Origin of the sequence: Phaeobacter piscinae (assembly GCF_002407245.1) — a bacterium.
Classification (GTDB): Bacteria; Pseudomonadota; Alphaproteobacteria; order Rhodobacterales; family Rhodobacteraceae; genus Phaeobacter; species Phaeobacter piscinae.
This window is the reverse complement of sequence record NZ_CP010681.1, coordinates 3067552-3122086: the sequence shown is the minus strand read 5'-3', so window position 1 is coordinate 3122086 and position 54535 is coordinate 3067552. Positions and strand designations below refer to the sequence as shown.

Annotated in this window: 65 protein-coding genes (2 of these 65 running past the window's edge); 41 read left to right on the top strand and 24 right to left on the bottom strand. The window is 59.3% G+C overall.

Annotated features, from left to right (window positions below):
- On the top strand, positions 1 to 173 hold the 3' end of the coding sequence (locus tag phaeop14_RS14820; RefSeq protein ID WP_096789966.1) for a LysR family transcriptional regulator. The gene continues 706 nt to the left of window position 1, outside the view; 173 of the gene's 879 nt are visible here — the last part of the coding sequence; its start codon lies beyond the left edge, outside the window; the stop codon is at positions 171 to 173.
- Complete coding sequence (locus tag phaeop14_RS14815; RefSeq protein WP_096789965.1) at positions 170 to 1078, top strand: DMT family transporter; 909 nt, start codon at positions 170 to 172, stop codon at positions 1076 to 1078. The genes phaeop14_RS14820 and phaeop14_RS14815 overlap by 4 nt, the downstream gene beginning before the upstream one ends.
- A 6-nt stretch (positions 1079 to 1084) precedes the next feature.
- On the opposite strand, the gene phaeop14_RS14810 is transcribed toward phaeop14_RS14815, so the two are convergent.
- A complete protein-coding gene (locus tag phaeop14_RS14810; RefSeq protein WP_096789964.1) occupies positions 1085 to 1432 on the bottom strand; it encodes an ArsR/SmtB family transcription factor in 348 nt (115 codons plus the stop codon).
- Between the two features lie 95 nt (positions 1433 to 1527).
- Here phaeop14_RS14810 and phaeop14_RS14805 point away from each other — a divergent pair, with 95 nt between their 5' ends.
- From phaeop14_RS14805 to phaeop14_RS14775, 7 genes are all read left to right on the top strand, one after another.
- Positions 1528 to 2421: a DMT family transporter gene (locus phaeop14_RS14805; RefSeq protein WP_040176172.1), complete on the top strand. Its 894-nt coding sequence runs from the start codon at positions 1528 to 1530 to the stop codon at positions 2419 to 2421.
- A 196-nt stretch (positions 2422 to 2617) separates the two neighbouring features.
- Positions 2618 to 2962, top strand: a complete 345-nt coding sequence (locus phaeop14_RS14800; protein ID WP_014876092.1) for an AtpZ/AtpI family protein — start codon at positions 2618 to 2620, stop codon at positions 2960 to 2962.
- 27 nt (positions 2963 to 2989) lie between these two features.
- Positions 2990 to 3793: a F0F1 ATP synthase subunit A gene (locus phaeop14_RS14795; RefSeq protein ID WP_040176175.1), complete on the top strand. Its 804-nt coding sequence runs from the start codon at positions 2990 to 2992 to the stop codon at positions 3791 to 3793.
- A 57-nt stretch (positions 3794 to 3850) separates the two neighbouring features.
- A complete protein-coding gene (locus phaeop14_RS14790) occupies positions 3851 to 4075 on the top strand; it encodes a F0F1 ATP synthase subunit C (protein WP_008562443.1) in 225 nt (74 codons plus the stop codon).
- An 86-nt stretch (positions 4076 to 4161) separates the two neighbouring features.
- On the top strand, positions 4162 to 4707 hold the full coding sequence (locus phaeop14_RS14785) for a F0F1 ATP synthase subunit B' (protein WP_096789963.1): 546 nt from the start codon (positions 4162 to 4164) through the stop codon (positions 4705 to 4707).
- Positions 4708 to 4711: 4 nt separating this feature from the next.
- A complete protein-coding gene (locus phaeop14_RS14780) occupies positions 4712 to 5272 on the top strand; it encodes a F0F1 ATP synthase subunit B (protein WP_024095749.1) in 561 nt (186 codons plus the stop codon).
- A gap of 193 nt (positions 5273 to 5465) precedes the next feature.
- A complete protein-coding gene (locus phaeop14_RS14775; protein WP_096789962.1) occupies positions 5466 to 6215 on the top strand; it encodes an acyltransferase in 750 nt (249 codons plus the stop codon).
- A gap of 38 nt (positions 6216 to 6253) precedes the next feature.
- Here the strand turns inward: phaeop14_RS14775 and phaeop14_RS14770 are convergent, their stop codons facing one another.
- A complete protein-coding gene (locus phaeop14_RS14770; protein ID WP_096789961.1) occupies positions 6254 to 7024 on the bottom strand; it encodes a FadR/GntR family transcriptional regulator in 771 nt (256 codons plus the stop codon).
- Between the two features lie 203 nt (positions 7025 to 7227).
- On the opposite strand from phaeop14_RS14770, the gene phaeop14_RS14765 reads away from it, so the two are divergent.
- The 4 genes from phaeop14_RS14765 (at position 7228) to phaeop14_RS14750 (ending at position 12080) form a co-directional block, all read left to right on the top strand.
- Entirely contained in the window at positions 7228 to 7518 is a 291-nt protein-coding gene (locus tag phaeop14_RS14765) for a hypothetical protein (protein WP_040181751.1), read from the top strand.
- Positions 7519 to 7644: 126 nt separating this feature from the next.
- The gene (locus phaeop14_RS14760; protein WP_096789960.1) at positions 7645 to 11100 is read left to right on the top strand and encodes a chromosome segregation SMC family protein; all 3456 of its coding nucleotides are present in this window, start codon (positions 7645 to 7647) and stop codon (positions 11098 to 11100) included.
- Between the two features lie 58 nt (positions 11101 to 11158).
- Complete coding sequence (locus phaeop14_RS14755; protein ID WP_040175997.1) at positions 11159 to 11626, top strand: YbjN domain-containing protein; 468 nt, start codon at positions 11159 to 11161, stop codon at positions 11624 to 11626.
- A 115-nt stretch (positions 11627 to 11741) separates the two neighbouring features.
- Positions 11742 to 12080 carry a hypothetical protein gene (locus phaeop14_RS14750; RefSeq protein WP_244905776.1) on the top strand — a complete coding sequence of 113 codons (339 nt, stop codon included), beginning with the start codon at positions 11742 to 11744 and terminating at the stop codon, positions 12078 to 12080.
- A gap of 48 nt (positions 12081 to 12128) precedes the next feature.
- On the opposite strand, the gene phaeop14_RS14745 is transcribed toward phaeop14_RS14750, so the two are convergent.
- The 4 genes from phaeop14_RS14745 to phaeop14_RS14730 form a co-directional block, all read right to left on the bottom strand.
- Positions 12129 to 13301, bottom strand: a complete 1173-nt coding sequence (locus phaeop14_RS14745) for a lytic murein transglycosylase (RefSeq protein WP_096789958.1) — start codon at positions 13299 to 13301, stop codon at positions 12129 to 12131.
- A 39-nt stretch (positions 13302 to 13340) separates the two neighbouring features.
- Positions 13341 to 14252, bottom strand: coding sequence for an adenosylcobinamide-phosphate synthase CbiB (gene cbiB / locus phaeop14_RS14740; protein ID WP_096789957.1), 912 nt, complete (start codon positions 14250 to 14252; stop codon positions 13341 to 13343).
- Complete coding sequence (locus phaeop14_RS14735) at positions 14249 to 15202, bottom strand: threonine-phosphate decarboxylase (RefSeq protein WP_096789956.1); 954 nt, start codon at positions 15200 to 15202, stop codon at positions 14249 to 14251. Before phaeop14_RS14735 ends, cbiB begins: the two co-directional genes overlap by 4 nt.
- A 431-nt stretch (positions 15203 to 15633) precedes the next feature.
- Positions 15634 to 16608: a glutathione S-transferase family protein gene (locus phaeop14_RS14730; RefSeq protein ID WP_096789955.1), complete on the bottom strand. Its 975-nt coding sequence runs from the start codon at positions 16606 to 16608 to the stop codon at positions 15634 to 15636.
- Positions 16609 to 16934: 326 nt separating this feature from the next.
- Here phaeop14_RS14730 and phaeop14_RS14725 point away from each other — a divergent pair, with 326 nt between their 5' ends.
- Complete coding sequence (locus phaeop14_RS14725) at positions 16935 to 17297, top strand: hypothetical protein (RefSeq protein WP_040176006.1); 363 nt, start codon at positions 16935 to 16937, stop codon at positions 17295 to 17297.
- A 154-nt stretch (positions 17298 to 17451) separates the two neighbouring features.
- Here the strand turns inward: phaeop14_RS14725 and phaeop14_RS14720 are convergent, their stop codons facing one another.
- Positions 17452 to 18624 carry a MalY/PatB family protein gene (locus phaeop14_RS14720; RefSeq protein ID WP_096789954.1) on the bottom strand — a complete coding sequence of 391 codons (1173 nt, stop codon included), beginning with the start codon at positions 18622 to 18624 and terminating at the stop codon, positions 17452 to 17454.
- Positions 18625 to 18721: 97 nt separating this feature from the next.
- Between phaeop14_RS14720 and def (phaeop14_RS14715) the strand changes: the two genes are divergently transcribed.
- The 5 genes from def (phaeop14_RS14715) (at position 18722) to phaeop14_RS14695 (ending at position 21547) form a co-directional block, all read left to right on the top strand.
- Positions 18722 to 19240: a peptide deformylase gene (gene def, locus phaeop14_RS14715; protein ID WP_040176010.1), complete on the top strand. Its 519-nt coding sequence runs from the start codon at positions 18722 to 18724 to the stop codon at positions 19238 to 19240.
- Between the two features lie 72 nt (positions 19241 to 19312).
- Complete coding sequence (def, locus tag phaeop14_RS14710; RefSeq protein ID WP_096789953.1) at positions 19313 to 19822, top strand: peptide deformylase; 510 nt, start codon at positions 19313 to 19315, stop codon at positions 19820 to 19822.
- Positions 19819 to 20316, top strand: a complete 498-nt coding sequence (gene def, locus phaeop14_RS14705; RefSeq protein ID WP_040176014.1) for a peptide deformylase — start codon at positions 19819 to 19821, stop codon at positions 20314 to 20316. Before def (phaeop14_RS14710) ends, def (phaeop14_RS14705) begins: the two co-directional genes overlap by 4 nt.
- 75 nt (positions 20317 to 20391) lie before the next feature.
- Positions 20392 to 21297, top strand: coding sequence for a methionyl-tRNA formyltransferase (gene fmt / locus phaeop14_RS14700; protein WP_096789952.1), 906 nt, complete (start codon positions 20392 to 20394; stop codon positions 21295 to 21297).
- Between the two features lie 13 nt (positions 21298 to 21310).
- Positions 21311 to 21547: a hypothetical protein gene (locus phaeop14_RS14695; RefSeq protein WP_014878878.1), complete on the top strand. Its 237-nt coding sequence runs from the start codon at positions 21311 to 21313 to the stop codon at positions 21545 to 21547.
- A 17-nt stretch (positions 21548 to 21564) separates the two neighbouring features.
- Here phaeop14_RS14695 and phaeop14_RS14690 read toward each other — a convergent pair whose 3' ends face one another.
- The 7 genes from phaeop14_RS14690 to phaeop14_RS14660 form a co-directional block, all read right to left on the bottom strand.
- The gene (locus phaeop14_RS14690) at positions 21565 to 22188 is read right to left on the bottom strand and encodes a trimeric intracellular cation channel family protein (protein WP_040176019.1); all 624 of its coding nucleotides are present in this window, start codon (positions 22186 to 22188) and stop codon (positions 21565 to 21567) included.
- Positions 22185 to 22652: a ribonuclease HI gene (gene rnhA, locus phaeop14_RS14685; protein ID WP_024095768.1), complete on the bottom strand. Its 468-nt coding sequence runs from the start codon at positions 22650 to 22652 to the stop codon at positions 22185 to 22187. Before rnhA ends, phaeop14_RS14690 begins: the two co-directional genes overlap by 4 nt.
- Positions 22645 to 23244, bottom strand: coding sequence for a class I SAM-dependent methyltransferase (locus phaeop14_RS14680; RefSeq protein ID WP_096789951.1), 600 nt, complete (start codon positions 23242 to 23244; stop codon positions 22645 to 22647). The genes rnhA and phaeop14_RS14680 overlap by 8 nt, the downstream gene beginning before the upstream one ends.
- Positions 23241 to 23693, bottom strand: a complete 453-nt coding sequence (locus phaeop14_RS14675; protein ID WP_096789950.1) for a DUF3429 domain-containing protein — start codon at positions 23691 to 23693, stop codon at positions 23241 to 23243. Before phaeop14_RS14675 ends, phaeop14_RS14680 begins: the two co-directional genes overlap by 4 nt.
- Positions 23690 to 24307, bottom strand: coding sequence for a LysE family translocator (locus phaeop14_RS14670; protein ID WP_040176024.1), 618 nt, complete (start codon positions 24305 to 24307; stop codon positions 23690 to 23692). Before phaeop14_RS14670 ends, phaeop14_RS14675 begins: the two co-directional genes overlap by 4 nt.
- A gap of 121 nt (positions 24308 to 24428) precedes the next feature.
- Positions 24429 to 25379, bottom strand: coding sequence for a 4-hydroxy-3-methylbut-2-enyl diphosphate reductase (gene ispH / locus phaeop14_RS14665; RefSeq protein WP_040176027.1), 951 nt, complete (start codon positions 25377 to 25379; stop codon positions 24429 to 24431).
- Positions 25380 to 25564: 185 nt separating this feature from the next.
- On the bottom strand, positions 25565 to 26134 hold the full coding sequence (locus phaeop14_RS14660) for a LabA-like NYN domain-containing protein (RefSeq protein ID WP_014876066.1): 570 nt from the start codon (positions 26132 to 26134) through the stop codon (positions 25565 to 25567).
- Between the two features lie 139 nt (positions 26135 to 26273).
- Here phaeop14_RS14660 and folK point away from each other — a divergent pair, with 139 nt between their 5' ends.
- From folK to recO, 11 genes are all read left to right on the top strand, one after another.
- Positions 26274 to 26843, top strand: coding sequence for a 2-amino-4-hydroxy-6-hydroxymethyldihydropteridine diphosphokinase (gene folK / locus phaeop14_RS14655; protein WP_096789949.1), 570 nt, complete (start codon positions 26274 to 26276; stop codon positions 26841 to 26843).
- A 92-nt stretch (positions 26844 to 26935) separates the two neighbouring features.
- Positions 26936 to 27289, top strand: coding sequence for a DNA-directed RNA polymerase subunit omega (rpoZ, locus tag phaeop14_RS14650; protein WP_014876064.1), 354 nt, complete (start codon positions 26936 to 26938; stop codon positions 27287 to 27289).
- Positions 27290 to 27329: 40 nt separating this feature from the next.
- Entirely contained in the window at positions 27330 to 29462 is a 2133-nt protein-coding gene (locus phaeop14_RS14645) for a RelA/SpoT family protein (protein ID WP_040176031.1), read from the top strand.
- 33 nt (positions 29463 to 29495) lie between these two features.
- Positions 29496 to 30149 (top strand): DUF2062 domain-containing protein, encoded by a 654-nt coding sequence (locus tag phaeop14_RS14640; protein WP_096789948.1) that lies wholly within the window; start codon positions 29496 to 29498, stop codon positions 30147 to 30149.
- 99 nt (positions 30150 to 30248) lie between these two features.
- On the top strand, positions 30249 to 31010 hold the full coding sequence (locus phaeop14_RS14635) for a pyridoxine 5'-phosphate synthase (RefSeq protein ID WP_096789947.1): 762 nt from the start codon (positions 30249 to 30251) through the stop codon (positions 31008 to 31010).
- A 59-nt stretch (positions 31011 to 31069) separates the two neighbouring features.
- Positions 31070 to 31501 (top strand): holo-ACP synthase, encoded by a 432-nt coding sequence (gene acpS / locus phaeop14_RS14630; RefSeq protein ID WP_040176077.1) that lies wholly within the window; start codon positions 31070 to 31072, stop codon positions 31499 to 31501.
- 63 nt (positions 31502 to 31564) lie between these two features.
- Positions 31565 to 32401 (top strand): signal peptidase I, encoded by an 837-nt coding sequence (gene lepB, locus phaeop14_RS14625; RefSeq protein WP_040176035.1) that lies wholly within the window; start codon positions 31565 to 31567, stop codon positions 32399 to 32401.
- Positions 32398 to 33084, top strand: a complete 687-nt coding sequence (gene rnc / locus phaeop14_RS14620) for a ribonuclease III (protein ID WP_040181726.1) — start codon at positions 32398 to 32400, stop codon at positions 33082 to 33084. The genes lepB and rnc overlap by 4 nt, the downstream gene beginning before the upstream one ends.
- A complete protein-coding gene (era, locus tag phaeop14_RS14615; RefSeq protein WP_040176039.1) occupies positions 33081 to 33986 on the top strand; it encodes a GTPase Era in 906 nt (301 codons plus the stop codon). The genes rnc and era overlap by 4 nt, the downstream gene beginning before the upstream one ends.
- Before the next feature lie 6 nt (positions 33987 to 33992).
- Positions 33993 to 34322: a DUF1491 family protein gene (locus phaeop14_RS14610; RefSeq protein WP_096789946.1), complete on the top strand. Its 330-nt coding sequence runs from the start codon at positions 33993 to 33995 to the stop codon at positions 34320 to 34322.
- A 2-nt stretch (positions 34323 to 34324) separates the two neighbouring features.
- On the top strand, positions 34325 to 35050 hold the full coding sequence (recO, locus tag phaeop14_RS14605; protein ID WP_096789945.1) for a DNA repair protein RecO: 726 nt from the start codon (positions 34325 to 34327) through the stop codon (positions 35048 to 35050).
- On the opposite strand, the gene phaeop14_RS14600 is transcribed toward recO, so the two are convergent.
- Positions 35034 to 35438 (bottom strand): META domain-containing protein, encoded by a 405-nt coding sequence (locus phaeop14_RS14600; RefSeq protein ID WP_096789944.1) that lies wholly within the window; start codon positions 35436 to 35438, stop codon positions 35034 to 35036. The two genes, recO and phaeop14_RS14600, sit on opposite strands and share 17 nt — an antisense overlap.
- Positions 35439 to 35550: 112 nt before the next feature.
- On the bottom strand, positions 35551 to 37236 hold the full coding sequence (locus phaeop14_RS14595; protein WP_096789943.1) for an acyl-CoA dehydrogenase family protein: 1686 nt from the start codon (positions 37234 to 37236) through the stop codon (positions 35551 to 35553).
- A 146-nt stretch (positions 37237 to 37382) separates the two neighbouring features.
- Between phaeop14_RS14595 and phaeop14_RS14590 the strand changes: the two genes are divergently transcribed.
- Together phaeop14_RS14590 and phaeop14_RS14585 are read left to right on the top strand one after the other, a co-directional pair.
- Complete coding sequence (locus tag phaeop14_RS14590) at positions 37383 to 38171, top strand: sulfite exporter TauE/SafE family protein (RefSeq protein ID WP_096789942.1); 789 nt, start codon at positions 37383 to 37385, stop codon at positions 38169 to 38171.
- Between the two features lie 58 nt (positions 38172 to 38229).
- On the top strand, positions 38230 to 39129 hold the full coding sequence (locus phaeop14_RS14585) for a cation diffusion facilitator family transporter (RefSeq protein ID WP_096789941.1): 900 nt from the start codon (positions 38230 to 38232) through the stop codon (positions 39127 to 39129).
- A 73-nt stretch (positions 39130 to 39202) separates the two neighbouring features.
- Here the strand turns inward: phaeop14_RS14585 and phaeop14_RS14580 are convergent, their stop codons facing one another.
- The gene (locus phaeop14_RS14580; RefSeq protein WP_096789940.1) at positions 39203 to 40801 is read right to left on the bottom strand and encodes a phosphoenolpyruvate carboxykinase; all 1599 of its coding nucleotides are present in this window, start codon (positions 40799 to 40801) and stop codon (positions 39203 to 39205) included.
- 347 nt (positions 40802 to 41148) lie between these two features.
- On the opposite strand from phaeop14_RS14580, the gene phaeop14_RS14575 reads away from it, so the two are divergent.
- From phaeop14_RS14575 to phaeop14_RS14545, 7 genes are all read left to right on the top strand, one after another.
- Positions 41149 to 41850, top strand: coding sequence for a response regulator transcription factor (locus phaeop14_RS14575; protein WP_014876049.1), 702 nt, complete (start codon positions 41149 to 41151; stop codon positions 41848 to 41850).
- Positions 41851 to 41883: 33 nt separating this feature from the next.
- Positions 41884 to 43596, top strand: coding sequence for a sensor histidine kinase (locus phaeop14_RS14570; RefSeq protein ID WP_096789939.1), 1713 nt, complete (start codon positions 41884 to 41886; stop codon positions 43594 to 43596).
- A 66-nt stretch (positions 43597 to 43662) separates the two neighbouring features.
- Positions 43663 to 44037: an HPr kinase/phosphorylase gene (locus tag phaeop14_RS14565; protein ID WP_040181845.1), complete on the top strand. Its 375-nt coding sequence runs from the start codon at positions 43663 to 43665 to the stop codon at positions 44035 to 44037.
- Positions 44030 to 44920, top strand: a complete 891-nt coding sequence (gene rapZ / locus phaeop14_RS14560) for an RNase adapter RapZ (RefSeq protein WP_040181714.1) — start codon at positions 44030 to 44032, stop codon at positions 44918 to 44920. Before phaeop14_RS14565 ends, rapZ begins: the two co-directional genes overlap by 8 nt.
- A gap of 9 nt (positions 44921 to 44929) precedes the next feature.
- Positions 44930 to 45337, top strand: coding sequence for a PTS sugar transporter subunit IIA (locus phaeop14_RS14555; protein WP_040176058.1), 408 nt, complete (start codon positions 44930 to 44932; stop codon positions 45335 to 45337).
- Positions 45338 to 45607 carry an HPr family phosphocarrier protein gene (locus tag phaeop14_RS14550; RefSeq protein WP_014876044.1) on the top strand — a complete coding sequence of 90 codons (270 nt, stop codon included), beginning with the start codon at positions 45338 to 45340 and terminating at the stop codon, positions 45605 to 45607. It begins immediately after the preceding gene.
- Positions 45608 to 45641: 34 nt separating this feature from the next.
- Positions 45642 to 46532 carry a lysophospholipid acyltransferase family protein gene (locus phaeop14_RS14545; RefSeq protein ID WP_040176060.1) on the top strand — a complete coding sequence of 297 codons (891 nt, stop codon included), beginning with the start codon at positions 45642 to 45644 and terminating at the stop codon, positions 46530 to 46532.
- Positions 46533 to 46626: 94 nt separating this feature from the next.
- On the opposite strand, the gene phaeop14_RS14540 is transcribed toward phaeop14_RS14545, so the two are convergent.
- Positions 46627 to 47502 (bottom strand): 3-hydroxybutyryl-CoA dehydrogenase, encoded by an 876-nt coding sequence (locus phaeop14_RS14540; RefSeq protein WP_096789938.1) that lies wholly within the window; start codon positions 47500 to 47502, stop codon positions 46627 to 46629.
- Between the two features lie 152 nt (positions 47503 to 47654).
- Between phaeop14_RS14540 and phaeop14_RS14535 the strand changes: the two genes are divergently transcribed.
- Positions 47655 to 48479, top strand: coding sequence for a DUF6473 family protein (locus tag phaeop14_RS14535; protein WP_244905837.1), 825 nt, complete (start codon positions 47655 to 47657; stop codon positions 48477 to 48479).
- A 92-nt stretch (positions 48480 to 48571) separates the two neighbouring features.
- On the opposite strand, the gene phaeop14_RS14530 is transcribed toward phaeop14_RS14535, so the two are convergent.
- The 6 genes from phaeop14_RS14530 to phaeop14_RS14505 form a co-directional block, all read right to left on the bottom strand.
- The gene (locus tag phaeop14_RS14530; protein ID WP_096789937.1) at positions 48572 to 49498 is read right to left on the bottom strand and encodes an electron transfer flavoprotein subunit alpha/FixB family protein; all 927 of its coding nucleotides are present in this window, start codon (positions 49496 to 49498) and stop codon (positions 48572 to 48574) included.
- The gene (locus phaeop14_RS14525; RefSeq protein WP_040176066.1) at positions 49498 to 50256 is read right to left on the bottom strand and encodes an electron transfer flavoprotein subunit beta/FixA family protein; all 759 of its coding nucleotides are present in this window, start codon (positions 50254 to 50256) and stop codon (positions 49498 to 49500) included. Before phaeop14_RS14525 ends, phaeop14_RS14530 begins: the two co-directional genes overlap by 1 nt.
- A gap of 335 nt (positions 50257 to 50591) precedes the next feature.
- Positions 50592 to 51164, bottom strand: coding sequence for a cob(I)yrinic acid a,c-diamide adenosyltransferase (locus phaeop14_RS14520; protein ID WP_040181708.1), 573 nt, complete (start codon positions 51162 to 51164; stop codon positions 50592 to 50594).
- 3 nt (positions 51165 to 51167) lie between these two features.
- The gene (locus phaeop14_RS14515) at positions 51168 to 51374 is read right to left on the bottom strand and encodes a twin transmembrane helix small protein (RefSeq protein ID WP_040176068.1); all 207 of its coding nucleotides are present in this window, start codon (positions 51372 to 51374) and stop codon (positions 51168 to 51170) included.
- 67 nt (positions 51375 to 51441) lie between these two features.
- On the bottom strand, positions 51442 to 52272 hold the full coding sequence (locus phaeop14_RS14510; protein ID WP_096789936.1) for an SDR family NAD(P)-dependent oxidoreductase: 831 nt from the start codon (positions 52270 to 52272) through the stop codon (positions 51442 to 51444).
- A gap of 33 nt (positions 52273 to 52305) precedes the next feature.
- Positions 52306 to 53007: an SH3 domain-containing protein gene (locus tag phaeop14_RS14505; RefSeq protein ID WP_096789935.1), complete on the bottom strand. Its 702-nt coding sequence runs from the start codon at positions 53005 to 53007 to the stop codon at positions 52306 to 52308.
- Between the two features lie 314 nt (positions 53008 to 53321).
- Here phaeop14_RS14505 and phaeop14_RS14500 point away from each other — a divergent pair, with 314 nt between their 5' ends.
- Positions 53322 to 54535: the 5' portion of a DNA topoisomerase IV subunit A gene (locus phaeop14_RS14500; protein ID WP_040181700.1), read on the top strand. 1135 nt of this gene lie beyond the right edge of the window; only the first 1214 of its 2349 coding nucleotides appear in the window; it begins with the start codon at positions 53322 to 53324; its stop codon lies beyond the right edge, outside the window.

Below are 54535 nucleotides of genomic sequence, written 5' to 3'. Positions count from 1 at the left end.
TCCTGACCCGCTGGGAGGCGGAGCGGCATCCTGGGTTGACCCAGATGATGGAACCCCTGCCAGAGTGGGCGGGCGAATTGTGGCTTGTCACCCATGTTGATCTGCACCGCACAACCAAGGTGCAGAGTTTCCTCAGCTTCCTGAAAGCCGAAGCGAAGGCCTGGACCGCATGACACCGAGCTATCGCGGTCATCTCGCAATGCTGGTGTTTTCGGCCTTGGTGGCCGGATCGTTTTCGCTTGGCGCGATGGTGGCCAATGACATCGCTCCCATGGCCCTCAATGCCATTCGGTTTGTGATTGCTGCGGTGGTGATCGGCATTGCGGCACAGCTCACCCATGGCCTGCGGCGCAAAGATTTTGTGGCGCCTTGGCGTTTCCTCGTGCTGGGGGGGCTGTTTGCCATCTACTTCGTGCTGATGTTCTACGGATTGCAAACCGCCGCGCCAGTGAGTGCGGCTGCGGTATTTACACTTACACCGGTGCTGAGTGGGGTTTTCGGATGGATCCTGCTACGCCAGATCACGACATGGCGGATGGCGCTGGCGTTGGCGATTGGTGCTGTGGGGGCAATCTGGGTGATTTTTCGCGGCGACCCGTCGGCCATCTGGGCCTTTGAAATTGGCCGTGGAGAGATGATATATTTCTGGGGATGTGTGGCCCACGCCGCCTATACGCCGATGGTACGCTTGCTGAACCGGGGCGAGCCCGCGGTGGTGTTCACCTTCGGGATGTTGGTCGCGGGCGCAATAATCCTGTTGGTGGTCGGCTGGGGCGACATTCGCGCCACGGATTGGACCGGGCTGTCACCGCTTGTCTGGGTGGTCCTGCTCTATGTTGCGCTGATCGCCAGTGCCGCTACATTTGTTCTGCTACAATATGCAACGCTACATCTGCCCTCAGCCAAGGTCATGGCCTATACCTACCTGACGCCAAGCTGGGTCATCTTGTGGGAAATTGCGCTGGGCCGTCCGGCACCTAGTGGCATCGTGGCGCTGGGCGTGGTTTGCACCATCTGGGCGCTTTGGTTGCTGCTACGGGAGGGGCGCAGCGCAGTGCCGAATACGCAATCAGGCTAACCCGCTTCACTCGGAGGCGGGATCTGCTGTCGGGCTGCCGAGTTCGGTTTCCAGAAAGCGCTCAAACGCGTCCAGATTGACGGGCTCGAACTGACCAAACCCCTGCATCCAGACGGAGGCGGACCGCATGGCGTCCGGCTGCAGCTTGCACCACTTCACGCGGCCACGTTTTTCCTGCGCAATGAGGCCTGCCCGTGTCAGGATCATCAGGTGTTTGGAGATCGCCGCGAGCGACATGTCAAACGGTTCAGCAACATCGGTGACGGCCATGTCGTCCTCCAGCAGCATGGTCAGAATGCTGCGCCGGGTTGGGTCCGCAAGGGCGGCAAATACGGTATCAAGAGGATCGCTCATGCCGACACACCTAAACCGCAAGATGCGGGTCGACAATCCCAAGCCGCTAGCTGCATATCACCGGCAACGACGACAGAGCGCGAAAGAGACATGATATGGCATTGAAATACTGGGCGGCGATCTTTGTACTTGGGATCGGCTGGGGCATGTCCTTCATGTTCAATGCTGTTTTACTGCGCGAGCTGGGACCATTGTCGGTGTCCATGGGGCGGGTTGGCTTTGGTGCGCTGGGATGTTGGATCTATGTCGTGGCGGCGCGTAAGCGGGTGCCGGACCAACCACGGCGTTGGCTGGCGCTTTTTGGTTTTGGTGTCCTGAGCTATGCGGCGCCCTTTGCCTTCTACGCGCTGGGACAGCAGCATATTGCCAGCGGCGTGGCCGGGATCCTCAATGCGTTTACCCCGGCGCTTGCTGTTATGGTGGCGCATTTCTGGCCGGGTGGAGAGCGGGCGACCTGGCAGAAGTCACTGGGCGTGGTTTTCGGCTTTCTTGGTATTCTAGTCTTGTCGTGGCCGCTGCTGCATGGCGGACGCCAGTCCGAGGTCTGGGCTGTGCTCGTTACGCTTTGTGCGCCGTTGTGTTACGCGTTTTCGGTCAATATTGCCCGCCAGTTTCGTGACATCGATCCAGTGGTCCTTGTCGCTGTTGCCTTGACCGGGGCCACTGCGGCCATCACGCCGCTGGCGATTTGGGCTGAAGGTCTGCCGGTGATCACCCGATTGGAGACTTGGGGCGCGTTGTTCATCATCGGTTTCATCCTGACGTCCGCAGCTTTCATCCTGTTCTATTGGGTGCTGCCTCGGGTTGGGCCGACCAATATCACCCTGCCAACGCTGATCGCGCCGGTTTCCGCCCTGGCGATGGGGGCCTGGATCTTGCAGGAGCCGCTCAAACTGGAGCACCTGACAGGGATGAGCCTGATCCTGATCGGACTGGCGCTGATCGATGGTCGCCTGCTGCGTAAAATTCGGCGGCGACCGGCCCTCTGATAAAATCAACCTTTTGGTTGAATATGGATTTTGACCGAAAAACCGTCGCCTGCTCCTCAGACGTGCAGGAGGTGATGCGGTAGGCCCCAGGCATAACTTAATAATTACAATTAGTTGCGCTCGACGTCGCAGGGCTTTCAGGGTTGTTGACTCTGAGGCGAGGACTCCTTAGCACCGCAACAGAATTCACGTGAGGATGGCGACCGTGTCACAAGAGCCAGACAAGCAGCGCTTGGCGCAGCTAGAGGCCAAGTTGGCAGAGGCGCGTAAGGCCCAAGAGCCCAAGCCGCGCGTGGATGAGCATTATTCGACAGCCAATCAAGCTTGGCGGATGGTGATTGAGTTGGTGGCCGGTCTGATGATCGGCTTTGGTATCGGATACGGGTTGGACCTTCTGCTTGGGACCATACCGATCTTTCTGGTGCTGTTCACGATGCTGGGTCTGGCGGCCGGGGTGAAGACAATGCTCCGCAGCGCGCAAGAGATCCAGGAAAAGAAACTGGCCGAAATGGCCGAACAAGATGCGCAGGACCGGGACTGATCCCCCGGCGACAGGAGAAACGGGACAATGGGCAAACTAATCTTTGGTGCAGCTTTTCTGCTGGTACTTGCGTCTGGGCTGTTCTTTGCCCCCGCTATTCCGGGCCTCCAGATCCATCCGACTGACCAGTTCCTGGTCAAGCCGCTGGGTGGCGCAGGTGAGCTGAACTTCTACACTCCGACCAACGTGACCCTCTGGATGGGTCTTGCGATTGTCGCGATCTTCGCGCTGATGGTTCTGGGGTCTGCAAAACGCGCGATTGTCCCGTCGCGCATCCAGTCGGTTGCTGAACTCGCCTATGGCTTCATCTATAAGATGGTCGAAGACGTGACCGGCAAAGACGGTCTGAAGTTCTTCCCCTATATCATGACCCTGTTCATGTTCATCCTGACCGCGAACATGCTGGGCCTGATCCCGGGCAGCTTCACGACCACATCGCATTTTGCCGTGACTGCAGTTCTGGCCATGCTGGTGTTCGTGACCGTGACCGTGACTGGTTTTGTGCTGCACGGGACTAAGTTTCTGGGCCTGTTCTGGGTTGGCTCCGCACCGCTGGCATTGCGCCCGGTGCTCGCGATCATCGAACTGATTTCCTATTTTGTGCGTCCTGTCAGCCACTGCATTCGTCTTGCGGGTAACGTGATGGCGGGCCACGCGGTTCTGAAGGTATTCGCAGGTTTTGCAGGCGCATTGGGCCTGTTCAGCTTCCTGCCGATCTTTGCCATCACCGCGGTTTACGCACTCGAAGTTCTCGTGGCCTTCATTCAGGCCTACGTGTTCACCATTCTGACCTGCGTGTACCTGAAGGACGCGCTGCACCCGTCGCACTAAGACGCGGTCAGGTCCGAACAATAAGATCCTCAACTTCCAATCGTAAGGAGATACACAATGGAAGGCGAACTCGCACACATCGGCGCTGGCCTGGCTGGCATGGGTACTGGTATTGCTGCACTGGGTGTTGGCAACGTTGCTGCTAACTTCCTGGCAGGCGCTCTGCGCAACCCCTCCGCGGCTGCTTCCCAGACCGCAACCCTCTTCATCGGCATCGCATTTGCAGAAGCTCTGGGCATCTTCTCGTTCCTGGTCGCTCTGCTGCTGATGTTCGCCGTCTAAGACCCTTCGGAACCATTTTCCTTACGGCCGGGCGGTGTGGATGACCGCGCCGCCCGGTGTAACGGCAAGTTCCCTAGGAGGACGACATGGCAACTCAGACGCAGGACGCAGGTCACGGTGCCGCAGAGGCCGCCCACGGTTCGGGCGGTATGCCGCAGCTGGACTTCTCGACCTATGCGAACCAGATCTTCTGGCTCGTGGTCACGCTCGTCGTGATCTATTTCATCCTGTCGCGCATCGCGCTGCCCCGCATTGCGGCAGTGTTGGCCGAGCGTCAGGGAACCATTACCAACGACCTCGCCGCGGCTGAAGACCTGAAGGCCAAAGCCGTAGAGGCCGAAACCGCTTATAACCAAGCTCTGGCAGATGCCCGTGCAGAGGCTCAGCGCATCGCTGCTGAAACCCGTGCGGAAATTCAGGCAGATCTGGATGAGGCCATTGCCAAGGCAGACGCACAGATTGCGGCCAAGGCAGTGGAATCAGAAGCCGTCATCGCCGAGATCAAGGCCGGTGCCATCGCCAGCGTCGAAGCCGTCGCTGTTGATACCGCCGCTGAGATCGTCGCCACCTTTGGTGGCAAGGCAGACGAAAAAGCCGTCGCAGCTGCGGTTGCCGACCGGATGAAAGGATAAGAACATGCGCTCTGTACTGGCTCTTGCTCTGACCTTTGGTGCCACCAGCCCCGCATTCGCGGCGTCCGGCCCGTTCCTGTCGATGAGCAACACCGACTTTGTCGTTACGCTCGCGTTCCTGCTGTTCGTCGGCATCCTGCTTTATGCAAAGGTGCCCGGTCTGCTGGGTGGCCAGCTGGACGCCCGCGCCGAAGGCATCAAAAAGGACCTCGAAGAGGCCCGTGCCCTGCGTGAAGAAGCCCAGACCATTCTGGCCTCTTACGAACGCAAGCAGCAGGAAGTTCAGGCGCAGGCTGATCGGATCGTTGCGTCGGCGCGTGAAGATGCTGCGAAAGCAGCTGACCAAGCCAAGGCTGACCTGGAAGTCTCGATTGCGCGTCGCATGACCGCTGCCGAGGAACAGATCACAGCGGCGCAGGACTCCGCGGTGAAAGAAGTGCGCGATCAGGCAATCACCGTTGCAATTGCAGCGGCGGATGCGGTGATCTCGAAACAGATGACAGCGACCGAAGCCAACAAGCTGATCGACGCTGCTATCGCCGACGTGGACGCCAAGCTGCACTAATTTGCTCTTGCATCGACGCTGTTAAAGAACCCGGCCCAAGTGGCCGGGTTTTTTGTATTCAAATGCGTTGCCTGCGATAACCGCGCACATCCTTACTTTCCCTAAAATGGTGGATTGAACGCAGGCTGAGCGATAGAAGAGAGCGCAAGACCCTGCCTGCTGGCGGGGCTTTCGGTTACCAGAGGAGTCACAGATGCGCGCCCATCCGACGGCCATTGTCAGCCCCAAGGCCAAGATCCACCCGAGCGTCGAAATCGGCCCCTTTTCGATCGTTCATGACAACGTTGAAATTGGCGCGGGGACCAACATCGGAAGCAATTGTGAGCTGGGCGTCGCAACCCGTCTGGGGGATGGCTCTCCGTTGCGCATCGGGGAAGAGTCGACGATCCGCTCCCATAGCGTTTTCTACGAAAGCTCAAGCTTCGGTGACGGCCTGGTGACCGGGCATCGGGTCACAGTGCGCGAACTCACCCAGGCTGGGCGCGGGTTTCAGATCGGCACACTGAGCGATATCCAGGGTCATTGCACTATTGGGGACTACGTGCGGCTGCACAGCAATGTGCACATCGGACAAAAGAGCGTTGTTGAAGACTACGTTTGGATCTTTCCCTACGTCGTGCTGACCAATGATCCGCATCCGCCGAGCGAGGTCTTACTGGGCGCGCGGATCAAATCATTTGCTGTGATCGCCACGATGACCACTGTTCTGCCGGGAGTCACTGTCGGGGAGGGGGCCCTGGTGGGTGCGTGCAGCGCCGTCACCAAAGATGTTGCAGATCATCGGATCGCGGTTGGCAACCCCGCCGTTGACCGGGGAGATGCCAACCGGGTTCGCCTGAAGGATGGCACTGACCGGGCGGCCTATCCGTGGAAATCCCATTTCCACCGAGGATACCCCGAGGCCGTCGTTGCCGAGTGGATGGCGTCTTTACCCAAATCCTGATGGGGGTACAGGCTGTTTAAACCTGCGGATGGGCTCTCTCAGGTTTTGCTGATTTCATGCTGCAGACGTTGCTTGGCCACCTCTGCATTGCGCAGGGCGCGCTGATGGTCAGTCAGGGCCTGCTTCACATAGTCCAGATGGGTTTCAACAGCGGCCCGTGCTGCCGAAGGGTCGCGGGCCTGTAGCGCGGCGTTGATGGCGCTGTGCTGGGCCAAGAGGGCATCGCGCGTGGTGTGCTGTTGGAACATAACGCGACGATTATAGAAAACACCTTCACGCAGCAGCTCAAACATCGAGCGCATCATATGCAGCATGACCACATTGTGGCTCGCATCCATGATTGCGGAATGGAACTGGGCGTCGAGCGCGGCTGCCTCTTCTGAGATGGCGGGATCACCAGCCTGCTCCATCTTGTCGAAAATCGTCTGGATCACTTCCAAATCGTAATTGGATCCGTATTTGGCGGCGCGCTCGGCGGCCAGGCCTTCCAAATCTCGGCGAAAGCTGAGGTAGTCGAAAACCGCCTCATCATGGCTTGCAAACAACTGAACCAAGGCCGGTGAAAACGCAGAGCCAAGCACATCGGCGACAAACACTCCGGCGCCCGCCCGCGAGACCAGTAGACCGCGATCTTGCAATTCGGCCAGCGCATCGCGCAACGAGGGCCGTGAGACCCCCAGACGCTCCGCCAACTCCCGCTCGGCAGGGAGCCGTTCGCCGGGTGTGAGGATGCCGCGCAGGATGAACTGCTCAATCTGGCGCACCACAGACGCAGAGAGTTTTTCGGGCTGTACTTTTTGAAAGGGCATGCTGTCAGTCTTTTGGATGCGCGATTGGTCAAAACATATGACCACGGGGCCAAGGCCATCGCAAGGGGATGTGCGCCCATTCAGCAGACAGCGCGCCTATTCCATGCTAGTTCGAAGGGACGAGCGAAGACACAGTCTCATTCGGCGCAGGGATACAGATGCGTGATTTTTTCAGGCGAGCGGTTCGATTCCGCCCCATTTTTATGTTCCTTCTTGCTGTTCCGCTTACAGCCTGCGATACGGCAAGCCCGCATTTCCGTGGTCAAGCGGTGCAGCGGATCACGGTGGAGGGCAGCGTATTTGAGGTGCGCCTGCGCGGATCACTCGCAGAGGCGGTGCGCGTCAATCCTCAATATGCGCCGCGCCTTGGCCCCATCCGGAAACGCGCGCAACGCGCTATGGAAATGGCAAGCGGCTGCCCGGTGCGCGATGTCCTGGGCGATCAGGCTGTCCTCGTCGGGCGCTTGGACTGCGGGAGCGGCGAAGCCGCGTAATGAAGAGTTATCCACAATATATGGTGGCGATATGACGCTGACCCAGCGGATTTGGGGGGCGGCCACATTGACAGTGGTGTAACAAACCCATGACACTTACATCCCAATGAATCACAGGATATCGGCTTGCGCTTCTCGAAACTCAGACTGAACGGCTTCAAGAGCTTTGTGGACCCAACGGATCTGTTGATCGCAGATGGCCTGACCGGGGTTGTCGGCCCAAACGGCTGTGGCAAATCCAACCTTCTTGAGGCGCTGCGCTGGGTGATGGGCGAAAACCGCCCAAAGGCAATGCGTGGCGGCGGTATGGAAGACGTGATCTTCGCGGGGACCAGCTCCAGGCCAGCCCGCAATTTTGCCGAGGTCAGCCTGCAGATTGACAACAGTGAACGGCTGGCCCCATCTGGTTTCAACGAGAGCGACAATCTGGAAATTCTGCGCCGTATTACCCGTGATGTCGGCAGCGCCTACAAGACCAACGGGAAAGATGTGCGCGCGCGCGATGTGCAGATGCTGTTTGCCGATGCCTCAACTGGCGCGCATTCTCCTGCCCTGGTCCGACAGGGGCAAATTGCCGAGTTGATTAACGCCAAACCGAAGGCGCGGCGGCGTATTCTGGAAGAGGCAGCAGGTATCTCTGGCCTCTACCAGCGGCGGCACGAGGCCGAGCTGAAGCTGAAAAACACCGAACAGAACCTGTTGCGCGTCGACGATGTGATTGAACAGCTCGCAGCACAGCTCTCGCAGCTGGCCCGTCAGGCGCGTCAGGCACAGCGGTATCGCGATATCGGTGAACAGCTGCGACGGGCCGAGGGCATGTTGCTCTATCGCCGCTGGCGGGAGGCGGACGACGCGCGGCTGGAAGCTGAAGATATCCTGCGCAGCCGCGAGACCCAGGCGGCCAAGGCAGAGGCGCTGGCCCGTGTTGCTGATGGCAAGCGGCTGGAGGCTGAGAGCGCACTGCCTCCCCTGCGCGAAGAGGAGGCCATTGCTGCCGCCGTGCTGCAACGGCTGTTTGTGCAGCGCGATGCACTGAGTGATCAGGAAGCGCAGGCGCGTCAGACAATCGAAACGCTGACCAACCGCGTGGCGCAGCTTGGCCGCGATATTGAGCGCGAAAGCGGGCTGAACCGGGATGCTGGCGAAACGATTGAACGGCTGGACTGGGAACAGCGTGAACTGGCGCGGGCCGCCATCGGTCACGATGATCGTATGGCTGAGGCTGCCGAGCGGTCGCGAGAAGCAGTCTCGGTGCTTCAGGCCCGCGAAGAACATCTGACAAGCCTGACAGAGGATGTGGCGCGGCTTGCGGCGCGCCATCAATCAGCGCAGCGTCAGGTCGAGGATTGCCGCCGTGCTTTGCTTCGTGCCGAGGAGGACGGGGGCAGCTCCCGCGACGCGATGGCCGAGGCCCGCGATACGCTGGCTCAGGCAGAGGCCGCGTTTGAAGCCGCGGTCGAGGCCGAGGAGGAAGCGCGCGCCGCTGCTGAGCTCGCGGATGAGGCGCTGGCCGCGGCCGACGAGGCGCGCAATGATACCCAATCGCGCGAGGCTGAGGCCCGCGCCCGCCGCTCTGAGGCGGAGGGCGAATTGGGCGCACTGCGGGCGGAGGTGACGGCGCTTGCGAAGCTTGTGGAGCGCGATACCGCCGAGGGCGGCCATGTTCTGGACGAGATGCGCGTTGCAGCGGGATACGAGAAAGCGCTTGGCGCGGCTCTTGCCGATGACCTGCGTGCGCCCCTGGCGGAGGTTGATGGGCCGAGCGGTTGGGTCACTTTGCCACCATATGACGGAGATGCGCCGCTACCAGCGGGTGCGGTGCCGCTCTCACTGCATGTCAGTTGCCCTGATGCTCTGCATCGTCGGATTTCTCAGGTTGGCCTTGTCGATGGGGATGCCGCGCGTGATCTGCATTCGCGGCTGATGCCAGGGCAGCGTCTGGTTACTCTGGAAGGCGATCTGTGGCGCTGGGATGGGTTCCGGGCTTGGGCTGAGGATGCGCCAAGTGCAGCGGCGTTGCGGCTGGAGCAGATGAACCGCCTTGAAACGCTGAAACAGGATATGGAGCATGTCGGCGCGCGCGCGGATGGGGCCAAGGCTGCGCATGAGGTTCTGATGCGCAAGCTGGCGGAGGTCACCACCGCCGATCAGGCAGCGCGTCAGGCGCGCCGGGTTGCCGATCAACGCGTTGCCGATGCGGCGCGCGCGCTGAGCCGGGCTGAAAGCCATCGCAATCTGTCCGAAGGCAAGCTGGAAACTCTTGGCATCGCGGTTGCCCGACATGAAGAGGACGCCGCCGCAGCGCAGGCACAGTTGACGGAAGCGGAAACCGCTGTCGAAGGGCTGGAAGACCTCGCTGAGGCGCGTGCCAAGGTAGAGGATGTAAAGCAGGCGGTGGAAGCGGCCCGGATCACCATGCTGACCCATCGGTCTACGCAGGATGAGCTGCGGCGTGAGGGAGAGGCCCGCACCGCACGTGGGCAGCAGGTCACCAAGGATCTCTCCGGGTGGCGCCACCGGCTGGATAGCGCAGACAGGCGGATTGCCGAGTTGACGGAACGGCGTGCCGCGACCGAGGAAGAGCTGCAAGAAGCACATGCGGTGCCTGCCGAGATTGCGGAAACCCACGAGGAACTGAACCTTGCCATTGAAGAGGCAGAAGCGCGCAAAGCGGTTGCCTCAGATGCACTGATTGGTGCCGAATCCGTCCTGCGCGATGCCGTTCAAAACGAGCGTGAATGCGCTCGACTGGCCTCTGAGGCGCGCGAGGCACGGGCCCGGGCAGAGGCACGTTGTGACGCAGCCCGCGAAGCCGTTGGTCATGCCGAGGCGCGTATTCGCGAAGAACAACAGACGGTACCTGACGATCTGTTGGCCAGCCTTAATGCCACACCTGAAGACATGCCGAACGCGGAGGAGCTGGAGGCAGAGGTCAACCGTCATAAGCGTCAGCGCGACGCGCTGGGAGCGGTCAATCTGCGCGCAGAAGAAGATGCGCGCGCGGTCCAGGACGAGCACGACCAATTGGTGCGCGAGAAGGCAGATCTGGAAGAGGCCGTGAAGACACTAAGGGCGGGTATCGCCAGCCTCAACCGCGAAGGCCGCGAACGGTTGCTGACCGCGTTTGAGGAGGTGAATGCGAGCTTTACCATGCTGTTCACCCACCTCTTCGGCGGCGGGGAGGCCAATCTGGTCATGGTTGAAAGTGATGATCCGCTGGATGCCGGGCTTGAAATCATGTGCCAGCCGCCGGGCAAGAAACTCTCGACGCTGTCACTGCTGTCAGGAGGCGAACAGACATTGACGGCCATGGCCCTGATTTTCGCGGTGTTTCTGTCCAATCCGGCGCCAATTTGTGTGCTGGACGAGGTGGACGCGCCGCTGGACGATGCCAATGTGACTCGCTTCTGCGATTTGCTGGACGAGATGTGCCGCCAAACCGACACGCGCTTTCTGATTATCACGCACCATGCGGTGACGATGGCGCGGATGGACCGGCTATTCGGGGTCACGATGCAGGAAAAAGGTGTCAGCCAACTGGTGTCCGTGGACCTCAAGAAAGCCGAGGCGCTGGTCGCCTGACCCCTTGTTCCAATGCGGCGTAGGTTCTATCGTCGGCGCGCCAATGACAGGATTTACAATGAAATTTCTTTCTCTACTGACCGCCGCTGCCCTGTTTGTCCTCCCGGGCCTTGGGCATGCTGAAAACATTCTGGCCAAGGATGCGACCACCCTTGCGCGTTTCTTCGAGACCGAAGGCGTTGAATTTGAGGTCACCACCGATGATGTCGGCGACCCAAAGCTGAAGGTCGACTACTACGGCAATGATTTCTCAATCTATTTCTACGGCTGCGAAAACAACAAGAACTGTGATGCGATCCAGTTCTTCTCCGGTTATCAGACAGATGGCGGCGTGCGTGTGGTCAAGATCAATGAGTGGAACACCGAAAACCGTTTTGGTCGGGCCTATATTTCGGACGAAGGGTCCGCTCGGGTCGAATTGGATGTGTATCTGGGGGACACCGGCATGAATCCCGACGATTTTGCTGAGCTGCTGGGCTACTGGTCGCGGATCGTTCAGGATTTCGAGGAATTCATCAACTGGTGATCGCGTCTGCCCTGTCACCGAAATGTGAGGTGGGGCTGGGAGAGAATTTCGCTAGGCTGGCAGCATGAGACACCACTTGCTGCTGGTCTTTTTTGTACTTCTCGGATCAATCCAAGTGCCAAGTATTGTATTGGCGCAGGATGGGGCAATGCGGGCGGGTGATCAGCCCTACGACGAAGAGGCGCTTGCGGCGCTGCCGGGGCAATCAATTGTTTTTTATGATGATGGTGAGGCGCTGTTCGGGGAGGACGGAGCCTATTCCTACACTTATTCAGCGGCAAATGGCGGTGGCACTGCATGGGGCAGCTATCGTGTCGCGCAGGATGGTCAGGTCTGTGTGACTTTCGTCAATGGCATGTCCCGTTGCGATCAATATGTGACCAACCGGGATCGCACTGTGGTCATTACCTCTGACGGGCAGAGGTTTCCGGTGCGATCATCGCAAATTCCCTGAGACACAATCCTGCGGAAACCGCCCCCGGGGGCGATTTCCTCCAATAGATCAGAGACGCGACAACAGCGCTGGTGTTGGCCAGGCGTCAGCGGGGAGGCCAAGGCGTTTTTGTTCTTTTTGGACAGCAACACGTGTCTTGGCACCCAGGATCCCATCAACATCACCGACGTCATGACCGCGTGCCTGAAGCTTGCGCTGCAACTGTTCCATTTGTTTTGCCGCAAGGCCGGTGTCTGGATTGCCTGCATCGTAGCTCGCAGCGCCCGACAACCGGGTCGCAAAATATGCGGCAGTCAGCACATAGGTAAAGCTCTGGTTCCATTCGAAATAGACGTCGAAATTGGGGTAGGCGAGGAAGGCAGGCCCCTTATGCCCCTGCGGCAGGATCAGCGCGGCCTTTGTGTCATGCTCCGCTAGCCGACCCGCACGAGGGTTTACGCCCAGTGCTTGCCAGTCAGCAACTGTTCTCTTGTGGTGAACACCGCTAAGGCTCAGGTCGAGATCGGCAGGGATCGTCACCTCCTGCAACCAAGGCTCATTCGGGCGCCATCCCAGATGAGAAAGCATCTTTGCGCCGGACATCAATGCATCTGGGGCGGACGTCTTGAGGCTGACATGGCCGTCACCATCGGCATCAACACCGTTTTCCAGAATATCGCCGGGCAGCATCTGGACCATGCCGATTTCACCGGCCCAGGCGCCGGTGGTGCGGCGCGGATCAAAATTGTCCTGACGGAACAATTCCAGTGCGGCAAAGACCTGCGGACGGAACAACTCGGGCCGACGGCAATCATGGGCCAGGGTCACCAGCGCATTCAACGTGTTGAAATTTCCCTGCACTGCGCCGTAGTCGGTTTCAAAGGCCCAGAACGCGAGCAAAACGCTGCGATCAATGCCATAGGTCGTCTCTATCCTGCGGAATGTGGCGTCGTATTTACGCGACATCGCTTGACCACGGTCCAGGCGGCTCTTGGAGATCAACCTGCGCGAAAACTCGATGAAGGGTTTCTGGAACACGCCCTGCGCGCGGTCGGCCTTTAGGACTGCGGGATCTTGGCGCACGTTCTCAAAGAAACGATTGACCGTGGCGCTGTCATAGCCCCCCGTCAGCGCCTCTTCCTTCATCAGCTGAACGAAATTGCGAAACCCGCCACCACATTGCGCATGGGCCTGAAGCGGAAGCAGAAATGAGACAAGGGCGAGAATGCTTGTGCGCAACACAGGTAGCGTGTCCTTTTTGAGAGTGCTGCCCCTTGTTAGCTACAACAGCGCGGCAATGGCAACCGTTAGCGCAAGCCCGAAGGCCCAAGAAGCCCATAGAAGATGTATGCAGCGCATGATGCTGTGGGCGCTGGCGCTTTTGGAGCCACTGGCGTTGACCCAGGCGAAGTCCTGCAGTTTCCCATCGTAGGATCGCGGACCGGCGAGCGCGATCCGCATCGCGCGCGCCATTGCGGCCTCGGGCCAGCCAGCATTCGGGGAGCGGTGGCGGCGGGCATCCTGGGTAATGTCAGGCCAGCTACGCAAGACCAAGCCAACGGTGGCAATCATCAATGCGGATAGGCGCGCCGGGATTAGGTTCAGCAGGTCATCCAACCTGGCAGCCGCCCAGCCAAATTCTCTGTGACGCGGCGTTCTGTAACCGATCATGCTGTCTGCTGTATTGGTGATCTTATAGATCATCAGGCCCGGGAGGCCGCCGATCAGAAACCAGAACGCAGGGGCGACTACGCCATCGGAAAAGTTCTCTGCCCCGCTTTCGATGGCAGAACGTGCGACCTGCGGCGTGGTCATACCAGAGGTGTCTCGGCTGACAATCAACGCAACCGCCTTGCGGCCTTTTGTCAAATCAAGACGCAGACCATCGGCCACGGCCTCTATGTGATCGCAGAGCGACCGCTGCGCCAGCAAAATGGCCGCGACCAAGATTTGAACCAAGGGGCCGAACAGAGTCAGCAGCCAGCCAAGCCAGCCCGCTGATACTACAAGAAGCGTTATAGCCAGAACGCCACGCGCTTTGCGGTGCTTTGCGGTGTTCAGCGTCTGATCAACGAGGGACACGGCACGCCCCATCAGAACTGCGGGATGGGGCAACCGTGACCAGAGCCAGCGCGGCTCCCCAAAAATGGCATCCAGCAGCAGCGCCGGGATCAACAGGGCGGCAGTGGTCACAGAGCGGCCTCAAGCCGTGCCCAACCTTCACCCGTCGGCAGACCAAGCCGCAGATAGGTTTTAGAGTATGGGAAAATACGAGTCCAAATTTGAGCGCCGGCGAGCCGGGCCTGCCATGCAGCGGCATCGTCCACTTCATACAGGCGGAATAGATCGGTGCCGCCGACCAGTTTCGCTCCCTTTTCGGTCACCATCTTGTCCAGCCGTTTTGCATCCTGCTGCAACCGCGCCCGCGTGGTGTTTGCCCAGTCCACATCCTGTAGCGCTTGCGCGCCGATACGCAGGGCCGGACCGGAGACAGCCCATGGCCCCTGCCATGCGGCAAGATCGCCTATCAGGCAGGGATCGCCGATGGCAAATCCCAGCCTCAGCCCTGCGAGGCCCCAGAACTTGCCAAAACTTTTGAGGATGACAACGCCGGGGCGCTCGGCCAGGTGCATCAGACTCTCTGCAGGGCAGACGTCACAGAAGCTCTCATCGATCACGACCAGAGGGGCCTGCACATCTCCGGCGTCCCAGCGGCGGCCATCTGGGTTGTTTGGGTGAACCAGCACGCAGGCCTCTGCCGGGCCGGAAGTGACCGTCTGCCACCCGCGAGCAGTGAACGCGGCGGCGTGTTCGTTGTAGGTCGGTGGCGTTATTTGTACCCAGCGCGGATCTGCCAAGGCCGGAATTGCCGCGATCAGTGCCGAAGCCCCTGGCGCTGCCAGAATTGCCGCTTCTTTTGGTACTTGCCAGAAACTGCGCGCAGCAGTGATCAATCCGTTCAGCGCGGCTTGATCGGGCAGAGCACCCCAGTCTGCGACGGTCAGATCAGCCACCGGGTAGGGCACGGGATTGATCCCGGTCGAGATATCGATCCAGTCGCTGGCTACACCACCATATTCGGAAATTGCGGCGCTGAGGTTGCCGCCGTGGTCCCGCTGGGGGACCTCTGTCAGATCCAGCATGCCAGTCATCTTGGGCCTTAAACAATGAACTAGAACCGAGGGCCACGCCATATGCTGACCCAGTACTGCCGTATGGAACAGCAGTCACGAGAAAGCAACCATAGCTCCTCGTGATCAACAACTCGCTAATTCCCGCGAGCCTCATGTTGAAGAAACATCTTATGGATGCAATTCGAGGAAGTCAGTATTGGGTGTTCTGCCCAAGTTGATGTGGTTCAGGAATAGAGCAATTGCTGAAGTTTTATTGATTCGAGCGCCTGTGCTTTCCCTATCAGAGTTGGTCGCAAGGGGGCTTCAGGCCAACACTTACAGCGCGTCAGGCGACAATCGCGTCGGACGCGACGGATTGTCGCTGCGGATATGGCGTACCTCGAATGCGTGAACGACCTGATGGCCAACCGGTCACTTTCTTTGGAGGTGGCAACCGAATTTCAGTCACGATGGTGTGGGGCCATCCAGTCGATACGCGGATTGGTTGGTATGATCCGATGAGGATTGATGGTGTCGTGACTGTAGTGATAGTGGCGCACGATATGTTCCCTCCCGACGGTGTCTGACACTCCCGGCCATTGATAAAGCGCACGCGTGTAGGCCCAGAGATGTGGATAATCGATCAAACGTCGACGGTTACACTTAAAATGCAGATGGTAGACAGGATCGAAGCGGACCAATGTGGTAAACAACCGCCAGTCCGCCTCAGTCAGCCTGTCACCCAGAAGGAAGCGGTGCTCTGACAGGATATCTTCCAGCCAGTCCAATGTGTCAAACAAAGGGTCGATCGCGGCATCATACGCTTCCTGTGTGGTGGCAAAACCGCATTTGTAGACACCATTGTTCAAGGTGGAATAGACCCGGCTGTTCACGGCCTCAATCGGTTCTCGCAGTTCCTCCGGCCAATAGTCGTCGTGGTTGCCGGTGATCTCGTCAAAGGCGCTGTTGAACATGCGAATGATGTCGGCGCTTTCGTTTGAGACGATAGTATTTTCCTTTTTATCCCAAAGAATTGGAACCGTGACCCGTCCTGAGTACTGGGGATCGGCACGGGTGTATATCTGGTGCACATGGTCATATCCGAACAGGTGGTCCCCTGTGGCGCCATGGTGGTCCTTTTCAAAGCTCCAGCCCTTGTCCAACATATCCGGGTGCACAACGGAAACGGTGATGTGATCGGTCAGCGCTTTTAGCTGACGGAAGATGAGTGTGCGATGCGCCCAAGGGCAGGCCAGCGAAACATAGAGATGGTAGCGTCCGCTTTCGGCGGCAAAGCCACCTTTGCCGGATGGTCCTGCCTGTCCATCTTTGGTGACCCAGTTCCGAAACTGCGCCTGCGAGCGTTTGAACGCACCACCGGATGACGCAGTGTCGTACCATTGGTCGTGCCAGACGCCATCAATCAAGAGGCCCATCGAAAACTCCTATGCGCTGTGAATACATACTGTTCGCTGTAACCTAGGCGGCGTAGACGCCTGCGCCCATGGCCGTCGGCGCGCAGCTTCCCTGCGCCAACGCACAGGTGGCGGGCCTGCGACGCGACGGGGAAATATCGGCGGTTTACTCAGGTGTATCTAAAGTGGTGCTGCGGCCAACGCGTGGAAATGACTCAAAAAGTTCACTTGATTTTATCCTTTGTGCGTTCACACTTGTAAGGAACAGGGCAAAATGCCCACCTGCTCTGGCAGTCAGTCGCGCGGCGGCCGATGTCGGAGTGGTATCAGATCGAGAGGTCACGGCCATGACGACATTTGTTCCCCAATCGGTACAGGACGCGCTGGATGCCGCGCGGCTGGATGGTATGAAAAACAAGAGCCGCCTGCGGGTGGCTGCCGGTGATCATGTCTTTCCCGTGCTGCGCATGTGGAAAGATGGATTTTCGGTAGAGGCGGCAGATGCCCCGCAGCTGCGCGGGCTGATCGACCTCTACGATGGAACCCGCCATCTTTCGCAGTGTCTGATCGTGGCTTCGGATGAAGAAGCGGGTGAAATGCGCTATGAGTTCAAGCGTGCGACGCCGGCGGCGGATCAGGCCCCACTGGATTTCTACCGCGCACCAGATGCGCCTGTTGCACTGATCGCACAGGACGATATGCGGCTGTAAGCATGGCTGGGCCTTGGCGCTGACCTGACAAACTAAATAAACCAGTGAATCAATTCGAAAGGGGACCACGACTACGTGATCCCCTTTTCTACTTTGCGTTTCTACTCGGCGTTTTGGTCTGACGTGGGCCGGGCCTTTGCCAACCGCAACGCTGCTATTGCAGGTCGGAGAACGCGTCGCGCAGCCGTTCGCAAGCCTCTTCCACCCGCGCGCGTTGCGTGCCGAGGTTGAAGCGCAGGAATGTGTCGCCACCAGTGCCAAAACTTGGACCGTGATTGGCGGCAATCTTGGCGCTCTGTTCTACCCGCGCCGTAAATTCCTCGCGGCTCATGCCGGTGCCAGAGAAATCGACCCAAGCGAGATAGGTCGCCTCCAGACGGGTGGAGCGTAGACCCGGGATCTCATTCACAGCAGCATCGAAGAGCTGGCGATTGCCATCAAGGTAGGGCACCAACTCATCCACCCAGGCGGCGCCTTCGGGAGAATAGGCTGCTGCCGTTGCCCATTGGCCAGGGGAATTCGGCGAGAGGGCCAGCGCCAGCATCCGGCGAGAGAATTGCGCACGCAGATCGGGATCCGGAATGATGACCTGACCGGTGTGCATGCCAGCAAAGTTGAAGGTTTTGGACGGCGCGGTCAGCATGAGCAGGCGGTCAGTGATGTCCGGCGCTGCGTTCTGCATCGGGATATGTGTGGCACCGTCGAAGACCAGATCGTGATGAATTTCGTCCGACAGCAGGATCAGATCGTGCCGCTTGGCAAAATCCGCAACGCCGCGCAGCTCTTCCTCGGTCCAGACACGGCCAACCGGATTATGCGGCGAGCAGAGGATGACCATTTTCTCGGTGCCGGTCATCTGTGCGTCATAAGCCGCGAAATCCATCTCATACCGTCCATCATTGACGGCGAGTTCACATTCCACCACGTCGCGCCCGGCGTTGCGGATGACCTTGGCAAAAGCGTGATAGACTGGCGTGAAGAGAACGATCCCGTCGCCCGGTTGTGTGTAGGTGTCCAAGCACATGCCGACGCCGTTCACCAAGCCTGTGGTGGTGAAAATCGCCTCCGGATCGACCGACCATCCGTGGCGGTTCTGCATCCACCAGCAGATCGCGGATTTGTAGGGGCGGTCGCAATTTACGTATCCATAGACGCCGTGGTCTGCCATCTCGCGCATCTTGTCGGTCACCACCGATGGAACTGCGAAATCCATATCCGCAACCCACATCGACAGGCCCTCGTCGCGCGGGACATTGTAGAGATCCTCCATCATGTCCCACTTGATGCAATGTGTGTTCCGGCGGTCAATGATCTTGTCAAAATCCATGTCTGAACTCCCGTTGTTCCCGGGCGAAGCTAACGGCAATCCAGCCACGCGCAAGGGGGGCGTTGCAGGGCGGGCGTCAATGGCCTAAATCAGCGGCATGAAACGTCCGATCCTGATCCACCCTGATCCCCGCCTCAAGAAGGTTTGTGCAGCCGTACCGGATATGTCCGATGCGTTGCGTAGGCTGGCCGATGACATGTTGGAAACCATGTACGCTGCGCCGGGTATTGGGCTTGCTGCGCCGCAGATCGGGGTGCTGGATCGGCTGATCGTGCTCGATTGCGTCAAGGAAGAGGACGGTCCGGCGCGCCCGCTGGTCATGTTCAACCCCGAAGTCGTGGCATCCTCGGACGAGGCGAACGTCTACGAGGAAGGGTGCCTGTCGATTCCCGACCAATATGCCGAGGTGACCCGCCCCAAGGTGGTTGAGGTCGAATGGATGGATCGCGATGGCAATGCTCAGCGGGAGACATTCGACGGGCTTTGGGCCACCTGCGTTCAGCATGAGATCGACCATCTGAATGGCAAGCTGTTCATTGACTACCTGAAACCGCTGAAGCGGCAGATGATCACCCGGAAGATGCAGAAACTGAAACGTGAGCGTGGCCGCGGCTGACAGCGCAGTGGCCCGTTATGAGGCTGAGCGTGGGTCAAAATTTGGTGCGTGTTCTCGGGAAAGGTGAACGAAATGGCAGTTCTCCCTATCAGGGCTTGGCCGGATCCGGTGCTGAGCGCCCCGACAGCCCCAGTCGCCGCACCGCGAGACGTCGAAACGCTTGCCCGAGATATGCTCGATACCATGTATGCCGCACCGGGGCGAGGGCTGGCTGCGCCACAGGTTGGCGTATTGGCACGGCTGTTCGTGATGGACACCACCTGGAAAGAAGGTGCGCGCGACCCGCTTGTCTGCATCAACCCGGACATTGTCGCGCTGTCGGAGGAGATGGCCACAATGTCTGAGGGCTGTTTGTCGATCAAAGGTGTCAGCCTTGATGTCACGCGCCCGGCCTGGGTCGATCTGGCCTGGACTGATTTGCAAGGGGTCCGCCATCAACGCCGGTTTGAGGGATTCGCCGCCGCCTGCGTGCAACATGAATATGATCACCTTGAGGGGCGCGTGACCTTCGACAGGGTGTCCCCCACGGCGCGTGCTGCTGCTGTCGCCACCTATGAAACTTATCTGGAGACAACCCGATGACTGTGCGCCCTTGCCTGCCTTGGCCTGACAAACATCTGCGCAGCCGCGCCGAGGAGGTCAGCGAAATCACCGATGAAACGCTCGCCCTCTGGCAGGACATGATCGACACAATGGAGGCGATGCCCGGCGTCGGTCTGGCCGCCAATCAGATCGGTGTGTTGCAGCGGCTTGCGGTGGTGGATGGGTCCAGCGAGCGCGGGCGGGCAGTCCGTCTGGCCAATCCTGAAATCCTGCATGCCTCGGTCGCGCTGCGTGAGCATGAGGAAGCCAGTCCGAACCTGCCCGGCGTCGCGGCCAAGATCAAACGCCCCCGTGCGGTCACTGTGCGCTACATGGATGAAACCGGTGCCACGGTTGAGCGGGATTTCGTTGGGATTGAAGCCACCAGCGTGCAACACCAGATCGATCACCTGAACGGCAAGATGTATTTCGACAAGCTGTCGAAGGTGAAGCGCGATATGCTGATCCGCAAGGCGAAGAAGCTGAGCGGCTGAATATCAATCGGGGTTTCCCCAAGTTAGAGCCTGTTTCGGGTGGGCAAATTCAGATTCAGAGTGAGGGGGCGACATATGCGTATTGTTTTTATGGGGACACCAGATTTCTCTGTCCCGGTGCTCAATGCGCTGGTTGAGGCGGGCCATGAGATTGCTGCCGTTTACTGTCAGCCACCTCGCCCGGCAGGGCGCGGCAAGAAGGATCGGCCCACACCGGTTCACGCCCGGGCGGAGGCGCTGGGGCTTGAGGTGCGTCACCCGGTCAGCCTGAAGGAGGCGCAGCAGCAGGCCGAGTTTGCAGCGGTGAACGCAGATGTGGCGGTTGTGGTTGCCTATGGTTTGATCCTGCCGCAGGCCGTGCTGGACGCGCCACGTCATGGGTGCCTCAATATCCATGCAAGCCTTTTACCGCGCTGGCGCGGCGCGGCGCCGATCCATCGTGCGATCATGGCGGGGGATGCGCAGACCGGGGTTTGTATCATGCAGATGGAGGCCGGGTTGGACACCGGGCCAGTTCTGATGCGCGAGGCGACAGATATCGGCGCAGAGGAAACCACGGCTGAGTTACATGACCGCCTGTCCGAAATGGGTGCGAACCTGATCGTTCGGGCGTTGACACAATTGCCGGGGCTAACACCAGAGGTGCAGCCGGACGATGGTGTGACCTACGCCCACAAGATCGACAAGGCGGAGGCCCGGGTGGATTGGACACGCCCGGCGAGCGAGGTTGATCAGCAGATCCGCGGGCTATCCCCATTTCCCGGTGCCTGGTGCGAGATTGACGGCCAGCGCGTGAAACTTCTGGCGTCACGTGTTGTCGATGGTGCCGGGGCGGCGGGCAAAGTTCTGGATGACACCTTGCGGGTCGCCTGCGGTGAGGGCGCGATTGAGCTGCTGAAGTTGCAGCGCGCGGGCAAGGGTGCACAGGCGCGAGAGATCTTTTTGCGCGGCTTTCCTGTCACTGCTGGCACACAGCTTTAAGGGGGGGCAGGTGATGTTTCTAGCTCTTTTCGGCAGCGTGGTGATTGCTGGGATTGTTGGCTACCTTGCGGAGAAAACTGGCTTCACCCAGAACGGCTATCTGTCTTCCATCATCATTTGTGTGGGCGGCGCGTTTCTGTTTCATTTTGCGGTTATCATGTTTGGAATAGGATTTCGGGCGCCGGGATGGAACGCAATCGCTGCTTCAATCGGTGCGTTGATTATCGTGCCGTTTCATTGGCGCCGCTAAGGGGCTGAGAGGCGGGATCAGCTACGCGGCGGGCGCGAGCGATAGACCGGCAGATGCCAACCAAAGGTGATGGAACCCGCCCGCAGGACCCAACAGACCACGGCACAGGCCACCAGGGCCCAGCGGGTCGGCAGGCCAAAGGCGATGCTGATCACGGCGGTGATCGCGCCAGCCATCGCGCAGGAAATATAAAGCTCTCCCTGCTTCAAAACCAGCGGCACCTCATTGCAAACGACATCCCGCATGAGCCCACCCAGCGTGCCGGTTGCCATGCCCATCAGCACCACGATCACGGGCGGCTGTTCTGTCAGAATGGCCGCGCCGGTACCGGCAGACACCGCCACTGCCAGAGCAAAACTGTCAAGCCAGACAACCCAGCGCAAACGGCTCTCCACCAGATGGGCGGTAAAAAACACCAGCACCGCAGCGGCGGCCGCCAGCAGGATATTGGTGGAATCCCCGATCCAGAACACCGGATGCCGATCCAGCAGGAGATCCCGCACCGTGCCCCCACCGACAGCGGTCAGACAGGCCACGAAGGCAAAGCCAACGATATCCAGCTGCGCCCGACTGGCCACCAGCGCGCCAGAGGCGGCGAAGACCAGAACGGAGGCGTAGTCCAGAAGGGTGAGGATGGTCATGCTTTGGCTTTGCCGGGTTTGAAGGGGGCCATGCCTGCGCGCGCCAGCTCATCAGCGCGTTCGTTCTCGGGGTGGCCTGCGTGGCCCTTGACCCATTCCCACGTGACATCATGCCGACGCTGAGCCTCGTCAAGTCGCTGCCACAGCTCGACGTTTTTCACCGGTTTCTTGGAGGCGGTTTTCCAACCGTTGCGCTTCCATCCGTGAATCCACCCGGTAACACCGTTCTTCACATATGCGGAATCGGTGACAACCGTCAGCGTCGACGGTCGCGCCAGGCTTTCAAGCGCGTTGATTGCCGCCAGCAGTTCCATCCGGTTATTGGTGGTTTCGGCCTCGCCGCCGCTCAGCTCCTTTTCCTTGACGATGGTCTCGCCATCCATTGCCCGCAGCAACACACCCCATCCGCCGGGGCCGGGGTTGCCGGAGCACGCACCATCGGTGTAGGCGAACAGCTCAGCCATGACAGGCCACCGAAATCCAGCGTGCCATTGCCCCGTCCAATCCGGCGCTTTCGCCTGTGGTGCTGTTGGTGGGTGTGAAGCCGGCTGAGCGCAGCAGATCCTTCAATTCGTCGTCCTCATAATAGGTGTAGAGCCGCCCAATGGCGTCCCGGGCCTCGCCCTTACCGAGCTTCAGCGCAATGTAAAAGGGGCCACCGGATCGCAATGTCCGCCGGATGGCGCGCAGATGGCGGGGAAAGTCGGCGCGCGGGGCATGCAGCAGGCTGAAATTGGCCCAGACACCATCGTAGATGTCGATGCCGGAGAGGTCATCAAAGCTGGCAAGCTGGGTCTGAACTCCGGGGAGCTGATCCGCCAGCGCGATCATTTCAGCCGAAGCATCCATCGCCAGGGGCCGCAGGCCGGCGGATGCCATAACTGCGCTGGACGTGCCCGGACCGCAGCCCAGATCCAACACCCGAGCACCGGGCAGACAGGCGGCGATGAACTCCCCAAGACGTGGATCCTTCCGCAGGTGGCTCTCGTTGCGGTCTGCATACTCCGCAGCCTTGCTGTTGTAGATTTCCAGGGTCGTGCGATCCGGTTCGCTCATAGGTACACGCCTATGGCCAAGCTGGCGATCACGATAGATGTGAGCAGCAGTCGCAGTTGCATCCACCATGATGGCGTCAGGCGCCAGACGGAAAAAGCATAGTCCAGCAGCAGCAGCCCGGCGAAGCCGTAGATCAGGTTGATGCCCGCACTGGTTGGACCACCGCCTGTCATAAAGAAGGCCCAGAGTGCGGGCAGCACCGACAGCGCATAGCCCGTTGTCGCCCGCATTCCCGATGTCTTGGTCGCAAATCCCCACAGCACACCGGACATGAAGCTGAGGATTACGGAGCCGTAGAACAGCTGCACATAGGGGCCGACAAACCGCGGGCCAAGATGACTGGCCCCCCAGGCCTGTAGGGACGGGGACTGCGTCGTCAGCGCACCCCATACAAAAGGTATCACCCCGGCGAGACCCAAGATCAGCGGTGCGGGAGGGATCCGGCTCATGCGCGCTCCATCGCAAGTCTTGCTGCCAAAGCGGCAAACAGACCGGCAAAGCTGCGGTTGAGCCATTTCACCACGATGTCGGATCCCAGGATCAGGTTGCGGGCTTGGGCTGCGAACAGGCCATAGAGAACAAACACCGCAAAGGTCATCGCCATGAAGATCAGTCCAAGGATCACCATTTCCTGCGTTGCGGTCTCAGGCGTGCCCGAGAGGAAGGGGGGAAGAAGAGCCAGAAAAAACACCGAGAGCTTCGGGTTGAGAATGTTGATCATTGCTCCGCGCTTGGCAATTTTCACGCCCCGGTCTCGCGCCGTGGGCGCATTGGACAGCGACAGGGCACCATCCGCCTTCAGCATCTGCCACGCGAGATAGAGAAGATAGAGAACGCCCGCAATCTTCACGGCTTGGAACAACAGTGCCGATGTGTGCAGAACCGCAGCCAAACCTAATGTGGCGGCCGCAAGATGGGGCAGGATGCCAAAGGTGCAGCCAATTGCGGCCCAGATTGCGGCGCGCCGTCCCTGACCAAGGCCAAGCGCCAGCGTGTAGAGCACCCCTGTTCCAGGTGCGAGGACAACGACAAATGCGGTGATCAGAAATTGCAGTGAAATCAATCGACCAACTCCTTGGGCAGACAATATAGCTCTGGCCAAGGGTAATCGGCTATTGATCAGTTGCAAGGCAAAGAAACCCTGCAGACAGGTAAAGGGGCTGCAGGGGCAAATTGCGATTGCGTCAGGCGGGTTCGCGCAGAACTCGGGGAACCTTGAACTCGACCCGCTCAATTGCGGTTTCGACCAACTCAACGGTGACCTCGAACCGCTCTTTGAAGGCGTCGATCACCTCATTCACCAGCAATTCAGGGGCTGAGGCTCCGGCAGTGATGGCCACCGAGGAAATCCCTTCAAGTGCGCGCCAGTCGATGTTTTCGGCGCGCTGCACCAGCTGTGCATATTGGCAGCCAGCCTTTGCGCCGACTTCGACAAGACGGCGGGAGTTCGACGAATTCGGCGCGCCGACCACCAGCAGGGCGTCTGCCTTGGGGGCGACTTCCTTGACCGCTTCCTGACGGTTGGTGGTGGCGTAGCAGATATCTTCCTTGTGCGGCCCGACGATATTGGGGAAGCGTGCCTGCAGCGCTGCGACAATATCCTTGGTGTCATCTACTGACAGGGTCGTTTGGGTGACATAGGCCAGATTGTCGGGGTCACGTACCGCCACGGTGGCCACATCATCCGGCGTTTCGACAAGCAGCACTTCTCCATCGGGCAGCTGCCCCATGGTGCCGATGGTCTCCGGATGGCCCTTGTGACCAATCATGATCATCTGAAGGCCGTTTTCAGCATGACGCTGGGCCTCGATGTGGACCTTTGAGACCAGCGGGCATGTCGCATCGACATAGATCATCTGGCGTCGATCAGCTTCTGCTGGAATAGACTTCGGCACACCATGGGCGGAAAAGATCACCGGGCGGTCATCGGGGCATTCGTCCAGTTCCTCGACAAAAACGGCGCCCTTATCCCGCAGCCCATCGACCACATACTTATTGTGGACGATCTCATGGCGCACATAGACCGGCGCCCCCCATTTCTCGAGCGCCATTTCAACGATTTTGATGGCCCGGTCGACACCGGCACAGAAACCGCGTGGTGCGGCTAGATATAGCGTCAGGGGTGGCTTGGTCATCGCGGTCTCCTTACGGCCCAGAGCTAGGACTTTCTGTCGGCAAGGTCCAGTGCTGCACAGCGGACTTGTGCTGCTGATGCGTCAAATCGCGCGCGCTGCGCAAACAAAAGCCCGCAGCCAGTGGGGAGCACTGCTGCGGGCTATGTCTGCCATATTCGAAGCGCGTCATCGGCACCAGATTGGTATCAGCCGCTTGCGGCCGACACTGAACGCGGATCGCTTTGTTCGCGGGGGGGGCGACCAATCACGTCCTTCAACTCTTCCAATTCGATGAAATTGTCGGCCTGGCGGCGCAACTCGTCCGAGATCATCGGTGGCTGGCTGCGAATGGTGGAGACCACAGATACCCGTACGCCCTGCCGCTGCAAACTGGCGATCAGAGGGCGGAAATCGCCGTCACCGGAAAACAGCACGATATGATCGACGCGCGGAGCCAGTTCCATGGCATCGACCGTCAGTTCGATATCCATATTTCCCTTCACCTTTCGGCGGCCCATGCTGTCGGTGTATTCCTTGGCCGGTTTGGTCACCATGGTGAAGCCGTTGTAATGCAGCCAGTCCACCAAAGGCCGGATGGGAGAGTACTCATCATTTTCCAGCAGGGCTGTGTAGTAAAAGGCGCGCAGAAGTTTGCCCCGGCGCATAAATTCCTGCCTGAGCAACTTGTAATCGATGTCAAACCCCAGCGCCTTTGCGGCGGCATAAAGGTTCGAGCCATCGATGAACAGCGCAAGCCGTTCGTCCTTGTAAAACATCAAATATGTCCTTCCGGTAGGTCCGTCCCAGCAGTGAGGTTCCGTGAGTGAATGCTGAAATACGCTAAAACGGGTGGACTTAATGTAGGTTATTTGACATTTGCCGCAAGTGTGTCGGGATTAAGAAACGAGGGCAAAAATGACCGAAATCCGGTCAGAGGCGCTTATTGCCATGGGGGGGAACCTGCCTATCGGCGAGCAGTCGGTGGTCCATACCCTCATAGGGGCTGTTGAGCAGTTGTCCGAATCAGACATCCGGCTGACGGCGGTGTCGCGGTTCTATCGTACGCCTTGTTTTCCGGCCGGGTCCGGCCCTGACTATGTGAACGCGGCGATTGCCATACGCACAAATCTGTCGCCGCGTGCCTTACTGGATCTGTTGCATCAGGTTGAGGCTGACTTTGCCCGCCGCCGTGTGCAGCGCTGGGGGATGCGGACGCTGGATCTGGACCTGATCGCCTATGATGATCTGATCTGTCCCGATGTGGCCACCTTCGAACGTTGGAAAGATCTGCCGCTTGATCAGCAAATGCAGGAGGCGCCGGGTCAGATGCTGATACCGCACCCACGGCTTCAGGATCGCGGCTTTGTTCTCGTCCCGTTGCGGGATATCGCACCGGATTGGCGGCACCCGATTCTCGGTCAGACGGTCCGTGAGCTCTGCGCTGCGCTGCCAATGTCGGATTTGAGTGAGATTTCCCCGGTCTGAGCCGCCAATGCGCCCCATTCGGCGCTTGTCAAGAGAAAGCTTTGGTTTTAGAAGTCACCCTTCTGGACTTATTTTGATTTGGAGAGTCGCCTATGGCCCGCGTGACGGTTGAAGACTGCGTAGACAAGGTTCCCAACCGCTTTGAGCTGGTGATGCTCGCCGCGCACCGCGCGCGTGAGATTTCGGCTGGCGCCGCGCTGACGGTTGAACGGGACAACGACAAAAACCCTGTCGTATCCCTGCGTGAAATCGCTGACGAAACCCAGAGCGCCGACTCTCTGCGCGAGCGTCTGATCGAAAGCAATCAGACCCAGATCGAAGTGGATGAGCCGGAAGATGATTCCATGGCCCTGCTGATGGGTGCGGAGAATGACAAACCCGCCACCGATGACATGTCGGAAGAGAAACTGCTGCGTGCGCTGATGGAGGCGCAAGGGCAGGGCTGAGACGTCGCAAGACATAGTGAGCTGAGGCTGCGGACCGGAAATGATTTCACCAGAAGACCTGATTGCTCTGGTCCGCAACTACAATCCCCGGACCAATGCGGACAGGATCGCCGATGCATATGCGTTCGGTGAGCAGATGCACGATGGGCAGTTTCGCCATTCGGGCGAACCCTATTTCACCCATCCCGTAGCAGTCGCGGCCATCCTGACCGAACAGCGGCTGGATGATGCCACCATCATCACCGCCCTGCTGCACGACACCATCGAAGATACCAAAGCCTCCTACGACGAAATCTCCACGCGGTTCGGGGATGAGGTGGCAATGCTGGTTGATGGTGTGACCAAGCTGACAAACCTGCAGCTGTCCAGCCGCGAGACCAAACAGGCCGAGAATTTCCGCAAGCTGTTTATGGCGATGTCGAAAGACCTGCGAGTCATTCTCGTCAAGCTCGCGGACCGTCTGCACAATATGCGGACCATCAAGGCGATGCGCCCGGACAAACAGGCCCAAAAGGCGCGCGAGACCATGGACATCTATGCGCCGCTGGCTGGCCGCATGGGGATGCAATGGATGCGCGAGGAGCTGGAAGATCTGGCCTTTCGTGTGCTCAATCCTGAAGGGCGCCAATCGATTATCCGCCGCTTCGTCACGTTGCAGCGCGAAACAGGTGACGTGATCCACCGCATCACCGGCGACATGCGGGCGGAGCTTGAAAAGACCGGGATTGAAGCCGAAGTATTTGGCCGCGCAAAAAAGCCCTATTCCATCTGGCGCAAGATGCAGGAAAAAGATCAGGGTTTTTCGCGGCTCTCTGATATCTACGGGTTCCGCATCATCACGGCGAGCGAGGAAGACTGCTACCGCGCGCTGGGAGCCATCCATCAGCGCTGGCGGGCGGTCCCTGGCCGTTTCAAAGACTATATCAGCCAGCCAAAATCCAACGGGTATCGGTCAATCCACGCGACCGTTTCCGGGCGTGATGGCAAGCGGGTCGAGGTGCAGATCCGCACCCGCCAGATGCATGATGTGGCCGAAACCGGTGTAGCGGCACATTGGTCCTATCGCGATGGTGTGCGGTCCGAGAATCCCTTTGCCGTTGATCCCGCAAAATGGATTGCGTCCCTCACGGAACAGTTCGACGCGGAGGAGGATCACGATGAGTTCCTCGAAGCGGTCAAGCTGGAGATGTATTCGGATCAGGTGTTCTGCTTCACACCCAAGGGGGATGTGATCAAACTGCCCAAAGGGGCGACGCCGATTGATTATGCCTATGCAATCCACACCCGCATCGGGCATGCCTGCGTGGGGGCCAAGGTGGATGCAATCCGCGTGCCGCTCTGGACCCGTTTGCGCAATGGCCAGTCGGTTGAGATCATCACTGCTGAGGGGCAGACCCCGCAGGTGAGTTGGCTGGACATTGCGACCACCGGCAAGGCGCGTACCGCGATCCGCCGCGCCCTGCGTGAAGCGGACCGGGCCAGGTTTGTGAAACTGGGCCATGAGCTGGCGCGCTCCGCCTTTGAACATGTCGGCCGCAAGGCCACGGATAAGGCGCTGGAAACAGCGGCGCGCGCTCTCCGTGTCAGTACGGTGGATGAGTTGCTGGCCCGTCTCGGGGCAGCCGTTCTCACGGCTCATGATGTGGTTCAGGCCGTCTACCCGGAGCTGGCCGCAGACGACAGTGATGAAGTGCCTCCTCGCCGGGCAGTGATTGGTCTTGAGCCGGGGCAGAGCTTTGAGCGTGCGCCCTGTTGCCAGCCCTTGCCGGGCGAGCGGATCATTGGGATCACCTACCGGGGGCGTGGCGTTGTGGTGCATGCCGCAGATTGTGACGCGTTGGGAGAGGTGGAGGACCAGCCCGAACGCTGGGTCGACCTGCATTGGCATAGCGGAACCCACCCGGCGGTCTATGGTGTGACGCTGGAGCTGACCATCGGCAACGACGCCGGTGTGCTGGGACGCATTTGCACATTGATCGGTGAGAAAAAGGCCAATATCTCAGACCTTGAATTTGTCGATCGGAAACCAGACTTTTACCGGCTGATGATTAATGTCGAGCTGCGGGATGTGGAGCAGCTGCATTCGCTGATGTTGATGCTGGAAGCCGAGAGCGATGTCGCTGCCGTTGCTCGGTTCCGCGATTTGCCGGAAAGCCGCCCAAAGCTCGGGTAGCCGTTCAGTAGGATTTGGGAAGGACGCGTATCTTTGGTATTCAGGCGCCGTGATAGACGTCCGCCTCTGCGCGCGGTTGCCGATTTTCTGTGGCCACGTGGCGGCTGGGGGCGCGCGTTTCACTACGTGAAGCACCGTGTCCGCCGTCTGCCCGATTCGCCGGAGCGGATTGCCCGCGGCGTTTGGGCTGGCGTCTTCACCACATTTACCCCGTTCTACGGCATGCACTTCGTTGTGGCTGCAATCATCGCACGGCTGATGAACGGCAATATCCTGGCGGCGCTCAGCGGAACATTCTTTGGCAATCCGTTGACATATGTGCCGATTGGCGTTGCCTCGCTGCAGACCGGACATTGGATTCTGGGAACCGAATTCGATGCCGACGTGGACAAATCACTGGTCGGGAAATTCCTGGCGGCCGGTGATGATCTGTTTGACAATCTTATAGCGCTGGTCACCGATCGCCCGGCGGATTGGCAGGGCCTGACCCTGTTCTACCACGAGGTGTTTTACCCCTATCTTGTCGGTGGCGTTATTCCGGGCATCATTACGGCAACGGTTTGCTATGTGCTCAGCGTGCCGGTGATCCGGGCCTACCAGCAGCGCCGCCGTGCCAAGATCAAGGCGAAGTTCGATATTATCAAGAAACGCGCCTCTGTGGACGCTGAAAGCGACAGTGGCAGCTGAGCCGTCACGCCAAGGCACAATTTGGTGGTTTCCGGGCTTGCCCTTGCCTCCGCAGCGCCTAGTCTCAGGCGAAAGGCACTCTAGTAGGAAATTGAACCCATGGCACAGACGTCCTTGCAAACTGCCAGGCTGCGGCTTGGTGTGAATATCGACCACGTGGCCACCGTGCGCAACGCGCGCGGCGGCTTGGCGCCGGATCCGGTACGGGCGGCCAAACTGGCCGAGGAGGCCGGCGCTGACGGGATCACGGCGCATCTGCGAGAGGATCGTCGCCACATCACCGATGCCGATATCGACGGGCTGATGGACGCCCTGAGCGTGCCATTGAACTTTGAAATGGCGGCAACGGAAGAGATGCAGAAAATCGCTCTGCGACATAAACCCCATGCGGTGTGCATCGTGCCGGAAAAACGCGAAGAGCGCACCACCGAGGGGGGGCTGGAAGTGGCCCGCGAGGAGAATAAGCTGGCCCACTACATTGCGCCGCTACGGGAGGCCGGGTGCCGGGTGTCAATTTTTATCGCTGCGGATCAGCGCCAGATTGAGGCCGCCCACCGCATCGGGGCCGAGGTCATTGAGCTGCACACCGGGGCCTATTGCGATGCCCACGCGGAGGGCGATTTTGCCAAACGCGACGCCGAGTTGGCCGCCCTGCGCGAGATGTCGAGCTTTGCGCATTCACTGGGGCTGGAGGTCCACGCCGGACACGGCCTGACATATGATTGTGTACAGCCTATCGCCGCTTTCCCCGAGGTGTGTGAATTGAACATCGGTCATTTCCTTATTGGCGAGTCGATCTTCAGAGGGTTGACCCCAGCCATTGCCGAAATGCGCCGCCTGATGGACGAGGCGCGAGGTTAGCACCTCCTCAGGCCACCATGGCCCTTGCCAGTGTCAGTCAGATCGCCTTTGATCGGGGCATGATCTTGGGTGTAGGCACTGACCTGGCAAATATTGAGCGTATTCAGCGCACTTTGGACCGGTTTGGCGACCGGTTCAAAAACCGTGTTTTCACAAATACCGAACAGCGCAAGGCCGAGCGGCGGATGGATGTCGCGGGCACCTATGCCAAACGCTGGGCTGCAAAGGAGGCCTGTTCCAAGGCGCTTGGTACTGGTCTGCGCATGGGGATCGCCTGGAAAGATATGGCGGTTTCCAACTTGCGCACAGGCCAGCCTGTTATGCATGTCACCGGTTGGGCCGCCGATCGGCTGGCCAGGATGACGCCACCGGAGCACGAAGCCATCATTCATGTGACATTGACCGACGACCACCCCTGGGCACAGGCCTTTGTGGTGATTGAGGCGCGTCCCATTGCTCGTGATCCGCTTGCGACGCCGGGCGATGCTTGACTTACCCGGATCGGCCCCGCATGTAGCGCCGGACCCATGTTTACAGTTAGACCGGAGAGCCTGATGACGGCCAAAGCAACAGTCGGAAGTTCGATCCTTGAGACGGTCAAGACCATCGTCTACGCCCTGCTGATTGCAGGTGTGTTCCGCACGCTGTTCTTTCAGCCGTTCTGGATTCCCTCCGGCTCAATGAAGGAAACGCTGCTGATCGGCGACTTTCTGTTCGTAAACAAGATGGCCTATGGCTATTCCTCCGCCTCCTGTCCGAGCCTGAAATTCCCCAGCGTCGGCATCGATATCGACAGCAGTGATATATGTGGCTTCCTTGATGGGGATAACTCACGGATTTGGGCCGGTGATCCCGAACGCGGTGATGTTGTAGTCTTCCGCCACCCGGTCAACCAGAACGACTTCATCAAGCGGCTGATCGGTCTGCCGGGCGATAAGGTTCAGGTCAAAAACGGGGTGCTGCATATCAACGGCGCTGCTGTTGCGCTGCAGGACGCGGGCGAGTTCGAGGAGCTGATGGCGCCACAGGGGCCCGCCGGGTCCTACCCGCTGTGCGAGAATGCACCGGTGGGTGAAGGCGCGATGTGTAAAAAATCCCGCCAGATCGAAACGTTGCCGGGCGGCAGCCAGCATGTTGTGCTCAATATTGGCAATCAGGGGATGGATCACACCGGGGTCTATCAGGTCCCCGAAGGTCATTATTTCTTCATGGGGGACAACCGCGACAATTCCTCCGACAGCCGTTTGCCGCAATCGGCAGGGGGCGTCGGCTATGTGCCTTATGAAAACCTCATTGGTCGCGCGGATCGTATCATGTTTTCCTCGGCTGGCCGGTCGATGCTGTTCTTCTGGACCTGGCGCGGGGATCGCTTCTTTAAGGGGATCGAGTGAAACTCTCCAAGGATATGCGCGCGTTTGAGACGCGGATCGGCTATAGTTTCTCCCAGCCGGCACTTCTGGTGCGGGCGCTGACGCACGCCTCGGTGTCGTCTCCCAACCGTCAGGACAATCAGCGGCTGGAGTTTCTGGGCGACCGGGTGCTGGGGCTGGTGATGGCCACGGCGCTTCTGGACACGGATAAGGCCGCGACAGAGGGGCAGCTTGCCCCGCGGTTCAATGCTCTGGTGCGCAAGGAAACCTGCGCGGATGTGGCCCGTGATATCGATCTGGGGGCGGTGCTGAAATTGGGCCGCTCCGAGACCATGTCCGGTGGGCGGCGCAAACTGGCGCTTCTGGGCGACGCGATGGAGGCGGTGATTGCCGCCGTCTATAAGGATGGCGGGTTTGAGGCGGCACAGGAGTTGATCCTGCGGCTCTGGGGCAATCGCATCGGCCGGGTTGAGGCGGATGCCCGCGACCCCAAGACCACCTTGCAGGAATTTGCTCAGGCGCGGGGGGAACAGCCCCCGGCCTATGTGCTGGTGGAGCGGAAAGGCCCGGATCATCAGCCGGAATTTACAATTTCCGTGCAGTTGCAGGATGGCACCGAAGGCCGCGCAACTGCTGGATCGAAACGTCAGGCCGAACAGGCCGCTGCCAAATTACTGTTGGCACGATTGGAGCAAGAAAAATGACCACACGCGCCGGCTTTGTTGCCCTGATTGGTGAACCCAACGCAGGCAAATCCACGCTTCTCAACCGCATGGTTGGGGCCAAGGTGTCGATTGTGACCCATAAGGTGCAGACCACTCGCGCCCGCATCCGCGGCGTTGCGATGGAAGGCGAGAGCCAAATCGTGTTTGTCGATACGCCTGGCCTGTTCCAGCCGCGTCGTCGGCTTGACCGTGCGATGGTCGCAGCCGCCTGGGGCGGTGCTGCGGATGCCGATGTGGTGGTGCTGATGGTCGAGGCGCACAGGGGGATCACCGAAGGTGTCGAGCGTATTCTGGAAGGTCTTGAGAATATCGGCGAAGGGCGCAAGATTGCTCTTGCGATTAACAAGATCGACCGCGTTCAATCCGAAGTCCTGCTAGGGCTGACCAAGGAACTGAATGAGCGCTATGCCTTTGCGGATACCTTTATGATTTCCGCGGAAAAGGGGCATGGGGTCGAGCACTTGCGCGGCTGGCTGGCAGAGCAATTGCCGGAGGGGCCGTGGCTTTATCCTGAGGATCAGATTGCCGACCTGCCGATGCGGATGATCGCGGCTGAAATGACCCGTGAGAAACTGACCCTGCGGCTGCATCAGGAACTGCCCTACCAGCTGACCGTAGAAACCGAGAACTGGGAAGAGCGTAAGGATGGGTCCGCCAAAATCGATCAGCTGATTTACGTTATGCGTGACGGTCACAAGGGCATCGTGCTCGGCAAGCGCGGTGAAACCATCAAGGCCGTGAGCCAGGCAGCCCGCGCTGAGCTGGAAGAGTTTCTCGACCGTAAGGTACATCTCTTCCTGCAGGTGAAGGTGCGCCCGAACTGGCTGGAAGAGTCTGAACGTTATTCCGAGATGGGTCTCGATTTCAAAGACGGGAACTGATCCCATATGGCACGGCTGACGGCCAGTTTCTGGGTGCAGGCTTATCTCACCCGTTTGCGGTTGGCCGATATCCCCGCCTTTGTCACCGCGCATGGGGATGACACGGCGGGCGCCGTCTTGATCAAGCTGAACACGCTGGACCGCCGCGCGCAGGCCCTGCATCGCTCTTACGATCTGATGAGCGGGGCGCGAAGCTGGGTCACGCTGGCCGAAGGTGACGAGGCTGATGTTGATGCCGCCATCGCCAAACAGCGCAGTTTTGATCCTGATCTCTGGGTGATCGAGGTCGAGGATCGCCATGGCCGTCACCTGCTGGATGAACCGGGGCTGGACTGATCATGGAATGGCGCGACGAGGGCATATTGCTGACGATGCGCCGTCATGGAGAAAGCGCGGCCATTGTCGATGCATTCACTGCCGAACATGGACGTCACGCCGGGATCGTACGCGGCGGCGCAGGGCGCAGGATGGCCCCAGTGTTGCAGCCCGGTGCGCAGCTGGATCTAACCTGGCGTGCCCGGCTTGAAGACCACCTTGGCAGCTATCAGGCTGAATTGATCCGCAGCCGTGCCGCGACTGCCATGTCCAGCCGGTTGGCGCTTGCTGGACTGAACGCGGTGACTGCGTTGCTCGCCTTCTGCCTGCCGGAACGTGAAGCCCATCCAGAGCTCTACGCGCGCAGCACGCAAATCCTGGATCTGCTGGGCCGCGACGATATCTGGCCATTGGCCTATCTGCGTTGGGAGGTCGCCCTTCTGGAAGACATGGGGTTTGGCCTGGATTTCGAGCACTGCGCCGTCACCGGAAGCCGTCTCGATCTGGTCTATGTCTCCCCCAAAAGCGGGCGCGCCGTTTCACGCGCAGGGGCAGGCGAATGGGCTGATCGGATGCTGCCCTTACCGCCGGTATTGATGGGGCGTGGTGGGGCGGAGAATAGTGAGATTGTGACAGCCCTCACGACGACGGGTTTCTTCCTGCAAAACCGACTGGCGCCATCGCTTGGCAACCATCCGCTGCCGGAGGCCCGCGGGCGGCTCATTGATGTACTCAGTCGGCAGCCGTGAAAATCATCTCGCGTCCGGCTTGGTTCGACAGGATCATCACCGCGCCTTTGATCTCTACGATCTCCATCGCCTGCAAGGCAGCGAGGACATCGGTTTCTTCCTGCAAGGCGGCGCACACCATACGGGTCGTGGCGAGGTTTTCGACCTCAAACCAGGGATAGGGCGCGGTGAGTTGTCCGGTCACCCGGTTGCAGGGCAACTCACCGGTCAGCGCGCCGGGACGGGGGAAGCTCAGCGTTGTGACTGCTGAGACCGCGTCGCCATCAACCTCCCGTAGCTGCCATGAGGTACTTTTGCCGCCATATGCCCGCAGTGTTTCATCACCAAGGCAGGCACTGAGGATACCGGCGCAGAGTATTGCAAGTGTCAGAAAATACGTCTGTTTCATGATGGCACGCTAACTTCTGATGGCGATACGTCAAGGTGAAGACAACGAAAAACCCGGCACAAGGGTGCCGGGTGGGTTGCAGATTGAAATCAGCCCGATGATCGGGCCGTGATCAGGCCAGCAGGCGGCGTGCGATCACCTGTGCCTGAATTTCTGCGGCACCCTCAAAGATATTGAGGATACGGGCATCACACAGAACCCGGCTGATTTTGTATTCCAGCGCAAAGCCATTGCCACCATGGATTTGCAAACCGTTGTCAGCCGCCGCCCAGGCGACGCGCGCACCCAGCAGTTTGGCCATGCCAGCTTCGAGGTCGCAGCGGTGGCCGTTGTCCTTTTCCCAAGCAGAGAAATAAGTCAGCTGACGCGCGATCATGATCTCCACCGCCATCATCGCCAGCTTAGAGGCCACACGCGGGAAGGCGATCAGCGGTTTGCCGAACTGCTTGCGATCCTGCGCATATTGCATCGCAATATCGAGGGCAGATTGGGCAACACCGATGGCACGGGCGGCGGTCTGGATGCGCGCGGACTCAAAGGTCTCCATCAACTGCTTGAAGCCCTTGCCCTCATCTCCACCGAGGAGGTTTTCACGCTTCACGTGAAACCCGTCAAAGCCCAACTCGTATTCCTTCATGCCGCGATAGCCCAGAACCTCAATTTCGCCACCGGTCATACCTTCGGTCGGGAACGGGTTTTCATCCGTGCCCGGTGTTTTTTCGGCCAGGAACATCGACAGGCCACGGTGATCGGTCGTGTTGGGGTCCGTCCGCGCCAGAAGCGTCATAACATGGGTGCGGGCGGCATGGGTGATCCAGGTCTTGTTGCCGGTGATCCGGTAGTCGCCATTGTCGTCCTGTACGGCACGGGTGCGCAGGGCGCCGAGATCGGAACCTGTGTTTGGTTCTGTGAACACAGCGGTTGGCAGGATTTCTGCGCTGGCAATCCTGGGCAGCCAACTGGCTTTCTGTTCCTCGGTGCCACCGGCTATGATCAGCTCAGCCGCGATTTCCGACCGGGTGCCAAGGCTGCCAACACCGATATAGCCACGCGACAGCTCCTCTGAGACCACGCACATCGAGGCCTTGGAGAGGCCAAACCCACCGTATTCTTCGGGAATGGTCAGGCCAAAAACACCCATTTCGGCCAGATCTTCGATGATCTCCATCGGGATCAGCTCATCCTTCAGGTGCCAGTCGTGGGCGTTTGGCTCGACCTTTTCGAGCGCGTAGCGGCGGAACTGGTCCCGGATCATCTCCAGTTCTTCGTCAAGACCGGAGGCGCCAAACATCACGGAACCGGCCTGTTCCTGCATCAGCTCGACGAGCCGCAGGCGTGCGGCCTGAGTATTTCCGCTATCGCAGAGCGTCATCACAGCAGGCGCCATCAGCATCCGCTGGCTGTCCTGCGACAGGCCAAGATCCTGCAGACGCAGGATTTCACCCTGATTCATCTGAATGCCACCGTAGATCTGCCAGAGGTATTCGCCAAAACCGATCTGAAGCATCAACTGCTCCATCTCGCCAAACTTGTCATCTGCCTGTAGCTGCGCGGCCCAACGATGCATCTGACGCAGGCTGTAAGCGTAGGTCGCAAGCCAAGCGAGCCCATGGGCAGCTGTCTGATGCGCCTCAACCAACGCCCCGGAGACGCGCCCGTCCTCGCTGACCTGTTCGCGTACTGTCGCGCGCGCTGCCTCCAGCAGCTGGTCCACCGGCTCCAGCGCAGCAGCGGTCAGTGTCAGCACGTCAGAGATAAGCGTCGGTTGCATTTGCGGGTCCTGTCCATCGTGGGCCATGAATCACATCCTTTTCAGCTGCGTATGTGGTAAATCATTTTGCAGCTGCAGCGCAACAAAAATACCCTGTGACATTATGTTTGGACCAAAAATTACGTAGCGATTTAGCGCACGCAGCGACGGAAACCTGTGCTAAGGGTCTGATCATGTCAGATAATTCATTTGTTATACTTTTCCTCCCGGCAGAGCTTGCCTCTTTAAACCTGCTAGCGGCCTTTGCGATTGCAGCGCTTGCCGGCGCCGTGAAGGGAATGGTCGGCTTCGCCATGCCGATGATCCTCGTGTCCGGCCTTAGCCTGTTCTTGCCGCCGGATATTGCCTTGGCGGGGCTGATCCTCCCCACTTTGGTGACCAATGGAATGCAGGCCCTGCGACAGGGCGCGCAGGCGGCCTGGCAGTCGATGAAACGGTTCAGGATCTTCCTGTTGGTTGGTCTCGTTTTTCTCTTGGCAAGCGCGCAACTTGTCCGGGTTTTGCCACAGGATGTTATGCTGATCCTGATTGGTGCCCCGATCACCCTATTTGCCCTGCTACAACTGTTTGGGATCGCCATCCCTATCTCCCGCGCCACACCGCGCGTTGAGGCGATAGTTGCGGCCTTCGCGGGGTTCATCGGTGGGTTCTCCGGGATTTGGGGGCCGCCGACAGTGGCCTATCTGACCGCCCTCGGCACTGAAAAACGTGAACAGATGCGGGTACAGGGTGTGATTTACGGGCTGGGCGCGGTGGCGCTGCTGATCGCGCATATCGGGTCAGGTGTGATGCGTGCAGATACAGCGCCGTTTTCGTTCCTGCTGATCCCGCCGGCTATTTTGGGCATGTGGATCGGTGGACGCTTGCAGGACCGGATCAATCAGGCCACCTTTCGACGTGCAACGCTGTTTGTACTGCTGGTCGCCGGGGCGAATTTGCTGCGGCGCGGACTGATGTATTAGGGCCTAACAAGCGTGTTAGGGTCGGTATGGGGCAAAAAACGCGCAGAAAGGGCCGCAGATGCCAAAGCGATTGACTGCGGAACAGCTGGCCACCGCATCCATTGCGGTTGCACTTCTGGTGCTTGCAGCAAAGGTGCTGGCCTGGTGGTTGACCGGCTCAATTGCGCTGTTTTCCGATGCGATGGAGTCTCTGGTCAATATTGGTGGTGCAATCATTGCCTGGTTTGCGGTCCGCTACGCCAATCGCCCGGCTGATGCAGGCCATCCCTTTGGTCACCACAAGGCGGAGTATTTCTCGGCTGTTGTGGAAGGGATCATGATCATCGTGGCGGCGCTGTTGATCCTTCAGGAGGCGGTCAGCGCCTTGGTCGCGCCGACGCCTTTGGTTTGGAATACCGCCGGATTGTGGGTGAATGCAGCCGCGATGGTGATCAATCTTCTTTGGGCGCGGGTGCTGATCACACGGGGGGCGGCCCTTAAATCTCCGGCATTGGCCGCGGGCGGCCGCCATCTGATGAGTGATGTCTGGACCTCCGCAGGAGTTCTGATCGGGTTGATTCTTGCGATGGGGACGGGCTGGTCTTTGCTGGATCCAATCCTGGCCCTGGTGGTCGCGGTCAATATTCTGCGCGAGGGCTATCTGGTTGTGGCCTCATCAGTTGGGGGTCTGATGGATCAGGCCGCACCCCAGAATGAACGGGACGAGATTGCCGCGATTATTCACAGAACCGCGCAAGGCGCGTTGCAGGTGCATGGGCTAAAAACCCGTAGAGCCGGGCGGGCGGTGTTTGTCGAATTTCATATGGTCGTCGCAGGAGACATGACCGTGCGGACATCTCATGCGATCTGTGATCGGATCGAAGAAGCGATCCGTGCCTCGCTGTCAACGGCGCAGGTCACGATCCACGTGGAACCGGAGCACAAGCTGGAAGACAGCGGGATTCAGTTGGGGCAGTGAGGTATGGTCTCTCCTGAGACAAAAAAGCCCCGATCCGAGGATCAGGGCTTTTCGTGTTTCGAAGCTGTGCAGCTCAGCTGATCGCAGCGGCTTTCACATCATCATCAATGTAGGGCAGGTACTGTTCGAAATTGTTAGAGAACATCTGAACCAGCTTCGCAGCCTGCGTGTCATAGGCGGCCTGATCGTCCCAGGTGCGGCGCGGATCCAGCAGGACTTCGGCCACACCGGGCACTGTGACGGGCACATCAAAGCCAAAGTTGCCGTCTTTACGGAACTCTGCTTCGGCGAGGGAGCCGTCCAGCGCAGCGGTCAGCAGGGCGCGGGTCGCGCGGATCGGCATGCGGGAGCCGATGCCATAGGCGCCACCGGTCCAGCCGGTGTTGACCAGCCAGCAAGTCGCACCGTGCTCGGCAATCTTTTCACGCAGGAGGTTGCCGTACACTTCCGGGCGGCGCGGCATGAAGGGGGCACCAAAGCAGGTGGAGAAGGTCGGTTCCGGCTCGGTCACGCCGCGCTCGGTGCCTGCCACCTTAGAGGTGAAACCGGACAGGAAGTGATACATCGCCTGCGCCGGGGTTAGCCGCGCGATCGGAGGCAGCACCCCAAAGGCATCACATGTCAGCATGATGATGTTCTTGGGGTGGCCGCCGCGGGCGCTTTCCGAAGCATTGGAGATATAATGCAGCGGGTAGGCGCAGCGCATGTTCGCAGTCAGGCTGTCATCGTTGAAATCCAGCTCCTTGGTCTCTGGGTCGAACACCATGTTCTCAATCACGGTGCCGAACTTGGACGTCGTTGCGTAAATTTCCGGCTCTGCCTCGGCATTCAGGTTGATGGTCTTGGCATAGCAGCCACCTTCAAAGTTGAAGGTGCCGTTGTCAGCCCAGCCGTGTTCATCGTCACCGATCAGCACGCGGTCCGGGTCGGCAGACAGGGTGGTTTTACCAGTGCCCGACAGGCCAAAGAACACTGCGGTGTCGACCGGGTTGCCCTTGGCGTGGTTGGCGGAGCAGTGCATCGGCATGATGCCTTTCTCCGGCAGCAGATAGTTCAGCAGCGAGAAGACGGATTTCTTGTTTTCGCCCGCATATTCGGTACCGCCGATCAGGATCATCTTGCGATCAAAGTTCATCGCGATCACAGTTTCGCTGCGGCAGTTGTGGCGCTCCGGATTGGCCAGAAAGCTCGGGCAGTTGATGACAGTGAAATCCGCGATGAAGTCGTTCAGATCTTCGCGGTCGGGGCGGCGCAGCATGGTCCGAATGAACAGACCGTGCCAAGCCAGCTCTGTCACCATGCGGACGTTGATCGCATGGGCGGGATCCGCACCACCGACGAGGTCCTGAACATAGTATTCCTTGCCCTGCATATGGGCGAGCATATCCTCATAGAGCGCGTCAAAGCCCTCGGGGCTCATCTCGGCATTGTTTTCCCACCAAATGGTCTTGGCCACACTGTCGGTTTTAACGACATGTTTGTCCTTGGGAGAGCGGCCGGTGAACTTGCCGGTGGTGACCAGAAAGGCACCGCCATTGCCAAGCGTACCTTCGTCGCGCTTTAGGGCCGCCTCGATCAGGGCTGGCTCCATGAGGTTATAATAGACGTTCCCCAGTCCTTCGATACCTTGATCTTCGAGGCGGAATTGCGGGTTAACCCGTCCAGATGCCATGTGTTCTTTCTCCTGTGACGACCATCAAAGGCCGCAAACAATAAAAGCCGCGCCCTGGGGCAGAAATCGGCACAACCGGCCGATGTGGCTGGTCTTAACATGAGGGTTTGCACGCTGAACAGAACGGTTTGACGCAGTTAGCGCCATCAAGGCGATGTTTAGCGCAACCATTTTTTTTAAAGACAATTTGCAGGGGTGGCTGCCGGAATCTTCAGCACCTGCTAAGGTATTTTTGTCTCAATTGAGGCGAAACTGTGTCCGAATTCTTCAATTGGCATTGATTCGCCGAGGCAGAACGGCGATGAACGTCTAAAAAACGCAAAAAGAGCAGATTAGGGGCCACTCAGATGTCTAAGATTGCTTTAGTCGATGATGATCGGAATATCCTGACTTCGGTCTCGATGACGCTGGAGGCTGAAGGCTTCGAGGTCGAGACCTATAACGACGGGCAGGCTGCGTTGGATGCGTTCAACAAAAAACTGCCGGATATGGCCGTTCTCGATATCAAGATGCCGCGCATGGACGGCATGGATCTGTTGCAGCGGCTGCGGCAGAAAACCCAGATGCCGGTGATCTTTCTCACCTCCAAGGATGATGAGATTGACGAGGTGCTGGGCCTGCGCATGGGCGCCGACGACTACGTCAAAAAACCGTTCTCGCAGAGACTGTTGGTCGAGCGGATCCGTGCCCTGCTGCGCCGTCAGGAAGCAATCAGCGGTGATGCGGTCGCGACGACCACTGAAAACAAGGTGATGGAACGCGGCAACCTGCGGATGGATCCGCTGCGCCATTCGGTTAGCTGGAAGGGGCAGGATGTGTCACTGACCGTGACCGAATTCCTGCTGCTGCAAGCGCTGGCGCAACGCCCCGGATTTGTCAAAAGCCGCGATCAACTGATGGATGTCGCCTACGATGATCAGGTCTATGTCGACGACCGGACCATCGACAGCCACATCAAGCGCCTGCGCAAGAAGATGCGCAGCGCCGACTCCGAATTCTCGGCGATTGAGACGCTTTACGGTATCGGGTACCGTTATAATGAAGAGTAACCCCCGTCTGGGGGCAGGCGGAGTAAAACGCCGATGCGCGATTCCGGCATAAGCCGTTCACAGCGGGATAATGATGTTGTTCTGGGCGACGACTGGGTCGCACCGGACCAAAACGTCACGCGTGAACTGCAGGACAAGCGCGCGCGCCGTGGTGTGCTGTCGCTGCGGGGCTCTCCGCTGACGCGCAAGATCATCACGCTGAACCTCATCGCGCTGATCATTCTGGTCTCGGGTATTCTTTATCTCAATTCCTCACGCCAGAGCCTGGTATTGCAGCGCGCCGGTGCCCTTGCGGCAGAGGCGATGCTGATCTCAGATGTATTTGAGGCGCAGTTGCCAGAGGTCGGGACGGTCAGCCTGGCTGTTGGCGATGGCATTGATCCGGTGACGACTTTGCAGAATATCAGCCTGCGAGCCGGGGCTGAGGTCTTTGTTTTTGATACCGCCGGTACGCTGATCGCGCAGACCAAAGGGGTTGAACAAGGCGGCGCGCTGGATCTGCTGACGGATGACAACCCGTCAGCCACGCTGATCAGCGATGGGCTCGCCGCACTCTGGTCGGCGGCAGGCGGTTTGCTCAAATCGGATACGCCGGAGCCTGCGGCTCAGCCGTTGGAAGACCAGCTGCGCGGGATGGTGCAGCAGGCCCTGGCTGGCGGAACCGAGGTGAAGGCCGTTGTCGACACCAGCGGTGGTACGGTATTCTCCGCAGCCACGCCGATCCTCTTTCAGGGCCAGGCCATCGGTGTTGTGACACTGGCGTCGCCGACCGGAGAGATCGACGCCCTGGTGCGTGGTGAACAAGAACGCGTCTTGCAGATGTTTGTTGTGGCCCTGGTGGTCTCTATCGGTTTGAGCTTGGTCCTCGCCTCCACCATCGCGAACCCGCTCGCGGATCTGGCCGAAGCGGCTGAGCTGGGCCGGGATGGGGATTCCCGAAAATCCAAACCGGGGCGTATCCGTATACCCGATTTGAGTGCGCGTCCCGATGAAATTGGCCGCCTCAGTCGGGCGCTGCGCGGCATGGTGAAGGCACTTTATAACCGCATTGACAGCAATGAGCAGTTTGCGGCGGACGTCGCGCATGAGATCAAGAACCCGCTGGCGAGCCTGCAATCTGCCGTGGGAACGCTGCGGATGATCAAACGCGAAGACCAGCGTGAGAAGCTGTTGGACGTCATCGAACATGATGTGCGGCGTCTGGACAGGCTGGTCAGCGATATTTCCAATGCCTCACGGCTGGATGCGGAATTGGTCAAAGAAGAAGAAGAGAGTTTTGATCTGCTGCATATGCTCGGCAACCTGAACCAATTCCTCGGCGAGGACGCCCGCGGGAAGGGCATTGATTACATCACCGATTTGCCGAAAACCCCGATCACAATCCAGGGGCTGGAGGCACGACTGGCCCAGGTTTTTGTCAACCTGATTACAAATGCGATTTCGTTTTGCGAGGATGGCGATGCGATCCGGGTCTGGGCGCGCCGCCGCGACAATCGCGTTTTGGTCGTGGTGGAGGACACCGGTCCCGGCATCCCCGATCAGGCCCTGAGCAAAGTGTTCAAGCGTTTCTATTCGCAGCGCCCTGTTGAGCATTTCGGCAATAACTCCGGCCTCGGCCTGGCGATTTCCAAACAGATTGTCGAAGCACACGGTGGTGTGATCTGGGCCGAAAACATTCGCCCAACCGAAGCCGACATCACCTCGGAGCCTTTGGGGGCGCGGTTCGTCGTCGGCCTGCCGGTCTGAGTGATGATCGCAGCCCCAACCTGCCGATTGCACGCCAGCTGCGTCGACGTCACAGGGCATGGGGTGCTGATAACCGGCCGATCCGGCAGTGGAAAATCGACATTGGCCTTGCAGTTGATGGCCCTTGGTGCAGCGCTTGTCTCCGATGATCAGGTGATCGTGACTGCACATGATCAGGGGTTGGAAGCCACAGCCCCTGATGCCTTGCATGGCATGATCGAGGCACGCGGCATGGGCCTGCTGCGGGCCAGCGCCTGTTCGCGATCCCGACTGACAGCGGTGGTCGATCTGGAGCAGCTTGAAACAGATCGCCTGCCACCCCAGCTGGAAACCATGATCTTGAACCAACCAATCCGCCTGTTGCGCCGCGTCGATGGTCCGCAGTTCGCGCCTGCCCTGATACAGTTGCTCAAATACGGAAGCGTTAATCCCGATGCGTGACCCGGATATTGCCTGCGACCCGACGGCGGTGCCGATCGTCCTGGTGACAGGCCCGTCTGGTGCGGGGCGCACCACGGCGATCAATGTGTTGGAGGATCTCGGGTTTGAGGCGATTGACAACCTGCCGCTTCGGTTGCTGCCTGGACTGGTTGAGGCCAACAGCCTGACCCGCCCGATGGCGCTTGGGCTCGACAGTCGCAACCGCGACTTCTCCCCGGCGGCGCTGCTTGATGTCATTGATATGCTGTCCGCGCGCCAGGATCTTGATCTGACCGTGCTCTATCTTGATGCGGACCGCGATGTTCTGCTGCGGCGCTATTCGGAAACCCGCAGACGGCACCCGCTTGCCCCGGCAGAAGATCCTGAGGTTGGTGTTTTGCGCGAGATCGATCTGATGCTGCCGATCCGCGACCGGGCTGACCTGTTGCTGGATACTTCCGAAATGAACATCCATCAACTCAAGGCGGATATCGAGCGGCGCTTCGCCCCCGGCGGGCGCTCTCTGGCAGTGTCCTTGCAGAGCTTTTCCTACAAACGCGGCGTGCCGCGCAGCATTGATATGGTGTTCGACTGTCGATTTCTGCGGAACCCTTATTGGGAGCAGAGCCTGCGCACCCTGGATGGGCGCGATGCGGCGGTACAGTCCTACGTGCGTGAGGACAGCCGCTATCAGCCGTTTTTCGACCGGGTGCTTGATCTGATCCGCTTGTTGTTGCCTGCTTACCGAGAAGAAGGTAAGTCGCATCTCTCTATAGCATTTGGATGCACCGGAGGGCAGCACCGCTCGGTCACATTGGCAGAAACCCTGGCCAAGGATCTTGCGGAAGATGGGCAGCAGGTGTCAATTAGACACCGCGAGCTGCATGGCCAGCGACAGAAGTGAGGGACCGGCTTGATCGGAATCGTGATCGTTGCACATGGGGGGTTGGCCAGAGAGTATCTGGCCGCCGTGGAGCATGTCGTGGGTCCTCAGGTCTACCTTGAGGCCATCAGTATCGGTCCGGAAGATAACCGGGACGAGAAACAGCGCGAGATCTGTGGGGCCGCTGATGCGGTCGACAGCGGCGGCGGCGTGGTGGTGGTCACGGATCTTTTTGGCGGGTCTCCGTCCAATCTCAGTCTGTTGGCCTGTACCCCCGCAAACCGACGCATTCTCTACGGGGCCAATCTTCCGATGCTGATCAAACTGGCAAAATCTCGCCATTTGCCGGTGGCCGATGCGGTCCGGCATGCCATGGAGGCGGGACGCAAGTACATTAACGCCCAAAACATCAACCCCGAAGGGGAGCAAGCGCATTAAATGGTTCAGAAAACGCTGAAAATAGTCAACGAAAAAGGACTGCACGCGCGCGCATCGGCCAAGCTGGTGGAAGTGGTTGAAGGCTTTGATGCCACGGCCGAGGTGTCGCGGGATGGGCTGTCAGCCTCGGGAGACAGCATCATGGGGCTTTTGATGTTGGCAGCCTCAAAAGGAACGACTATTGACATCGAAACTTCGGGCCCGGATGCAGAGGCACTGGCCTCCGCGCTGGATACGCTTGTTGCCGACAAGTTCGGCGAAGGCTACTGAGGCTCATTCACGACTACGGAACAGGACAAGGCACTTGGCGGATACAGCGCATGATCGGGACACTGGCGTGACGCCAGGGACCGAAGAGACCGGCGAGATCTATGACCGCCGCACGCTCACCTACGCCAATTCCTTTGACGATCGCTGGACGTCGCTTGCGATCCGGGCCATCGAGTGGTGCACGGGGAAGCTGACGATCCTGCGTATGGTACGTCGTTTTGAACGCAGCAATGCTGAATATCGTGGCCAGAAATTCTGGCGCGGCGCCCTGAATGTGATGGGCATTGATCTCGAAACCCCCATGGAGCAGATCCAGCGTATCCCCGGTGAGGGACCGGTGGTTGTGGTTGCGAACCACCCCCATGGGATGGTTGATGGCATGATCTTCGCAGACCTCATTGGCCGCGTGAGGCAGGACTACCGAATTCTGACCCGTTCGGTGCTGACCGGGCTGGATGAGGCGGCGACCTCTTTCATGATCCCAGTGCCATTCCCCCATGACCCCGAAGCGCAAAGCAAGATGGTTGAGATGCGGGCCAAGACTATGGCTCATCTGAAGGAGGGTGGGGTGGTCGCGCTGTTCCCCTCTGGCGTGGTGATGTCCTCGGAGACATGGTTCGGTCCCGCGATTGAGCAGGAGTGGAACGTTTTCACAGCGCAGCTCATCCGTCGGTCTGGCGCGCGGGTAGTGCCAATTTTCTTCCCGGGCAGCAATTCCCGTTGGTACCAGATTGCCAACCGGGTTTCGCCGATCCTGCGACAGGGGTTGCTGCTGCATGAAATCGTGCGGTCCTGCAACAAACCGCAAAGCCCGGTGGTCGGCGAACCGCTGACCGAGGCACAGATGGAAAAACTGCAGAGCGATCCGCGCGGCTTTATGGCCTGGCTGCGGGAGCATACGCTCAGCCTCGGCAAAGACAGTTGATCAAACTCTCATTTTTTCTTCTGGCTAAACGTATCCAAGGGGTAAATTGGCCATCAGGCCAAGAGGGGGCAGCGCCCCCTCCGCTCTTTCAAGATCAGCGCGTCGGCACCGGGGTTTCGCCGCGATAGTCATAGAACCCGCGCTGTGTCTTGCGGCCAAGCCAGCCAGCTTCCACATATTTTGTCAGCAGCGGGCAGGGACGATATTTGGTATCCGCCAGACCGTCATGCAGCACATTCATGATCGCCAGACAGGTGTCCAGGCCGATAAAATCAGCCAATTCAAGCGGACCCATCGGGTGGTTGGCGCCCAGTTTCATAGACTCGTCGATGGATTTCACCGATCCCACGCCCTCATAGAGGGTATAAACCGCTTCATTGATCATCGGCATCAGAATGCGGTTCACGATGAAAGCCGGGAAATCTTCGGCGCTGGCTGCGGTCTTGCCCAGCTTTTCCACCACCGCATGACAGGCTGAGAAGGTGGCTTCATCAGTGGCAATGCCACGGATCAGCTCGACCAGCTGCATCACCGGAACCGGGTTCATGAAATGGAAGCCCATGAACCGCTCTGGGCGGTCGGTGCGGCTGGCCAGTCGGGTGATGGAAATCGACGAGGTGTTGGACGTGAGAATCGTATGCGGCAGCAGATGCTGGAGCAGATCCTCGAAAATGGCCTGCTTAACGGTCTCCCGCTCTGTCGCCGCCTCAATCACCAGATCGGTCTTGCCAATGTCGGCCAGCGTCAGTGTTGTTGAAATACGCCCCAGCGCGGCCTCAACTTCGGTCTGATCGATCTTGCCTTTGCTGGCTTGACGGGTCAGGTTTTTCTGGATCGCGCTTACGGCCGCGTCCAGTGCCTGCTGGCTTATATCATTAAGAACAACGTCATAGCCCGCCAAGGCCATCACGTGAGCGATGCCGTTGCCCATCTGGCCTGCACCAATCACGCCTATTTTCTGGATGTCCATCGCTCGTGCCTCTTGTGAGTTTTCCGGCGGATCATACTGGCGGGTCTGTGGACGGCACAAGGCCGATTGGGTGGCTTTTTAGGCAAAGTTTAGCATTAGCATTTCGTCAACGGATCTCGGGTTAGGTGAGTCTCGGGTGAAATTTGGTGGGTATGATGAGCTATGAACTCAAGAGCGCGACAGCGCTTGCGGGCGAGCCTTGCAGCTATGCGGGTTCGAAATTATTGGTCCGCGGGCCGGCGCGTAATCTGACTGAACCATATTTGGCATTTATTGGCGGCACAGAGGTCTTCGGACGCTTTGTCGAACGACCGTTTGTTACTGAAACTGAGGCGTTGCTTGATCGTATTTGCGTAAATCTGGGCAGTGTGAACGCCGGAGTCGACAGTTTCCTGAGCGACGCTGATATTCTGGAGATCGCGGGCCGGGCCGAAACAACGCTTTTGCAGGTGCTTGGGGCACAAAATATCTCCAACGGCTATTACAAGGTGCATCCACGACGTAATGACAGGTTCCTCTGTGCACATGACCCATTGTTGGAGCTCTACCCGGAAGTGGATTTTACCGAATATCACTTTAACAAGCATTTGCTGAACGCGCTCAGATCTTGCTGCACAACCCGTTACGAAACGGTTCGCGATCATCTGCAGGATACGTGGGTTGAACGTATGGGGGAGTTGATCTCCGCCCTGAACGGTGCAGTGACGCTGCTGTGGGTGCACTACGACGTCGACCAGCAGGTTTTATTCGGTCACGAACCTGCCCTCGTGGACCGGCCCATGGTGGATGCGCTACGCGCCCGCGTCCTCGGGGTGTTGGAAATCCCCGTGCATACCGCGCGGGATGCAGCTGATATTGACGGCATGTTTTATGGCCAGCTTGATCTGCCTTCGGCGCAGCGCATGCTGGGACCAAAGGAGCATCTGCGGATAGCGCAACAGGTGGCGCAGTATCTGCGACCCCGTCTGAAAACCTAAGGTCTACACTACTGGACCACAGGCCCGAAGGGTGGCCACGAAAAAAGCCCGCAACACTAGTTGCGGGCTTCCTCATGAGATATCTGCGAAGCCTACAGCTTCTCGATCAGCTCGGGCACAGCCTGAAACAGGTCCGCGACCAGACCATAGTCGGCTACTTGGAAGATCGGGGCCTCTTCGTCTTTGTTGATCGCGACAATGATCTTGGAGTCTTTCATGCCTGCCAGGTGCTGGATTGCACCGGAGATGCCAACCGCAACATACAACTCAGGTGCGACGACCTTACCGGTCTGACCCACCTGCCAGTCGTTTGGCGCATAGCCTGAATCGACAGCCGCGCGGGATGCACCAACTGCGGCCCCCAGCTTGTCTGCGAGGCTTTCGATCAGTTTGAAGTCCTCCTCGGAGCCAACACCGCGACCACCGGACACAACCACACCGGCCGAGGTCAGCTCGGGGCGATCGCTGGCAGCGACTTTGTCCTCAACCCATTCGGACAGGCCGGGGTTTTCGGCTGCGGAGATGGTGTCAACAGAGGCAGAGCCGCCGTCGCCAGCCGCGTCAAAGGTGGAGGTCCGGAAGGAAATCACCTTTTTCGCATCGCGCGACTTCACGGTCTGTACCGCGTTACCCGCGTAGATCGGGCGCTCAAACGTGTTGCCATCGACAACGCCGGACACATCCGAGATCACCATAACATCCAAGAGCGCCGCCACGCGCGGCAGGACGTTCTTGGCGTCTGTGGTCGCGGGCGCAACGATGTGTTCATAGTCGGAAGCCAGCGACGCGATCAGCGCTGCAGTCGGCTCCGCCAGGCGGTGACCCAGCGACGCATCTTCGGCGACCAGAACCTTGGCGACGCCTGCGATCTTCGCGGCTTCTTCGCCAGCGGCGGCTGCGGATGCACCAGCGGCCAGCACTGTCACATCGCCCAGTCTGCCCGCAGCGGTAACCGCTTTTGCAGTTGCGTCCAGTGCCAGGGCACCATCGGTCACTTCGGCAAGGAGAAGAACAGCCATTACACAGCCCCCGCTTCTTTGAGTTTCCCAACCAGCTCATCGACCGAACCCACAATGATGCCAGCGGCACGGGCTTCGGGTTCTTTGGTGGAGATGATTTCCAAGCGCGGCGAGACGTCGACGCCGTAGTCGGCGGCGGTTTTCTCGTCGAGCGGCTTTTTCTTCGCTTTCATGATGTTCGGAAGCGAGGCGTAGCGCGGCTCGTTCAGGCGCAGGTCCACGGTGACGATGGCGGGCATCTTCACTTTGATGGTCTGCAGGCCGCCGTCCACTTCGCGGGTCACAACAGCGTTATCGCCATCGACGTCCAGCTCAGAGGCAAAGGTGCCTTGCGACCAACCCAAGAGCGCAGACAGCATCTGACCGGTTGCGTTCATGTCGTTGTCGATCGCTTGCTTGCCGGCCAGAACCAGACCGGGCTGCTCTTCCTCGACCACTTTGGCGAGGATCTTGGCGACGGCCAGAGGCTCGATGTCGGTGTGTACATCTTCAGCGGCGTTGACCAGGATCGCGCGGTCGGCGCCCATGGCCAATGCGGTCCGCAGGGTCTCCTGCGCCTGCTTCACACCGATGGAGACAACGACGATCTCATCAGCTTTGCCGGCTTCCTTGAGGCGGATGGCCTCTTCGACGGCGATTTCGTCGAACGGGTTCATCGACATTTTGACGTTGGCGAGATCGACACCGCTGCCGTCCGCTTTGACGCGGACCTTCACGTTGTAGTCAATCACGCGCTTGACAGGCACGAGTACCTTCATTTTGCGTTCTCTCCTTAACAAACGGCAAGCCGCCGAGGCGACTCTCCTCCATGCTCTCGCGATGTTGATAGCGGCTTAGATTGCGCCGCAACAGGGCAAAATCGTCACGTTACCGCCCTCCGACGTCGCGTCTGACGGTTTGCATCAGCAGTTTTGCAGGAATGTTGCGACGCAAGATGCTGCACTGCCGCAAGGGAAGCAGATCACACCGTAGAATCATGGCGCGGCGGCGGAGCGATCCGGGCGCGGGTGTGTCCATCAGTCAACGTCGGGCAGATGACGCGCCGTACGGGCCGATCAGACCTGCACGGCGCGATAGACGCGCTCCGGGGGGGCTAGCGATTGGCGCCTGGCACCCACAGAACATCGCGGGCCCCATTGTCATTGGCCGCGCGCGATGCGACGAAGAACCAGTCCGAGAGCCGGTTGAGATACTTCACCGCCGCTGGATTGATGTCCTCCTGCGTCGCCAGGTCGGTCGCCAAACGTTCAGCACGCCGCGCCACAGTGCGGCAGACATGCAAATGCGCGGAGAGTGCAGCCCCGCCCGGCAGCACGAAGCTGCGCAGCGGCGAGAGTTCCGCGTTCATCGTATCAATTTCCGCTTCCAGCCGCGCGACCTGCGCATCGGCAACCCGCAAGGGCGGGTAGTCAGCATCTGCATCCTTGTCCATTTCCGGCCGACACAGATCTGCGCCAAGATCAAAAAGGTCATTCTGAATGCGGGCCAGCGCGGCATCCATCTCATCCTTGGCCTCAAGCCGGGCCACCCCTACAAAGGCGTTCAGCTCATCCGAGGTGCCATAGGCGTTCACCCGCGCGGAATGTTTGGCGACACGGTCGCCATTGCCAAGCGCAGTGTCCCCTTTGTCGCCGGTGCGGGTGTAGATTTTGTTCAATACGACCATGGCTTACTGACCTCCCTGAGCGCGAAGATAGACGTAGCCAAGGATGAACACCACGGCGAGAAACTGAAACAGGATGCGCAGACGCATCATCTTATTGGCGTTTCTGGCATTGAAGGCACCACCGGCGCCGAACCCACCAATGCCGATCACCAGCACGATAACAGTTGCTGCGATGGCAGCAATTGCCAGGATGTAGAGCGGATCGCCCATCTTCTCATATTCCTTGTTTCTTGTCGCGCCAGCCGCTGCCCCCATGGCAGGTCTGGCCGCGCATCAGCTATCTAAGCCGCGCGAGGATGCGGTCAATCGCGCGTGTTGTCAGGATGCGTTTTAGCACACCGCCAATATGGGTCGGTACGGTGACATAGTAACGCGGATGCGGGCGTCGGCTCTCGCAGGCATGAACCAGCTTGGCCGTAACAGCGGAGGCGGGGAGCTCAAACCTGTCTGGCCCGGTGCTTTCATAGAGACGTGTCAGCAAACTCGCCTCATAGCGGTCACGCAGGGCGGAGTTTTCCCAGTCGACGTATTTCTCGAAATGCGGAATGGCTTTTTCGCGGATCTTCGATGTAACGGGGCCGGGTTCGATCAGGATGACATGGATCCCGCTGTCCCGCAGTTCCACCCGCATGGTGTCGGTCAGCCCCTCAATTGCGTGTTTGGTGGCGACATAGGCCCCGCGCCAAGGGAAGCTCACAAATCCGAGGATCGAGGAATTCTGCACGATGCGCCCGTGCCCCTGTGCGCGCATCACCGGGATGACGTTGCGGGTCAGCTCGTGCCAGCCAAAGACATTGCTTTCAAAGATGCTGCGCAGCCCGTCGGTGGAGACATCTTCGACCGCACCGGGCAGACCATGGGCGCCGTTGTTGAACAGAACATCCAATGTGCCGCCGGTGTGCTCCAGCACCTCGCCCAGGCCACTGCGGAGTGTCTCGGCATCTGTGTAGTCCATCAGTGGGCTGATGAACCCTTGGGCACGCAATCTGTCGCAATCGACGCGCTGACGGCAGGAGGCAAAAACAGTCCAGCCGCGCTCGCGCATCCCATGCGCTGCATCCAGGCCGATCCCGGAGGAGCAGCCTGTCATCAGGATCGTTTTTTGCATAAAGCCCCTCGCGCGGTCACCTGTACCGACGCTTTATGGGCGTTTCTGGCTCACCAGGGAAGCGGCAATCCAGCCAACTTTGCCGTCTTTTACGGTGCGCAGGTGCAACCAGCCGGTGCCGATATCTTCAAATACCGCAACTTCTTCACCGTTGCTCAGCCGGTCAACGATTGGATAGACCGTGCCCGGACCGGAGCGCATATTGACGCGCGTCGCCGTGATGGAGCGAATGTCAGCCTTCGGCTCCACGATGTCCTGCGGGTCGGTCTCAAGAGCGGCTTGGACCAGTGGTTGTGCCGATAGCCCGTCTGTGAGCGAGGCCAGCTGCACCGCTCCAGATGTTGCAGGGGACGTTTGGAAGCTCGCCTGAGACGCCGAGGTGGCCGAAAATGCGGTATCACTGTTGCTAAGGCCTGCGCCGACAGCGGCGATCTGCTCCATCGCGACCCGAGAACGCAGCGCGGGGTCGGCGGCTGGTCGGGCCGGTTTCGTGTTTGCCGCTTGTGTTGTGTCATTTTGCGGGACGCGCAGGGCCACCTTGCTGACCAGCGACTCAGCGGTCACCTGAGTGCTGCGCACGGATGTAGTCGATGGGCTGCTGTCGCTGCCAAAGGCTGCTTTGGCGATATCAATTGCTGCCGACGGACCCTGCGGCGGTTCAAAATCGGCGCCGCCACTGGCCTCGTAGAAGCCCCAGCCCAAGAATAGAAACGATGCAATAACAAAGCGTGACATATACAAATCCCCCCCAGGATTAGCCTGAAAATCTGTGCAAATTCACGAGTGGCGAGCGTCCGCCCGCATGCAGATAATACGCAGCTGCAGCACAGTTTGTTCCGGCGTCTTTCAATCCTACAGCAGTTTCGCGAGTCGCAATAGGGGAGAGGTGGCCGCTTTCTCCCCCGAGTGAGCGACGGTGCACACGAAGAGATGTCGGCGTTCGGCCCCCCCCTCTCATGTGGTTGTGGTCGGGCCGATATATGGGGGTAACTCCGCATTTTCTCACGGCCCCGCTTTACCAAGACTGGAGGGGGCAGTATCACCAATACATGACCGACCTGGTAGATGATCAAGACACCCCCGATTCCCCCGCATCCGGAGAAGTATTGGAACCGTTGCGCCGCGCGATTGGCGAGCGTTACCTGACCTATGCTCTCAGCACCATCATGCACAGGGCCTTGCCCGATGCGCGTGATGGTCTGAAACCGGTGCATCGCCGTATTCTCTACGCCATGAGCCGTCTGCGGCTCACCTCCACTGGCGGCTTTCTGAAATCGGCGAAGATTTCCGGTGACACCATGGGGGATTTCCACCCTCACGGCGATGCCGCGATTTATGATGCTATGGCGCGTCTGGCGCAGGACTTCAACGTCCGCTACCCGCTGGTCGACGGTCAGGGCAACTTTGGCAATATCGACGGCGATAACCCCGCGGCCTCGCGTTACACCGAGGCGCGGATGACCTTCGTTGCCGAGGCGATGCTGGAGGGTCTGAGTGAAAACGCCGTTGATTTCCGTGATAACTACGACGGACGTCTGACCGAACCGGCGGTGCTGCCTGCGACATTCCCGAATATCCTTGCCAATGGGGCGGCCGGTATCGCCGTGGGCATGGCAACCAATATCCCGCCGCACAACATTAGTGAGCTGATCGATGCCTGCCTGCATCTGATCAAGACCCCTGACGCGCGCGATGACACTCTGCTAAATTATGTGCCCGGGCCGGACTTCCCCACGGGCGGCATTATTGTTGAGCCCAAGGAGAACATCGCCAAGGCGTATACCACGGGGCGCGGGTCTTTCCGTCTGCGCTGCACCCATGAGGTCGAGGATCTGGGCCGCGGCCAATGGCAGATCGTGATCACCGAAATCCCCTATCAGGTGCAGAAATCGAAGCTGATCGAAAAGATCGCGGAACTGATCCAGACCAAGAAGATCCCCATTCTGGGTGATGTGCGCGACGAGTCGGCGGAGGATATCCGCATCATTCTTGAGCCGAAGTCCAAGAATGTGGACCCCGAAGTGCTGATGAACATGATGTTCCGCAACTCGGATCTGGAAATTCGCTTCAGCCTCAACATGAACGTCCTGATCGACGGGGTCACGCCCAAGGTCTGTTCGATGAAGGAGGTGCTGCGCGCCTTCCTTGATCACCGTCGCGATGTCTTGCAGCGCCGCTCGCAGCACCGGATGGATAAGATCGATCATCGTCTTGAGGTGCTCGAAGGCTTCATCATCGCCTTCCTCAATCTGGACCGCGTGAT

Bases quoted from the DNA above. Each gene is read 5' to 3' on its own strand.
- phaeop14_RS14815 (WP_096789965.1), top strand. From the start codon at position 170: ATGACACCGAGCTATCGCGGTCATCTCGCAATGCTGGTGTTTTCGGCC.
- phaeop14_RS14810 (WP_096789964.1), bottom strand. From the start codon at position 1,432: ATGAGCGATCCTCTTGATACCGTATTTGCCGCCCTTGCGGACCCAACC.
- phaeop14_RS14805 (WP_040176172.1), top strand. From the start codon at position 1,528: ATGGCATTGAAATACTGGGCGGCGATCTTTGTACTTGGGATCGGCTGG.
- phaeop14_RS14800 (WP_014876092.1), top strand. From the start codon at position 2,618: ATGGCGACCGTGTCACAAGAGCCAGACAAGCAGCGCTTGGCGCAGCTA.
- phaeop14_RS14795 (WP_040176175.1), top strand. From the start codon at position 2,990: ATGGGCAAACTAATCTTTGGTGCAGCTTTTCTGCTGGTACTTGCGTCT.
- phaeop14_RS14790 (WP_008562443.1), top strand. From the start codon at position 3,851: ATGGAAGGCGAACTCGCACACATCGGCGCTGGCCTGGCTGGCATGGGT.
- phaeop14_RS14785 (WP_096789963.1), top strand. From the start codon at position 4,162: ATGGCAACTCAGACGCAGGACGCAGGTCACGGTGCCGCAGAGGCCGCC.
- phaeop14_RS14780 (WP_024095749.1), top strand. From the start codon at position 4,712: ATGCGCTCTGTACTGGCTCTTGCTCTGACCTTTGGTGCCACCAGCCCC.
- phaeop14_RS14775 (WP_096789962.1), top strand. From the start codon at position 5,466: ATGCGCGCCCATCCGACGGCCATTGTCAGCCCCAAGGCCAAGATCCAC.
- phaeop14_RS14770 (WP_096789961.1), bottom strand. From the start codon at position 7,024: ATGCCCTTTCAAAAAGTACAGCCCGAAAAACTCTCTGCGTCTGTGGTG.
- phaeop14_RS14765 (WP_040181751.1), top strand. From the start codon at position 7,228: ATGTTCCTTCTTGCTGTTCCGCTTACAGCCTGCGATACGGCAAGCCCG.
- phaeop14_RS14755 (WP_040175997.1), top strand. From the start codon at position 11,159: ATGAAATTTCTTTCTCTACTGACCGCCGCTGCCCTGTTTGTCCTCCCG.
- phaeop14_RS14735 (WP_096789956.1), bottom strand. From the start codon at position 15,202: ATGCTGGATCTGACAGAGGTCCCCCAGCGGGACCACGGCGGCAACCTC.
- phaeop14_RS14730 (WP_096789955.1), bottom strand. From the start codon at position 16,608: ATGGGCCTCTTGATTGATGGCGTCTGGCACGACCAATGGTACGACACT.
- phaeop14_RS14725 (WP_040176006.1), top strand. From the start codon at position 16,935: ATGACGACATTTGTTCCCCAATCGGTACAGGACGCGCTGGATGCCGCG.
- phaeop14_RS14720 (WP_096789954.1), bottom strand. From the start codon at position 18,624: ATGGATTTTGACAAGATCATTGACCGCCGGAACACACATTGCATCAAG.
- def (WP_040176010.1), top strand. From the start codon at position 18,722: ATGAAACGTCCGATCCTGATCCACCCTGATCCCCGCCTCAAGAAGGTT.
- def (WP_096789953.1), top strand. From the start codon at position 19,313: ATGGCAGTTCTCCCTATCAGGGCTTGGCCGGATCCGGTGCTGAGCGCC.
- def (WP_040176014.1), top strand. From the start codon at position 19,819: ATGACTGTGCGCCCTTGCCTGCCTTGGCCTGACAAACATCTGCGCAGC.
- fmt (WP_096789952.1), top strand. From the start codon at position 20,392: ATGCGTATTGTTTTTATGGGGACACCAGATTTCTCTGTCCCGGTGCTC.
- phaeop14_RS14695 (WP_014878878.1), top strand. From the start codon at position 21,311: ATGTTTCTAGCTCTTTTCGGCAGCGTGGTGATTGCTGGGATTGTTGGC.
- phaeop14_RS14690 (WP_040176019.1), bottom strand. From the start codon at position 22,188: ATGACCATCCTCACCCTTCTGGACTACGCCTCCGTTCTGGTCTTCGCC.
- rnhA (WP_024095768.1), bottom strand. From the start codon at position 22,652: ATGGCTGAGCTGTTCGCCTACACCGATGGTGCGTGCTCCGGCAACCCC.
- phaeop14_RS14680 (WP_096789951.1), bottom strand. From the start codon at position 23,244: ATGAGCGAACCGGATCGCACGACCCTGGAAATCTACAACAGCAAGGCT.
- phaeop14_RS14675 (WP_096789950.1), bottom strand. From the start codon at position 23,693: ATGAGCCGGATCCCTCCCGCACCGCTGATCTTGGGTCTCGCCGGGGTG.
- ispH (WP_040176027.1), bottom strand. From the start codon at position 25,379: ATGACCAAGCCACCCCTGACGCTATATCTAGCCGCACCACGCGGTTTC.
- phaeop14_RS14660 (WP_014876066.1), bottom strand. From the start codon at position 26,134: ATGTTTTACAAGGACGAACGGCTTGCGCTGTTCATCGATGGCTCGAAC.
- folK (WP_096789949.1), top strand. From the start codon at position 26,274: ATGACCGAAATCCGGTCAGAGGCGCTTATTGCCATGGGGGGGAACCTG.
- rpoZ (WP_014876064.1), top strand. From the start codon at position 26,936: ATGGCCCGCGTGACGGTTGAAGACTGCGTAGACAAGGTTCCCAACCGC.
- phaeop14_RS14645 (WP_040176031.1), top strand. From the start codon at position 27,330: ATGATTTCACCAGAAGACCTGATTGCTCTGGTCCGCAACTACAATCCC.
- phaeop14_RS14635 (WP_096789947.1), top strand. From the start codon at position 30,249: ATGGCACAGACGTCCTTGCAAACTGCCAGGCTGCGGCTTGGTGTGAAT.
- acpS (WP_040176077.1), top strand. From the start codon at position 31,070: ATGATCTTGGGTGTAGGCACTGACCTGGCAAATATTGAGCGTATTCAG.
- lepB (WP_040176035.1), top strand. From the start codon at position 31,565: ATGACGGCCAAAGCAACAGTCGGAAGTTCGATCCTTGAGACGGTCAAG.
- era (WP_040176039.1), top strand. From the start codon at position 33,081: ATGACCACACGCGCCGGCTTTGTTGCCCTGATTGGTGAACCCAACGCA.
- phaeop14_RS14610 (WP_096789946.1), top strand. From the start codon at position 33,993: ATGGCACGGCTGACGGCCAGTTTCTGGGTGCAGGCTTATCTCACCCGT.
- recO (WP_096789945.1), top strand. From the start codon at position 34,325: ATGGAATGGCGCGACGAGGGCATATTGCTGACGATGCGCCGTCATGGA.
- phaeop14_RS14600 (WP_096789944.1), bottom strand. From the start codon at position 35,438: ATGAAACAGACGTATTTTCTGACACTTGCAATACTCTGCGCCGGTATC.
- phaeop14_RS14595 (WP_096789943.1), bottom strand. From the start codon at position 37,236: ATGGCCCACGATGGACAGGACCCGCAAATGCAACCGACGCTTATCTCT.
- phaeop14_RS14590 (WP_096789942.1), top strand. From the start codon at position 37,383: ATGTCAGATAATTCATTTGTTATACTTTTCCTCCCGGCAGAGCTTGCC.
- phaeop14_RS14585 (WP_096789941.1), top strand. From the start codon at position 38,230: ATGCCAAAGCGATTGACTGCGGAACAGCTGGCCACCGCATCCATTGCG.
- phaeop14_RS14580 (WP_096789940.1), bottom strand. From the start codon at position 40,801: ATGGCATCTGGACGGGTTAACCCGCAATTCCGCCTCGAAGATCAAGGT.
- phaeop14_RS14575 (WP_014876049.1), top strand. From the start codon at position 41,149: ATGTCTAAGATTGCTTTAGTCGATGATGATCGGAATATCCTGACTTCG.
- phaeop14_RS14570 (WP_096789939.1), top strand. From the start codon at position 41,884: ATGCGCGATTCCGGCATAAGCCGTTCACAGCGGGATAATGATGTTGTT.
- rapZ (WP_040181714.1), top strand. From the start codon at position 44,030: ATGCGTGACCCGGATATTGCCTGCGACCCGACGGCGGTGCCGATCGTC.
- phaeop14_RS14550 (WP_014876044.1), top strand. From the start codon at position 45,338: ATGGTTCAGAAAACGCTGAAAATAGTCAACGAAAAAGGACTGCACGCG.
- phaeop14_RS14540 (WP_096789938.1), bottom strand. From the start codon at position 47,502: ATGGACATCCAGAAAATAGGCGTGATTGGTGCAGGCCAGATGGGCAAC.
- phaeop14_RS14535 (WP_244905837.1), top strand. From the start codon at position 47,655: ATGATGAGCTATGAACTCAAGAGCGCGACAGCGCTTGCGGGCGAGCCT.
- phaeop14_RS14530 (WP_096789937.1), bottom strand. From the start codon at position 49,498: ATGGCTGTTCTTCTCCTTGCCGAAGTGACCGATGGTGCCCTGGCACTG.
- phaeop14_RS14525 (WP_040176066.1), bottom strand. From the start codon at position 50,256: ATGAAGGTACTCGTGCCTGTCAAGCGCGTGATTGACTACAACGTGAAG.
- phaeop14_RS14520 (WP_040181708.1), bottom strand. From the start codon at position 51,164: ATGGTCGTATTGAACAAAATCTACACCCGCACCGGCGACAAAGGGGAC.
- phaeop14_RS14515 (WP_040176068.1), bottom strand. From the start codon at position 51,374: ATGGGCGATCCGCTCTACATCCTGGCAATTGCTGCCATCGCAGCAACT.
- phaeop14_RS14510 (WP_096789936.1), bottom strand. From the start codon at position 52,272: ATGCAAAAAACGATCCTGATGACAGGCTGCTCCTCCGGGATCGGCCTG.
- phaeop14_RS14505 (WP_096789935.1), bottom strand. From the start codon at position 53,007: ATGTCACGCTTTGTTATTGCATCGTTTCTATTCTTGGGCTGGGGCTTC.